42 protein-coding genes (1 of these 42 running past the window's edge) are annotated in these 57,496 nt (G+C 67.6%); 25 read left to right on the top strand and 17 right to left on the bottom strand.

Going from position 1 to position 57,496, the window contains the following annotated elements; translation table 11 throughout:
* Positions 1 to 147 precede the first annotated feature (147 nt).
* The 7 genes from ACIA49_RS34760 to ACIA49_RS34730 all read right to left on the bottom strand — a co-directional run bounded on the left by ACIA49_RS34760 (position 148) and on the right by ACIA49_RS34730 (position 11,265).
* The gene (locus tag ACIA49_RS34760; protein WP_396382368.1) at positions 148 to 798 is read right to left on the bottom strand and encodes a hypothetical protein; all 651 of its coding nucleotides are present in this window, start codon (positions 796 to 798) and stop codon (positions 148 to 150) included.
* Between the two features lie 198 nt (positions 799 to 996).
* Positions 997 to 2,814 carry a glycoside hydrolase family 76 protein gene (locus ACIA49_RS34755; protein ID WP_396382367.1) on the bottom strand — a complete coding sequence of 606 codons (1,818 nt, stop codon included), beginning with the start codon at positions 2,812 to 2,814 and terminating at the stop codon, positions 997 to 999.
* Position 2,815: 1 nt separating this feature from the next.
* The gene (locus ACIA49_RS34750; RefSeq protein WP_396382366.1) at positions 2,816 to 5,557 is read right to left on the bottom strand and encodes an AbfB domain-containing protein; all 2,742 of its coding nucleotides are present in this window, start codon (positions 5,555 to 5,557) and stop codon (positions 2,816 to 2,818) included.
* A 108-nt stretch (positions 5,558 to 5,665) separates the two neighbouring features.
* Positions 5,666 to 8,782 carry a chromosome segregation ATPase gene (locus tag ACIA49_RS34745; protein WP_396382364.1) on the bottom strand — a complete coding sequence of 1,039 codons (3,117 nt, stop codon included), beginning with the start codon at positions 8,780 to 8,782 and terminating at the stop codon, positions 5,666 to 5,668.
* Positions 8,779 to 9,468, bottom strand: coding sequence for a hypothetical protein (locus ACIA49_RS34740; RefSeq protein ID WP_396382362.1), 690 nt, complete (start codon positions 9,466 to 9,468; stop codon positions 8,779 to 8,781). Before ACIA49_RS34740 ends, ACIA49_RS34745 begins: the two co-directional genes overlap by 4 nt.
* Complete coding sequence (locus ACIA49_RS34735; protein ID WP_396382360.1) at positions 9,461 to 10,078, bottom strand: hypothetical protein; 618 nt, start codon at positions 10,076 to 10,078, stop codon at positions 9,461 to 9,463. Before ACIA49_RS34735 ends, ACIA49_RS34740 begins: the two co-directional genes overlap by 8 nt.
* A complete protein-coding gene (locus tag ACIA49_RS34730) occupies positions 10,075 to 11,265 on the bottom strand; it encodes a hypothetical protein (protein WP_396382358.1) in 1,191 nt (396 codons plus the stop codon). Before ACIA49_RS34730 ends, ACIA49_RS34735 begins: the two co-directional genes overlap by 4 nt.
* Positions 11,266 to 11,530: 265 nt before the next feature.
* Here ACIA49_RS34730 and ACIA49_RS34725 point away from each other — a divergent pair, with 265 nt between their 5' ends.
* From ACIA49_RS34725 to ACIA49_RS34715, 3 genes are all read left to right on the top strand, one after another.
* Positions 11,531 to 12,328, top strand: a complete 798-nt coding sequence (locus ACIA49_RS34725; RefSeq protein WP_396382357.1) for a TrmH family RNA methyltransferase — start codon at positions 11,531 to 11,533, stop codon at positions 12,326 to 12,328.
* Positions 12,329 to 12,366: 38 nt separating this feature from the next.
* A complete protein-coding gene (locus ACIA49_RS34720; protein ID WP_396382355.1) occupies positions 12,367 to 13,350 on the top strand; it encodes a GDSL-type esterase/lipase family protein in 984 nt (327 codons plus the stop codon).
* A gap of 85 nt (positions 13,351 to 13,435) precedes the next feature.
* Positions 13,436 to 14,074 carry a hypothetical protein gene (locus ACIA49_RS34715; RefSeq protein ID WP_396382353.1) on the top strand — a complete coding sequence of 213 codons (639 nt, stop codon included), beginning with the start codon at positions 13,436 to 13,438 and terminating at the stop codon, positions 14,072 to 14,074.
* A gap of 188 nt (positions 14,075 to 14,262) precedes the next feature.
* Here the strand turns inward: ACIA49_RS34715 and ACIA49_RS34710 are convergent, their stop codons facing one another.
* Both ACIA49_RS34710 and ACIA49_RS34705 read right to left on the bottom strand, forming a co-directional pair.
* Positions 14,263 to 15,477: an SWIM zinc finger family protein gene (locus ACIA49_RS34710; protein ID WP_396382352.1), complete on the bottom strand. Its 1,215-nt coding sequence runs from the start codon at positions 15,475 to 15,477 to the stop codon at positions 14,263 to 14,265.
* Positions 15,474 to 18,260 (bottom strand): DEAD/DEAH box helicase, encoded by a 2,787-nt coding sequence (locus ACIA49_RS34705; protein WP_396382351.1) that lies wholly within the window; start codon positions 18,258 to 18,260, stop codon positions 15,474 to 15,476. Before ACIA49_RS34705 ends, ACIA49_RS34710 begins: the two co-directional genes overlap by 4 nt.
* A 133-nt stretch (positions 18,261 to 18,393) precedes the next feature.
* Here ACIA49_RS34705 and ACIA49_RS34700 point away from each other — a divergent pair, with 133 nt between their 5' ends.
* Positions 18,394 to 19,368, top strand: coding sequence for a zinc-binding dehydrogenase (locus tag ACIA49_RS34700; protein WP_396382350.1), 975 nt, complete (start codon positions 18,394 to 18,396; stop codon positions 19,366 to 19,368).
* On the opposite strand, the gene ACIA49_RS34695 is transcribed toward ACIA49_RS34700, so the two are convergent.
* Positions 19,365 to 20,696 (bottom strand): diguanylate cyclase, encoded by a 1,332-nt coding sequence (locus ACIA49_RS34695; protein ID WP_396382349.1) that lies wholly within the window; start codon positions 20,694 to 20,696, stop codon positions 19,365 to 19,367. The genes ACIA49_RS34700 and ACIA49_RS34695 overlap by 4 nt on opposite strands.
* Before the next feature lie 119 nt (positions 20,697 to 20,815).
* Here ACIA49_RS34695 and ACIA49_RS34690 point away from each other — a divergent pair, with 119 nt between their 5' ends.
* Positions 20,816 to 20,989, top strand: a complete 174-nt coding sequence (locus ACIA49_RS34690) for a hypothetical protein (RefSeq protein ID WP_396382347.1) — start codon at positions 20,816 to 20,818, stop codon at positions 20,987 to 20,989.
* A 104-nt stretch (positions 20,990 to 21,093) separates the two neighbouring features.
* Here the strand turns inward: ACIA49_RS34690 and ACIA49_RS34685 are convergent, their stop codons facing one another.
* Positions 21,094 to 22,344: an MFS transporter gene (locus ACIA49_RS34685; protein WP_396382346.1), complete on the bottom strand. Its 1,251-nt coding sequence runs from the start codon at positions 22,342 to 22,344 to the stop codon at positions 21,094 to 21,096.
* Between the two features lie 396 nt (positions 22,345 to 22,740).
* On the opposite strand from ACIA49_RS34685, the gene ACIA49_RS34680 reads away from it, so the two are divergent.
* On the top strand, positions 22,741 to 25,293 hold the full coding sequence (locus ACIA49_RS34680; protein ID WP_396382345.1) for an MXAN_6230/SCO0854 family RING domain-containing protein: 2,553 nt from the start codon (positions 22,741 to 22,743) through the stop codon (positions 25,291 to 25,293).
* A gap of 105 nt (positions 25,294 to 25,398) precedes the next feature.
* Positions 25,399 to 25,902 (top strand): hypothetical protein, encoded by a 504-nt coding sequence (locus ACIA49_RS34675; RefSeq protein WP_396382343.1) that lies wholly within the window; start codon positions 25,399 to 25,401, stop codon positions 25,900 to 25,902.
* Here the strand turns inward: ACIA49_RS34675 and ACIA49_RS34670 are convergent, their stop codons facing one another.
* On the bottom strand, positions 25,903 to 26,658 hold the full coding sequence (locus ACIA49_RS34670) for a FadR/GntR family transcriptional regulator (protein ID WP_396382341.1): 756 nt from the start codon (positions 26,656 to 26,658) through the stop codon (positions 25,903 to 25,905). It abuts the gene before it with no gap.
* A 189-nt stretch (positions 26,659 to 26,847) separates the two neighbouring features.
* On the opposite strand from ACIA49_RS34670, the gene ACIA49_RS34665 reads away from it, so the two are divergent.
* From ACIA49_RS34665 to ACIA49_RS34625, 9 genes are all read left to right on the top strand, one after another.
* Positions 26,848 to 28,362, top strand: coding sequence for an ABC transporter substrate-binding protein (locus ACIA49_RS34665; protein ID WP_396382340.1), 1,515 nt, complete (start codon positions 26,848 to 26,850; stop codon positions 28,360 to 28,362).
* 4 nt (positions 28,363 to 28,366) lie between these two features.
* On the top strand, positions 28,367 to 29,317 hold the full coding sequence (locus ACIA49_RS34660; RefSeq protein WP_396382339.1) for an ABC transporter permease: 951 nt from the start codon (positions 28,367 to 28,369) through the stop codon (positions 29,315 to 29,317).
* Positions 29,314 to 30,132 carry an ABC transporter permease gene (locus tag ACIA49_RS34655; protein WP_396382338.1) on the top strand — a complete coding sequence of 273 codons (819 nt, stop codon included), beginning with the start codon at positions 29,314 to 29,316 and terminating at the stop codon, positions 30,130 to 30,132. Before ACIA49_RS34660 ends, ACIA49_RS34655 begins: the two co-directional genes overlap by 4 nt.
* Positions 30,129 to 31,109, top strand: a complete 981-nt coding sequence (locus ACIA49_RS34650) for an ABC transporter ATP-binding protein (RefSeq protein WP_396382336.1) — start codon at positions 30,129 to 30,131, stop codon at positions 31,107 to 31,109. Before ACIA49_RS34655 ends, ACIA49_RS34650 begins: the two co-directional genes overlap by 4 nt.
* The gene (locus ACIA49_RS34645) at positions 31,102 to 31,950 is read left to right on the top strand and encodes an ATP-binding cassette domain-containing protein (RefSeq protein ID WP_396382335.1); all 849 of its coding nucleotides are present in this window, start codon (positions 31,102 to 31,104) and stop codon (positions 31,948 to 31,950) included. The genes ACIA49_RS34650 and ACIA49_RS34645 overlap by 8 nt, the downstream gene beginning before the upstream one ends.
* The gene (locus tag ACIA49_RS34640; protein WP_396382334.1) at positions 31,947 to 33,380 is read left to right on the top strand and encodes an aldehyde dehydrogenase family protein; all 1,434 of its coding nucleotides are present in this window, start codon (positions 31,947 to 31,949) and stop codon (positions 33,378 to 33,380) included. Before ACIA49_RS34645 ends, ACIA49_RS34640 begins: the two co-directional genes overlap by 4 nt.
* A gap of 14 nt (positions 33,381 to 33,394) precedes the next feature.
* Complete coding sequence (locus tag ACIA49_RS34635; RefSeq protein WP_396382332.1) at positions 33,395 to 34,195, top strand: SDR family NAD(P)-dependent oxidoreductase; 801 nt, start codon at positions 33,395 to 33,397, stop codon at positions 34,193 to 34,195.
* 8 nt (positions 34,196 to 34,203) lie between these two features.
* Entirely contained in the window at positions 34,204 to 35,622 is a 1,419-nt protein-coding gene (locus tag ACIA49_RS34630; RefSeq protein ID WP_396382330.1) for an amidase, read from the top strand.
* 146 nt (positions 35,623 to 35,768) lie between these two features.
* Positions 35,769 to 36,608: a chitosanase gene (locus tag ACIA49_RS34625; protein WP_396382329.1), complete on the top strand. Its 840-nt coding sequence runs from the start codon at positions 35,769 to 35,771 to the stop codon at positions 36,606 to 36,608.
* A gap of 18 nt (positions 36,609 to 36,626) precedes the next feature.
* Here ACIA49_RS34625 and ACIA49_RS34620 read toward each other — a convergent pair whose 3' ends face one another.
* Positions 36,627 to 37,508 carry an NAD(P)-dependent oxidoreductase gene (locus ACIA49_RS34620; protein ID WP_396382328.1) on the bottom strand — a complete coding sequence of 294 codons (882 nt, stop codon included), beginning with the start codon at positions 37,506 to 37,508 and terminating at the stop codon, positions 36,627 to 36,629.
* Positions 37,509 to 37,615: 107 nt separating this feature from the next.
* Here ACIA49_RS34620 and ACIA49_RS34615 point away from each other — a divergent pair, with 107 nt between their 5' ends.
* Together ACIA49_RS34615 and ACIA49_RS34610 are read left to right on the top strand one after the other, a co-directional pair.
* On the top strand, positions 37,616 to 37,996 hold the full coding sequence (locus ACIA49_RS34615) for a winged helix-turn-helix transcriptional regulator (RefSeq protein ID WP_396382327.1): 381 nt from the start codon (positions 37,616 to 37,618) through the stop codon (positions 37,994 to 37,996).
* Between the two features lie 39 nt (positions 37,997 to 38,035).
* Positions 38,036 to 39,916 (top strand): hypothetical protein, encoded by a 1,881-nt coding sequence (locus ACIA49_RS34610; protein ID WP_396382326.1) that lies wholly within the window; start codon positions 38,036 to 38,038, stop codon positions 39,914 to 39,916.
* An 84-nt stretch (positions 39,917 to 40,000) separates the two neighbouring features.
* On the opposite strand, the gene ACIA49_RS34605 is transcribed toward ACIA49_RS34610, so the two are convergent.
* A complete protein-coding gene (locus tag ACIA49_RS34605; protein WP_396382324.1) occupies positions 40,001 to 41,494 on the bottom strand; it encodes an alpha-N-arabinofuranosidase in 1,494 nt (497 codons plus the stop codon).
* 140 nt (positions 41,495 to 41,634) lie between these two features.
* Between ACIA49_RS34605 and yicI the strand changes: the two genes are divergently transcribed.
* Positions 41,635 to 43,857, top strand: a complete 2,223-nt coding sequence (gene yicI / locus ACIA49_RS34600) for an alpha-xylosidase (RefSeq protein ID WP_396382323.1) — start codon at positions 41,635 to 41,637, stop codon at positions 43,855 to 43,857.
* Here the strand turns inward: yicI and ACIA49_RS34595 are convergent.
* Together ACIA49_RS34595 and ACIA49_RS34590 are read right to left on the bottom strand one after the other, a co-directional pair.
* Positions 43,850 to 46,648, bottom strand: a complete 2,799-nt coding sequence (locus tag ACIA49_RS34595) for a glycoside hydrolase family 3 C-terminal domain-containing protein (protein ID WP_396382322.1) — start codon at positions 46,646 to 46,648, stop codon at positions 43,850 to 43,852. The two genes, yicI and ACIA49_RS34595, sit on opposite strands and share 8 nt — an antisense overlap.
* A 186-nt stretch (positions 46,649 to 46,834) precedes the next feature.
* Positions 46,835 to 48,025, bottom strand: coding sequence for an ROK family protein (locus tag ACIA49_RS34590; protein ID WP_396382321.1), 1,191 nt, complete (start codon positions 48,023 to 48,025; stop codon positions 46,835 to 46,837).
* Between the two features lie 159 nt (positions 48,026 to 48,184).
* On the opposite strand from ACIA49_RS34590, the gene ACIA49_RS34585 reads away from it, so the two are divergent.
* From ACIA49_RS34585 to ACIA49_RS34565, 5 genes are read left to right on the top strand one after another with little or no spacing between them, the layout of a single operon-like run.
* Positions 48,185 to 49,852, top strand: coding sequence for an extracellular solute-binding protein (locus ACIA49_RS34585; RefSeq protein WP_396382320.1), 1,668 nt, complete (start codon positions 48,185 to 48,187; stop codon positions 49,850 to 49,852).
* On the top strand, positions 49,836 to 50,783 hold the full coding sequence (locus ACIA49_RS34580; protein WP_396382318.1) for an ABC transporter permease: 948 nt from the start codon (positions 49,836 to 49,838) through the stop codon (positions 50,781 to 50,783). Before ACIA49_RS34585 ends, ACIA49_RS34580 begins: the two co-directional genes overlap by 17 nt.
* Complete coding sequence (locus tag ACIA49_RS34575) at positions 50,780 to 51,742, top strand: carbohydrate ABC transporter permease (protein WP_396382317.1); 963 nt, start codon at positions 50,780 to 50,782, stop codon at positions 51,740 to 51,742. The genes ACIA49_RS34580 and ACIA49_RS34575 overlap by 4 nt, the downstream gene beginning before the upstream one ends.
* 8 nt (positions 51,743 to 51,750) lie before the next feature.
* Entirely contained in the window at positions 51,751 to 53,937 is a 2,187-nt protein-coding gene (locus tag ACIA49_RS34570) for a carbohydrate-binding protein (protein WP_396382316.1), read from the top strand.
* Positions 53,934 to 55,889, top strand: coding sequence for a beta-galactosidase (locus ACIA49_RS34565; protein WP_396382315.1), 1,956 nt, complete (start codon positions 53,934 to 53,936; stop codon positions 55,887 to 55,889). Before ACIA49_RS34570 ends, ACIA49_RS34565 begins: the two co-directional genes overlap by 4 nt.
* Here ACIA49_RS34565 and ACIA49_RS34560 read toward each other — a convergent pair.
* Positions 55,862 to 56,890, bottom strand: a complete 1,029-nt coding sequence (locus ACIA49_RS34560; protein WP_396382313.1) for a LacI family DNA-binding transcriptional regulator — start codon at positions 56,888 to 56,890, stop codon at positions 55,862 to 55,864. The two genes, ACIA49_RS34565 and ACIA49_RS34560, sit on opposite strands and share 28 nt — an antisense overlap.
* Positions 56,891 to 57,185: 295 nt before the next feature.
* Here ACIA49_RS34560 and ACIA49_RS34555 point away from each other — a divergent pair, with 295 nt between their 5' ends.
* Positions 57,186 to 57,496: the 5' end (the start) of a hypothetical protein gene (locus ACIA49_RS34555; RefSeq protein WP_396382312.1), read on the top strand. Its footprint extends 403 nt past the window's final position; only the first 311 of its 714 coding nucleotides appear in the window; the start codon lies at positions 57,186 to 57,188; the stop codon falls past the right edge of the window.

The raw sequence follows: 57,496 nt of genomic DNA, 5'->3' as shown, positions 1-57,496 counted from the left end.
GCGCCGATGGTACTGCGATCGGGAGGTCGTGGGAGAGTAGGACGCCGCCGGACTTTCACACTGTTAAGGGCCACCCCGTGAGGGGTGGCCCTTAACATATGTCTGGGTAAATCAGCTCCCGGCTAAGACTGCCTAGCAGTACTGGGCTCAGCCTTCCGGAGCGATGCCCACCAGGGCCGCTGCAGCGCAGATGTGGACCGGAGTGAGGTCTGCAGGTGACACCGGGGCCTGGAGCAGCGTTCCACGCTCGAACGGCGTCAGCTGAATGTCGATCCCGTGCGCGCCGGCCACCATCCCGCGGACGTACGTGAGCCAGCCCATCATCGGGATCCCCCGACGGAAGACTCCCGCGGCTGCTGCCAGCTCCGTATCGGCGATGCTCGCCCACTCTGGCTCCCAGATCGACACGACAGCACGCAGTACCTGCGCGAACCGATCTGACTGGATCAGCGCGTCGTCGTCGCTCCAGTGCAGCGTGACCTGGTCCGAAACCGTCGTGAGCGTCCCGCCCATGGACAGATCGAACAGCCAGGGCAGCTCACCAGTGCTCTGCAGGTGCAACCGAGTGGTACTGGAGCCGTTGGCGAGCACCTTGGTAGTGGCCTCGACCATCTCCTCGAGCGGAGTCGATCCATCCGCCCCGAGAACGTGGTACCCCCACCGCTCGTCCTGCGTCCACACATGGACGTCTGGGAACGCGACAGCCACCGCTGTCAGCGTCCGTCCCACCCGCAGCGCGCGGTGCTCGACGGTCTCGTCACGATGAGCCCACTGGGCGCGCAAAAGCCATGATGCCATCACGCCCTCCGATCGTGAGCCGGCCGATCCTGCGCAGCAGACGGTACGCCGGTGGCCGGATGGTTGGCCAGAGTTCCGCCTACTCGGCGTGAAGAGCCCGCGCGGTTCTCTGGAAGTTCCACCCGACCAGTCTGCGGCACCGATGGGTCGGAGGTGACCACCGGGGTCCGGTTTTAGTAAATAAGCGTCCGAAGTACCTCAGCTTTTCGGCGTCGCCGCGAGCAATCCACCGAGCGCGCTGGCCTGCGTCCGCCAGTCCCGGACCCCGCCGGCGGCCCAACGCTGCCCGAGCCGGTTCAGCGTGTCCCGATCGTTCTGCCAGATCGAGTCCGCCTGCCGCTGCGCGTAGGTCTTGTACGACGCGTCACTAGTGCTGTCCGCGAGATCCATCAGGTACCGCATGAAGATGCCCTTGAACTGCTTCTGGTTGTCATCGCAGTTGCCCGCCGGGTCGCACGACTCGGTCAGGATCCCTCCGGGGCTCAGCAGAGAAGACGAAATCGCCGCGTCCCCCAGCTGCCGTGCCTTCGCCAGTACGGCACTGTCTCCGGTGGCGCGCCACAGTTCGAGCGCCCCGCCGATCGCCAGACCCTGGTTGTACGTCCAGACCGTCTGCCCGTTGTTGGTGCACGAGGCGTTGATCCCGTCGTTCACCAGGCCGGCCGAGTTGATCATGCCGCTGTTCTTGAACCAGTTCCAGCTGGTCGTCGCACGCTGCAACCACACCGAGTCACCAGCCAGGCGGTTGTGCAGAGCCGCGGTCATCCGGATGTACAGACCGTTGGTGACCGCGTTCTTGTAGGTCCGCTCGCGGTCCCACCACACCCCGCCGCCACACGAGCCGGTGTCCCAGTAGCCCTGGACGTAGTTCGCGATGGCCACCGCCATGTCCAGGTACCTCCGGTCGCCGGTCAGGTCGTACGCCTGAATCCACGCGATCGCCCACCACTCGGTGTCGTCGATCGCCCGGCTGATGAAGTTGCCTTCGAGCGCATCCCCGCTCTTCACTCCGGCGGCGAAGACGCCCTTGTTCTTCTCGTACATCTCGTTGACGATCCAGCGCAGATCGGTACGCCGGGTCCGCTGCTGGTAGTCCATCACCGTGGTCAGCGCGACCGCGGAGTTCCACCAGCTCGACAGCCACCACGCGGTGTAGGGCTGGTAGGAGTACATCAGCGCGTCAGCCGCGGCCGAGGTGCGATCCGCCGCCGGCCGCGCCCACGCCGTACAGGTGCCGTTTTGGCCTTCGACCGCGCGGCCGCAGGCGCGGACGGCGCCGCCGTACAGCTTGGAGCGCGGATCGGCCGTGGCGTAGAGCTTGGTCTTCACCGACGTCGCACCGGCGCCGACACTGAGGCGGCCGAGGGACGAGCCGCCGGGCCAGGAGGCGCCTTCGTTCCAGGAGCGGTCGAGCCAGACCTCGTCGCCGGCCTTGCCGGTGTCGATGGTTCCCCAGGCCATCCCGCGGTTGTCGACGTGCAGCGCGATCCGGCGTCCGGACAGGGAAGCCGACGGGACGGGCTGGTTGTCACCGGACGGTCCGTCGCTACCGTCGCAGGCTGCGGCGCAGATGATCGGGTACGCCCAGGCGGTGCAGTCCACTCCGGCTGCGTCGCCGCAGGCACGGATCATCCCGCGCCGGTGGCCGGCCGGGTCCGCCAGGTTGTACATGAGCGTCCGGGTGCCGGTCCAGCCACTGGGGATCCAGGCCTTGCCGAGCAGGCCCTCCCAGGTCGCACCGCCGTCCCAGCTGCGGTCGAGCCACACCGAGTCGTTGGCGACGCCGTTGTCGATGCTGCCCCAGGCCATCGAGTCCTTGTCGGAGACATGCAGTACGACGCGCCGTCCGTTGATCACCTTCTCCGGCACCGGGAAGGTTTCCTCTTGAGCCCGTGACGGATCGAGCGTGTCACACGCGACCGAGCAGACCTGTGCCAACGGCACCTGGGCATGGGCAGACGCCGGTACGACGAGTGTTGCGCCCAGCACCGCGAGAGCAAGAAGTAGCCGGCGCATCTCAGCCTCCCAACCCGGACTGATCGGTCCAGGTCGCGTCGGCGTTGTAGCTGCCGCCGCCGTCCCACGCGTTCGCCCCACTGGCTGTAGCGATGTACACCAGCTCACTGGCGTGGCGCACGTAGTAGGTGGGGTAGTTGAACGACTGCAGAGACACGTTCCCCGCGCCGCCAGCCAGCGCAGGCTGTGCACAGAATGTCGCATCCCGGCGGAACGTGTCGGAACCGTCGCTGGTCGCCTTCTGCAGTCGGTAGTTGCTGTGCCGCAGGTACTGACCAGGGAAGTTGATCGACTCGAGTGAATAGCAGGTGCTCTCCGCCAGACCAGCCCGTACGACGAAGGTGGAGTCCTGGCGGTCAGCCAGCGCAGAGCCCGCGTCCACCACATCTGTACGCGCGAGGCTGTCCCGATGCCGCAGTACCCGGTTGGTGTAGCCAGCGGTGGTCACGCGGAACGTGCGGGCTTGACCGACGCTGAGGTCCGCACCGCTCTTCCACCACGCCGGTATGAGGTTCCAGGTGGAGTCGTCGCGAAAGGAGCCACCGGTGTCGCCGTCGACCCACACTTCGGAGTTCCGGTGCCGCAGGTACTGGCCGGGCCGTGCTGCGGACTCCAGCGACGTACCGCCGCCGCTCAGACCTGGGCGGGCACAGAAGGTCGCATCGGCTGCGAACGTGCCGCCGGTGTTGGCTTCCTTGTAGACGCGCTGGTCACGCTGGCGCAGGTACTGGCCGGGGAAGTTGCGCGACTCGAACGAGAAACAACTGCCGTTCGACAGCCCGGAGCGGACCCAGAACGTGGCGTCCTGCTTCAGACTCTGGCTGCTCCCGCCGTCAACCACCTCGGTGTTCGCCACTCCGTTGATGTGCCGGAGATAGCGGTTGGTGTAGTTCGGCGTGGTGACCCGGAAAGACACCAGCTTCCCGGTCGGCAACGCCGTACCGTTCGCGGCCGCCAGAACCTGTTGATGGACGGCGCGGACGCGGGCGAAGTCCATCTTCTGCACTTGCCGGTCGTAGGTGAAGAAGCCGTTGATCTCGTCTTCCACGTCCGTCGGCTCGGTGTAGACCGAACCCGACAGTCCGGAGCCGTTGATCAGATCCGGCAGCTGACTGGTGATCTGGAGGTAGCGGTTCGTCAGCGCTTCGCTGGTCGGGAGCATCTCGTAGGCGAAGCTGTTCCCACTCGGCCATTCGTGACCGGGGACGTGCAGACCGAGTCCGCCGTACTCGCCGAGCTGCAGCACCCGGGTACTCGACGGAGCTCGCGCGATCCCAGGACCGACGTACATGTGGTCGTCGATGATGTCGCCGTTGCCAGGGTCCGGATCGGAGTCGCAACAGTTCGATCCGGAGTTGTGGTTGACCAGCCGGGTCGGGTCGAGGCTCTTCACCAGGTCGGCGATCCGGCCCGCCTGGAACTCTCCCCAGCCCTCGTTGAACGGGATCCACTGCACGATCGACGTGATCTGTTTGTGGTTGTCGATCATCCGGCGCAGCTCGGATTCGTACCGCGCCTCACCGGTCGTCGATGCGTTGCGGCCGGCAACCAGCGACGGCATGTCCTGCCAGACCATCAGCCCGAGCTTGTCGGCCCAGTAGAACCAGCGGGCCGACTCGACCTTGATGTGTTTGCGGACCATATTGAAACCGAGCGACTTCTGCTGTTCGAGGTCGAAGCGCAGCGCGGCATCAGTCGGTGCGGTGTAGAGGCCGTCGGGCCAGAATCCCTGGTCGAGCGTGCCGAGCTGGAAGACGAACTTGCCGTTCAGCGTCGGGCGCAGGAACCCGCCGATCATCGCCTTGCCGACCGAGCGCATCCCGAAGTACCCGCCGACCGCATCACTGCCGAGGGTGACCTTGAGGTCGTAGAGGAACGGGTCATCGGGTGACCAGAGCCTGGCGTTCGGCACCGGCACGCGGAACGACGTACCGGAGACGCCGGTGGCTTCACCGACGACCTGGCCGCCGGACAGGACCTGTGCACGCACCGGTTGGCCGGCGGACGAGGCTTGGACGTTGAGGTCGAGGCCGCCGGCGGCGACGTTCGGAGTGGTGTCGAGGCGGGTGATCCAGGTGGCCTGGGTCGGTTCGAGCCAGACGGTCTGCCAGATGCCGGACGACGGGGTGTACCAGATGCCGCCGCGGTTGAGGCGCTGCTTGCCGGACGGGATGTCCTCAGCGTCGACCGGCGCCCAGACGCCGACGATGATCTCGTTGTTCCCGGCGCGGAGTGCTGAGGTGACGTCGTACGAGAACGCGTCGTACCCGCCTTCGTGCGAGCCGAGCAGGACGCCGTTCACCCAGACCTTGGACTGCCACATGACCGCGCCGAAGTTCAGCTGCACGTGCCGGCCGGACCAACCGGCCGGGACGGTGAAGTTTCGCTTGTAGTACATGCGATTCTCGTGCCGCTGGATGCCGGACAGCGCCGACTCGATCGGGTACGGGACCAGCACCTCCTCGGCCAGCGTCCCACCGATCGGCGGGCTGTTGAGATTGCTGGTCGGCGCGAACTGCCAGACGCCGTTGAGGCTCTGCCAGTCGGTTCGGGTCAGCTGTGGCCGTGGGTACTCGGGCAGCGGGTTGGTCACCGAGACCTGATTGGTCCACGGCGTCGTCAGCGGTGGCGGCTTCAGTGCGAAGGCTTGGGCGGGGGCCGAAACCAGTCCGCTGCTGACGATCGCGAGAACGATCAGCAGAGTGAGCCGTACGAAGGCATGACGAAGCAGGCCGGAGGTCATCTGTAGTCTCCTCGGGGCGGTAGGAGAGAGCGCTCTCACCCGTCAGTATGCGGGCCCGGACGACTAAATCAAGACTCTGGATGATTGTTTCTGTAGGAAAGCGTTTGTCTACGTCAGAGTGGGCGAAGACATCTCGAGCGTCGGGGTCTTGCCGCGGTAGGACTCGAGCCACGAGCGCAGCAGCTCCACGCGCGCGGAGTACTCCTCGTTGCCCTTGACGACGGGTGCCTGGTTGTACGCCATCGTGTCCGAGCTGCGGCGCAGCTTGACGTACAGCCGCGACGACGCCAGGGCGTAGCGCTCCATGTCGTCCTGCAGCGCGCCGATGACCGTGATGTTGCGGTCTCGGCCGATCTGCTCGAACAGCGCCACGGCCTCACGTCGGTGTTGAGAACCCAGGTTGCGGCCGAGCTCGTCGAGGATCAGGAGCAGCGGCCGGTCGGATCCGCCGGCCAGCGCGGCGGCGCAGACCAGCTTCACGGCCTTCTCGTCCATCTGCGCGGTGTTGCCCTTGACGTTGAACGCCGAGAACGGGCCGCCTTCCGAGCGTCGCCACTTCGGCGTGACCGTCCACCGCCACGGCTTGTCCGGCTCGGCGGGAGGGTCGGGCTCGGGGAACTCCAGCTTCGCGCCGTATCCGCCGTACTGCTGGTCGAGGCGGTCGAACTCCTGTGATACCAGGCGAAGCCGGGCCTTGATGCCGTCGGCAAGTGATGCGCGGTGCGCGCGGGCTGTGCTCTCGGCCTCGCCGAGACCCTCGCGCGCACGCTCCAACGCGGCGTTGCGTTCGGCGCGCTGATTGGCGATCTGCTGTTGCTGCAGGCTGTCGAACGTCTCGTGCTGCGCAAGGTGGCTGCTCAGCGTCCGCTGCAGCGCCGGGACCAGGCCGACGCGTGCACCGAGCGTGCCGTTCGTCCAGCCGTCTGGTCCGTTGAGGATCTCCCAGAGCTCGGCCGGGATCTCCTCACGCGAGCGAGCGTTGGGGAAGCAGCGGCGGATCACGTCATCGAGCTGCGTGCACGCCTGATGATTCCAGTCCGCCGTCGTACGGCGTTGGGCGTCGTCAGGCAGTCCGAGCAGGAACTCCTCGGCTTCGGCCGGGGTGGTGCCCCAGGCGGTGATCCGGCTGGTCAGGTCGAGCGCCGTCTGCTCCTCGAGCAGCTTGAGCCGGCGGCCGGTGAGGTCGTCGAGGATCCGGTCGTGATCGCGGCGAGTGGACTCGAGGTTCTTGAGCCGCTCGTCGCGAACCAGTTGCTGACCGGCCGCGGCCTCGGCGGATTCCTTGGCTGCTTGGAGTTGCGGGGCGAGCGAGTCGCGGTCGTTCTCGTGCCGGTCGATCGTTTCGCGCAGCGCGAGGATCTGCTCCTGCACCGACTCGGCGTCGGCCAGCGCGCGAGCGGCCGCCGTACGGCGCTCTGCCTGATCGACGCGGGCGCGAGCCTGCTCCAGCGCGGTTGATGCTGCGGCGCGTGCTTCGGCCGCGGCCTCGACGCGGCGGCGTGCCGCCTCGATCCGCGCGGTCCGGCCGGTGAGCGGTTCGTCGAACTGACCGACCGCGACGACGCCGGCGACGTCGTCGATGTTGTCCTTCGTGGCGCGCTCGGCGAGCGTCGTGAAGAAAGCATCCAGGGCGAAGCGCTTGTCGGCGGAGACCGGGACGCCCTTCGCGCGCTTGGACCCCGGCCGATTCGCCAGCACCAGCAGGAATCCGGCATACCCGGCATCGGCCAGCGCTGTCGAAGCAACCGCCGCATCACCGGCGTCGATGACGACAGCCTCCCGGTACGGCGCCAGTCGCGGCTCCCACTCGGATCGGGCCGAAGCGGGGAGGTCGGTGATGTCGGTGAGCGCACCGCATTCGAGCCCGGCGTTCTCCAAAACCTGTTGCTGGGCAGCGGAAACGGTCTGCCCGCTCTCGGCCTCGCGCAGCTCGGCGGTCGCGACGTCGACCGCGGATCGGGCAGCGTGATCGCGCCCGATGTGCTCCTCCAGCGCTTCCCGCGCTTCGGTCTGCTCCTCGCCGGCCGCGGCCAGATCGCGCCCGTCCGCGGAACGACCCGCATCCAACAGCCGCCGGTGCTCTTGACCGAGCCGCTCGAGCTGCTCGCGGACCGAGCGCTGCGCGAGGTCGAGATCGCGGTCGCGCGCATCGAGCTTGTCGCGCTCCTGCCGGGTCAGCTGGACATCGCGGAGCAGTACCTCTTCGTTGCCAAAGGCATCGATCTCGGCGTCGACCGCCTCCCGGCGAGCCTCCTGCTCGGCGACCCGCTCATCGAGTTCGCCGAGCTCCTGCAGGATTTCGCCGTTGCGGGCGTCACCGTCGATCAGGTGCCGCGCGCACCGTGCCTGCCAGGACTCCTTCGCGGAGGCCAAGGCATCTCGGGCTGCGCCACGCTGCAGGATGCCGGCCTCAACAGCAGCCATCTCCTGCTCCCAGCGCTGCAGGTCGGCGGCCGCCTGCTTGGTCGCCTCGCGCTGCGTGTGCTCGGCCGATCGGTGCGCCTGCTCCTGCTCGAGTTCGTGGTCGAGGCCGGTCAGGGTCGCGATCGCGTTGAAGATCCGGGCCGGGCCCAGCTCGTTCAGTGGTTCGGCGAGCAGGTTCGCGGTCGGGCTGGAGCGCACCGAGGTCGAGAGGAACGAGACGCAGCGGACCTGACCGCCGTACAGGACGCTGGAAAGCTTGTTGGCGTGGAAGTCGGTGCGGCCGTTGGAGTGCGGGAGTGCCGCCCACAACGCGTCTGCCCCGGCAGCACGCTCGGCTTCGGTCGCGCCGTACGGGACATGCAGGCCGTTCTTCCAGCGCAGATCCAGGTACGACGCTTTGCGGTTGATGCGGATCCAGACGGTGATCGCGGCCGCCTCGATCTCGTCGAGTTCGGTGAGGTCGGGATCGGAGAAGACGCCGACGATGTACCCGCGGTCGACGTTCGACCAGTTGCCTTCCTGGCCGGCCGCCTCGGCGGTGAACAGAAGCTCGGCCGCACCCGGTGCACCGCTGGTGAGCCGCCACTGGTCGTCCGCGTGCAGCAGGCTGAGCGCGGCGATCCAGGACGACTTGCCGGCGCCGTTCGAGTCGGTCGGGCCTTGACCCGCCACAGTGACGAGCCCTTGACCGACCATCGGAATCGGGTGCGTGGACAGCCGGGACAGGTCGACGACCTGGACACCGAGCAGCACCTTCGACCCGAGGATGTCGAACGGACCGTCCTCCACCGTGCTGCTCATGCCACTCCTTCTTCTTGTTCTGTACTGCTCGACGCCGCGTCCAGTGGGGTTGCCGTCCCGTTGCGGGCCCGGATGGCTTCGGCGATCGGACTGGCCGGTGCTGCGGCCAGGATGAGTTGGTCCTGCAGTCGGCGCCGCGCTGCTGGGGTGAGGCGTTGTAGCTGTGGACCGGGGATGTAGCTCGGACCACCGGAGTGGTCGCCGGAGAGCTGGATGAGTCCGGCTGCGCGCAGTCGTTGCAGGGCGAGCCGTCGCTCTTCACCGCTGATCTTCGTGGTGCGGAGCTCGTCGACCGTGGTCGGCCGGGCCGACTTCCAGCTGTCGCCGGTGAGGATGCCTTCGCTGCGGGGTATCGCGACGGAGTGGATCAGCACGAGGACGAGTACGGCGCGGTCGACGACCGACAACGGTTGCCAGCCCTGCGCGGTGAGCGCCGCGGCAATGTCATCGGCGTACCCGGAGGTCCAGTGCGTGCCGTCGACCTGCACGAGCACGCGACCGATCAGCTTCAGCATCTTCTGCACCTGCCGCCGCAGCGTCACATCACGCAGGCCGGCCAACTGCACCTCGGCCACGGGATGCGCGGCGTACTGGACAGCGCTGAACGCGGCCAGCACCTCATCACGCGCGCGGTCGCTCAGGTCCTGCAACAACGGATCGAACAACACATGCTGCTGCTCACTCATCAGCAGCCTCCGGTACCAGCGGCTCAGGTTCTGCGGCCTCAGCTGTCGTGCTGAGGACTGGCGGTGGGGGATCGGGGAGGTGCCGACACAGGTCTCGAAGGGTCGCTTGGTCGGCCGCCGTCCAGTTGATGACGCGGGGACCGAGCCGCACCTCGCCGGCCTTCTCGTTCCAGCGAATCCAGTGCGTCGCGTGCAGCCGCCGCAGGCTGCCGATGATCAGGGTCAGGTCACTCGACTGCTCGGCCCGCCCCCGCATCCCGGCGTACACGGCTCTGACCTGTGCGAGCGTCCCGACCGAACCCGGCCAAGCCGAACCACTGCGATCAGTCCAGCAACAAGCCACCACGATCGCCAGCACCCGAGCAGTCTCGTTCGGCTGCTCGACAGCGACTGGCGGCGTTCCAAGCTCATCCAGTACGGCGTGCCCCGCGCCCGACGGGATCATCGGCACCAGCCAGACCGTGGAGCCGTCCGGCTCGGCCGCGCGGGTCAATCCAGCCACTGCCGGCGTATCCGGGTCGACCGGGAGCGGGCCGGCCGACTGCACCTTCGCCCACCAGAGCGCGTTGTAGAGCCGCCGTTCGACGGCCTCCGAAGCCGGGGTGCTCATCGGCTCACCCGGCGGAACACGCCTTCGGTCGCCCAGGGCGTCCCCGCTGACGGGTCGATCCGCATCCCGTCGGACCACACCAGCTCGTAGTCCAGCTCGTCATGGAGATGTGCCGCGGTCAGCTCGGCCAGCACTCGTCGCGCCGTCACCCAGTCGCCCGCGTCGTCGATCACCTCGACGATCTCCACCGACGGCCGCCCGGCGAGCACCCGCTCGGCCTCAGAGCGCAGCTCCTCACGATCAGTCGCCGCGGCCGACTCGGGTGCGTCCACATCCGCAGTCGGGCGGGGCGGCGCCATCCGCGCCGTACCGGATCGGCGTCCAGTCTCCACTGCCTCGACCATCGTCTGCGGCGAGAAGTCCGGCGCAGCCGCGTCGAACAGCAGCCCGTCGAGCACCGCGGCCAACGCATCCGGCTCGCTTCCGCGAGTGAACGACACCCAGGTCTCGATCGGGAGCAGGCCGAGTGCGCGCGTCGTACCGGCTCTCTCGACCAGCCGGCCCGCGGCCAGCTGGACAGCATCGGCATAGGCCGCGAGTGACATCCGCAGCGACGTGCAGGCCCGGTGCAGACCTGGCCAACGGCCGAGGACGATGCGGTGGACCGTCTCGGCCTGCTCGATCAGCCGTTCGTTACCCCAGGCGAGCTGCGCATTCTCCCGGAGCTGGGCGCTGGTGCTGGTCGCGACGAGAATCGCCAGCTCGTTACCGAGCAGCCGGAAGACCTTGGTGAGGCGCTCGATCGAAGCGAGCCCGTCCTCTTCGGTGGACTTCGGGTCGCTGACGCTGTGTGCCTCCAGGGTCAGCAACTGGTGCAGCTCACCCTGACCGCCCTGCACCGACATCCGGCGCAGGAACATCAGCATCACGTACGGCGCGAAGGCCGCGCGGTGGCGCAGCTCGTTCGGACGGTCGACGAGTTTGGTGATCGCGCCGTACTGCCGGAGCACCTCGAAGCGGCGGACGATCACATCGTGCGGGTAGGCGCGGCACGCCAGCGTGGCCTGCTCGACGGTCAGCCCGTCGCTCCCGGCCTCGGCGAACGCATCCAGGATCGCCTGATCGGCGTCCAGCAGCTCCGGATCGACGATCATCGCCCCGGCCTCGCGCGCGAGCACGGCGAACACCTGCCGGTAGACGCGCAGCACGGCCGCTTCGGCCTCCGCGTCCAGCAACGTCGCGTCCATGCGCACTCCTCCCGTGTGCCAGGGACTCTAGTCACCGACTCCGACAGACCAAAACCAGGCCCGCCGAGCCTGTGGAAAACCGGATGACGACCGTGGCGGAGCTGCCTACCATCGCGAACATGAAGCAGCATCAACTTGGCTGACGCGGTCCAGGTAGACCGCGTCAGGACCACAGCGCCGCTCCAGGGCGTTCACACACCGGTGCGTGACCTCGTGACAGAGGTCCCCGGTGCGCTGCTCAGTTCTCCAGTACGGAGTCCCGCACATGACTGTGCACTCTGCTGCGCCCGCCGTCGGCGCCCAGCACCCAGCCGTCCGTGACCTGCTCACTGTCCGCAAGGACGCCGCTCCCGGCCGCATCCTCGTCGAAGGCGCCTGGGAACACGACCGCCTGCTAGCCACCGACACCCACCTCGAGACGTTCTTCTGGTGCCCTGAAGCCGGTACGACGTACCCGGTCGACCGGATCGCGGAGCGGGCAACCGCGGTTTACCGCATCTCGCCCAAGCTGCTCGACCGGCTCTCCCGCAAGACCCGCTCGGACGGCCTGCTCTCGATCGCGCGCCTCCCCGTGTGGGAACCACGCGACTTCCGATTCACCGCGGAGTCGCTGGTCCTGGTCGCGGACGGCGTCGAGTACGCCGGCAACCTCGGCACGCTGATCCGGACAGTCGATGCTGCGGACGCAGACTGCCTGGTCCTGACCAGCAGGCGAGCCCGACCGAGCCATCCGGCCGTGTACTCGGCCAGCCGGGGCATGATCCTGTCGACCCCGGTTCTGGAGTTCGACGAGATCACCGCGGCGGCGGACTGGTTGCGAGAGCACGGTTTCCGGGTGCATCTGGCCGATCCGGCGGCTCAAGGCAGCTACCGGGAGACGTCGTACGACGGTCCGACGGCGTTCGTGGTCGGGTCCGAGGGCTCGGGGCTGTCGCCGGAGTGGCACGCACAGGGCTTCGGCGGTGTGTCGATCCCGATGCTCGGCCAGGCCGACTCACTGAACGTCGCACTCTCCGCCGGCATCCTGCTGTTCGAGGCGCGGGCCCACAAGAACGGGTGGTGAAAGAATGGTCGCCGCCATCTACAGCAGGGAGTCGGAACGTGCCGTTCGAGCCGGGCGAAGTGGTCGCCCCGTCAGACCCGCGGATCGTCCTGGAGGGCCAGTGGGGTCACCAGCCCGGCGTCGCGATCACCGTGAACTCCGGGTCGCGGCTCTCGTTCTCCTTCGCGGGGGAGTGGGTGCAGTTGCTCTTCGACACGGACGGCCTCACGGTCGCACCGCACCTGTGGATCACGGTCGACGACGGTGAACCGACGCTGCACGTGGTCGAGGACTCGGTCATCGACCTGTCCGCGCCCACCGGCCGTCACAACGTCGAGGTGGTCGTCAAGGACGTCAACGAGCACGCCAACCGGTGGAACCCGCCGTTCGAGAGCGCAGTGGTCTTCGCCGGTCTGGTGCTCGACGTGAACTCCCGCCTGCGGCTCAGCGGTCGCCCGGGTGGACCGCGACTCGAGTTCTACGGCGACTCGATCACACAGGGCGTGCGAGCGATCGGCCCGGAGACCGAGTCGGAGGGCGCCGACGGTACGGCGAGCTACGCGTACCTCACCGCCCGCGCCTTCCGAGCGACGTCGTACCAGGTCGGTTTCGGCAGCCAGGGCATCGTGAAGCCGGGGAACGGCGAGGTGCCGTCGGGGCTGGACTCGTTCGGCTGGAACTTCGCCGGCTCACCTGCCGAGCGCGTCGAGGCGCCGGACGTGGTGGTGGTCAACCTCGGAGTCAACGACGAGACGCTCACAGCCGACCAGTACGGCGAGTACGTCGCCCGCGTGCGATCGGCGTACCCCTCGACGACGGTGGTCGCGCTCACGCCCTTCAACGGCAAGCACGCCGACACGATCGCGGCCGCGGTCAAGTCGCTCGACGACGAGAACGTCGTACTGATCGATTCGACCGGCTGGATCACCGAGGACGACTGCACCGACACCATCCACCCGTCAGCCGCCGGTCACGCCAAGATCGCCGCCCAGCTCGTCCCGGCGCTACAAGCCACGACATCACTGCGCCTTCCTTCTATCTAGCACAGAAGCGGGACCCAAGAAACAGACTGTTTCTTTTCCTCGCGGCCGCCCACACTCGGAGGCGGCCGCAACAGGAGGAGAACCCATGATCACCCCGGACGACCTCGACGCCGCAGTCACCTGCGTCGTCGACGCCCTCCGCCCGACAGTCGACCAGGACTGGTCCGCACCCGCCGGCTCGCTCGACTGGAGCTGCCGCACCACCGCCGAACACATCGCCCAGGCCCACCTGCACTGGGCGACCCAACTCGCCGTCGCCGCCCAGACGAAGTACGTCCGCTGGTCAGCGACCGCCCAAGAACTCGCCCCGCCCGCCGGCGTCCTCGACTTCGTCGAAGCCGCCGGCCGCATCCTCGCCCTGATCGTCCGCTCAACCCCAGCCGCCATCCGCGCCTACCACCCCTGGGGAATCGGCGACCCCGAAGGCTTCACCGCCATGGCCTGCGTCGAGTCCCTCCTCCACGGCCACGACCTCACGTCGACTCTCGGCACCCCACTCACCCCACCCGCCGACCTCTGCGCCCGCATCCTGGCCCGAGCCTTCCCCCACGAACCCCACCCCACCGACGACCCCTGGCTCAACCTCCGCTGGCTAACCGGCCGAACCGAAATCCCCACCACCCCGACACCCACCACCTGGAAGTGGCGCCCCACCCCCCTCGACGAACCCTGGAACCCAACCCCCGAACCAGCCCCCATGCCCTTCACCCCACTGACTTCGTAGCCTCCGCATCAAAGCGCGGCCCGTGGGTACCGGGGCGAACCGGCGGGTGGTCGAGCCGCGGAGAAGCAGGAGCCTCACAGTCACGACGGCTAGCCCGACTCGTGGCGAGGGTTTTACAGCAGAGAGCGACTGGACCCACTCCTCACCACCCGCCGGGCCTACTCGCCCTCGACCAGCACCAAGGTCCCTTAAGAACCCAGCAGGTCTTGAGGATTGGGGGACGGCGGGCGGCTGAGGGTCCAGTCGCCGAAGTGTTGGTCGAAGCGGTACCAGAGGCCGTCAGCGCCTAGGCGGAGTTGGCGTTTGCCGGCGGTGACTCGGTTGGACTCGATGGTGGCCCGCGGCATCAGAGCTGCGGCTTCGGCGAGGGCGGCGGGGTCGACGTCGGTCGGCGTGTCCAGGGTGACGGACAGGCCGTCGGCGCCGCCTTCGCGCCAGGCGGCGGCCCAGCTGGTGAGCTGACGGGCCGGTACGCCGGAGCGATGCGCGAGCTCGGCCAGTTCCGCCGTACCGACTCGCGCTGCTCGCCGCGCGAGGTCCTGGTCGAATGTCAGCTCCGAAGCACCGTCTCCAGCGGCCAGCTCCCACGCGCGTTGCGCCGCGTCGGTTGCTAACGCGACGAGATCCTGTACGTCGATCTCGGACGAGCGAGGTGGATCCAACGCTTGCACCGCTGCGGGTAGTCGCGCGGTCCGCAAAGGTCGCGGCACAACGGGCAGCACGCCAATCCGTGCCTGGTAAGCAGCCCGAGCTGGAATGCCCGGGGGAGCGGCCTTCACGACTGGCGTCGTGGCAGCAGTTCCGCGGCGCGCGCGGAGGTCGGCGAGCAGATCATCGCGAGACCGGCCACGAAGCAGCAGGAGCTCAAAGGGATCGGCATCGAGTGCATCGGTGATCACGTAGCAGACGGCTGCCGAATGTTTGCACGGTACGGCGAAGTCCGGGCAATTGCAGTTCGTCAGGACCTCGCCCGCACCCGGCAACAGGTCCAGTCCGGCCGCACGCACGTCATCGACCACCTCGGGCGGCAGCTCACCATCCAGCAGCGCCGCCACTCGCCCGATCTGAGAAGACACGACATCGAGCACCGCATCCCACTCGGCGCTCGAGAACGCCCGGATCCGCACGGCCACCTGGTACGGCGTCACCCGGCTGCCCTGGACGACCGCGTCGACCTCGCCGGGGGTGACCGTCAGCTCCAGCACGCTGCCGCGTCGCGCATACGAACGCCCACGCGCCAAGCGGTTCGGATCGAGTCGCGCGCGTTGCTCCAATGCCTCGAGCCAGGCGCGTCCCCACCAGGTCGCACCGAATGGCCGTCGACTGCCCGGCCCACGCGCGGCTGGCAACCCCGCGTCCTCGCCCTTGTCCCGCCAGCCCTGCCAAGGCGTGCGCTCGTTCACGGCTTCGCCCTCCCAACAGCAGAAGGGTTGTAGCCACTTGCCGAACCCGAACGAGCGGGCCCGGTCGACAGCTCGACAAGCTCGGACAGCTCCGCGTCGGACAGCTCACTCAGCCACGCCTCACCCGAGCCAACCACCGAATCGGCCAGCGCCCGCTTGCCTGCGATGACCGCCGAGATCCGGTCCTCCAGCGTGTTCTCCGTAACGAGCCGATGCACCTGAACCGGCCGATCCTGCCCGATCCGGTAGGCGCGGTCGGTCGCCTGATCCTCGACCGCCGGATTCCACCAGCGGTCGTAGTGCACGACGTGTGTCGCCTGCGTGAGCGTCAGCCCGACACCGCCCGCCTTGAGCGAGAGCAGGAACACCGGCGACTCACCGGCCTGGAACTGCGCGACCATCTGCTCGCGCTTCCGCACCCCGATCCCGCCGTGCAGGAACAGTGGCTGCACACCACGCGTCGCGAGATGCGCCTCGATCAGCCGGCACATCTCGACGTACTGGCTGAAGATCAGCACCGATTCGCCTTCGGCGAGGATCACGTCGAGCAGTTCGTCGAGCGCGGCCAGCTTGCCGGACCGTCGCTCCAGCGGCCCCGGCTCATGCAGGAAGTGGGCCGGGTGGTTGCAGATCTGTTTGAGCTGCGTGAGCAGACTGAGCACGAGCCCGCGCCGCTCGATCCCTTCGGCGGCTTCGATCTTGGCGAGCGTCTCCTTCGCGACCGCCTGGTAGAGCGTCGCCTGTTCGATCGTCAGCGGTACGACGACATCCTGCTCGGTCTTCGGCGGCAGTTCGGGCGCGATCCCGGGATCGATCTTGCGCCGGCGCAGCAGGAACGGCCGGGTGACCCGCGCGAGCCGGGACGTCGCCTCCTCGTCGTGATACCGCTCGACCGGTACGGCGATGTCCTGCCGGAACCGATCGAGCGTGCCGAGCAACCCCGGCGCTGCCCAGTCCAGAATCGACCACAGCTCGGACAGCCGGTTCTCCACCGGCGTCCCGGTCAACGCCAGCCTGGTTGCCGACGGCAACGTCCGCAGCGCACGAGCGGTCCGGGACAACGGATTCTTCGCGTGCTGGGCCTCATCCGCGACGGCCAGCGCCCACTGCACCTCACCGAGCACCTGATGGTCCTGTCGGACGACGCCGTACGTCGTCAGCACGACCTCGTCCGGCGCGATGTCACTCAGCGTCCGGCCCGCTCCATGGAAGCGCCGAGTCGGCACATCCGGGGCGAACCGGGCGAACTCCCGCTCCCAGGTGCCGAGCAGTGTCGACGGGCACACCACCAGCGTCGGCCCACGACCGCGCCGCAGCAGGTGCAAGGCGATGACCTGGATCGTCTTGCCCAGACCCATGTCATCGGCCAGACAGCCACCCAGACCGAGATCGGCCAGCTGTGCCATCCACGCAACGCCGCGACGCTGGTAGTCCCGCAGCGTTGCGTGCAGCCCCGGCGGGTCCATGAACGGAGCCGTCTCGTCACCCGATCGGAGCCGCGTCAGCATCTCCGCGAGCGACCCGTCCGCATCGAACGCGACCAGCTCGCCGTCGACCACGATCGTCCCGGTGAGCGCAGCCCCGAGTGCCTCGGCACCGGTCAGCTTCTGCGAACCGCCGCGGCGCAGCTTCCGCACCAGGTCGTGATCGACGCGCACCCAGCGCCCACGCATCCGGATCATCGGCCGCTTCGCCTCCGCGAGCGCGGCCACCTCGTCCTCACTCAGCTCCTGCCCGTCCAGCATCGGCCGCCAACGGAACGCGACCAGGTCCGTCAAGCTGAAGTCCGGTCCTGTCACAGCCCCAGGCGTCGGCGTCCCGACCGTCCCACGCACGCTGAGCTCACTCGCGAACAGCTCGGCCGGCCAGAGCACCTCGATGCCCGCACCCTCCAGCGCCGTGCTGCCCTCGGTCAACTCTTCCAACGCATCGTCATCCACGTCGACCGCGGCCGGTGCCGCGTCCCGCAACGCTGCCGATAGCGGCGGCCACACGCGAGCACCACGCCGCAGTGCCAGCAGAAGGTCAGTCTCTGCCCGCTCCCCGAGCGCCGCGAGGACTGCGGCCGGTGAGGTCCAGACATCGGCCACATCGACCAGCAGACTCGGATCCAGCTCACTGCGAAGCTGCAGCACGGCTTGGAAGTCAGACAGCTCCTCAGCCGGTGGCTCGATCCGCAGCACCAGCCGCGCGCCGGCGTCCTCGCTCTGCGCAGTCTCCGCCAACCACGCCGTCGGCCCGGTCACCGCGATCGGCTCCACCGCTGCGAACGGCGCTGCCCCTGGACGAGCGGTGACCGCAGCAGCAGGAGTCCGCACGAGCGTGTCCGCAATCGCATCCCAGAACGCGCGCACGAGCTGCTCCGGATCGACCAGCCGCACCGGCCGTGACCCCTCGATCGGCAATGCGTGCCCGTACGGCGGCATCGCGGCGACCAGTTGCTTCAGCCAACCGCGGTCCGGCGGATCCAACGGTGCCACCCGCCAACCGCCGTACCCACTGGGGGTGAGATCGGGCACCAGCCGTCCGCGCGCGATCAGCCCCAGCCCGGCCAAGGCGGCGGCTCGCCAGGCCTCCCAACTCGCCGCGCCCTGCACCGGGGTCGACGCGAGCGCGAGCGCCTCCGTGATGCTCAGCATCCGTGCCGGGACCGTCGTCCGCCGGACCTGCGATCCCTGTGGGAGCACGAGGTTGACGCTCTCGTCGGCCGCGTCGATGTCGCCGTACAACGCCAATCGGCCCGCCCGCGGCGGGTCGGCTGGGAGGAAGACGGCGTCGAACATGCCCTGCACAGTACGCCGGTCCGCCGACAACTTTCTCGTCGCCGGAGCCGGCCTGTGGACAACTCGGACCGGCTTGACCTCAACCAAGGTTCAGGGACGAGCCTGGGGAGCACCAGATGACGAAGGAGCAGGAATGCGTGCAGCAGTGGTGACCGAGTTCGGTGAACCCTCGGTGATCCGGATCCAGGACCGGCCCGACCCGATTCCGGCCGCGGGACAGGTGCTGGTGGAGGTCGAGGTGGCCGACGTGATCTTCGTGGAGACGGCGATCCGTCGCGGCCAGCATGGCGGGTTCTTCGACGTCCAACCGCCGTACGTGCCGGGTGGCCGGTTCGGTGGCCGGGTGCGGGCGACCGGACCCGGCGTACCGGAGACGTGGATCGGCAAGACAGTGGTCGGGCGCGGTGTGGACTTCGGTGCGCACGCAGAGCTGGTACTCGCGGCCTCCGACGCACTGACTGAGGTACCTGCCGGTCTGAACCTGGAGACCGTCGTCGCAGTGACCGGCGACGGCTTCACGGCGCTACTGCTTGAGCAACTGGCCCCAGACCTGCAAGGCAAGGACGTACTGATCACTGCGTCGGCAGGTGGGATGGGACTGCTGCTGACCCAGCTGGCTCACCGTGCGGGTGCGCATGTCATCGCTGCGGCGCGTGGACAGGCGAAACTCGACCTCAGCGAGGCCCAGGGCGCAGATGTGGTGATCGACTACTCGCAGCCTGGCTGGGAGAAGGCTGTGCTCGAAGCAACCGGCAACCGTGGCGCAGATGTCGTCTTCGAAGGTGCTGGTGGCGAACTGGGTGCGACAGCGTTCGAGGTGGTCAAGGACGGTGGCTGGTTCTCCGCGCACGGTGCGCCGAGCGGTGGCTTCGCCGCCTACGACCCAGCCGAGGCGGAGCGTCGCGGGATCACAGTGAAGGGGATTGCGGACCTGCGCCTCGATCTCATCGAGACGCCGGTGACCGAGGCGCACGTGCTGCAACGCGCGGCGGCCGGCGAGCTGACCCCCGTGGTCGACCGGGTCTTCGACCTGGACCACGTTGCCGACGCGCATACGGCTCTCGAGCAGCGCACCCTGCTCGGTAAGGCACTGATCAGAGTGCGCTAGTCGACCGGCTGGTCGGCGTGGTCAGTGACAGCAGGAGGAGTGGGCCGGGCCGCGACGATGCGGTTCCGGCCGTCTCGCTTGGCGCTGAGCAGAGCGTTGTCGGCAGCAAGCACCAGCTGGTCCATGGTGTTCGCCACGTCCGGGAACACCGCTGCACCGATCGACGCCGGTACGCCGCTGATCACCGCGGGCTCCTCGGCCGCAGTATCGACGGACACGGTCAGTGCGTTCAGGCGGTCGCGAATCCGCTCAGCGACCTCCAGCACCTCGGTCTCCGAGGCACCTGGCAGGAGCACCGCCAGCTCGTCACCGCCGACGCGTGCGACCAGATCGCCCTGCCTGACCTCTGCCCGGATGCTCTGACCAACTGCCTTCAGTGCTTGGTCGCCGGCTGGGTGACCGTAGGTGTCGTTGATGTCCTTGAACTTGTCCAGGTCCAGCATCAACAGACCCACAGTGCTGCGCAGCGTCTCCGCCCGCGCCAGCTCCACCGGTACGGCGTTCGCCCAGTACGCCGGTGTGGCCAGTCCGGTCTTCACGTCCGTCCCAGCTGCGCGCTGGAACTGCGGTAGCAGCAGATCACGATGCAAAGTCAGCACCGTCACCATCAGGATCGGCACCACCCACGGGTACGACGCCTGAAGGCCGCCGACCGCCACACCGAGACCCAGCCCCGCGACCACCACCAGCTGATCGGAGAGGTCACCCAGCGCGCCACGTGCGGTGGCGTCCGGGGAGGACAGCAGGATCGCGCCGATCACCAGAGCGAAGTTCACCAGCCACCACGTGGTCGCCGCGCCCAGCACGACCAGCAGGGTGAACGGACCGGTCGGCACTCGCGGCTCAGCGATCAGCCCGCCCCCACGCAGGACGGCGGCGGCCGCAGCACTGGCCAGCGTGAACGTGCTGGCGGAGAACACCTTGCGGTGCGCGATGGTCCGGCCGTACACGCGGATCCAGGAGTAGCCGTACGAGACGACGATCAGTGCGATCACCAGGCTCAGCGGCAGCAGCAGGAGGCCGGCGAACACCCAGAGGCTCTTCAGGTTCGTGTAGGGCGAACTGTTAGCGGCCATCTCGCGTCGCCGCTCGATTCCGCGGGCAGACTCCAGATGAAGGACCGAGGCGGTCGCGAGCACGGCGAACGCGGCCCACTCGGAGGCCCTGACGCCGGCTCGGGCGCCGGAGAACGTCGAGGCCAGAGCCAAGGCGGTGATCGTGACGGCAACAGCGTCGACACCCAGGACATAGCTCAGCGCCGGGCGTGGCAACGACCAGAGCTTCCATTGGCGGGGTGGCTCCCACTTGCTCCGACCGATCAGAATCATGGTGGCCTCACACGGATAGACCTGAGCGGTTATTCCTGAATAGTAACTGCCTGTTCACGCGAGGTCATCCCGGACCGCGCGACATTCCATCTGGCGGATGGCGAAGGAAGGATCCCACCATGTCCGAGAACAACACCGGTAACGAGTGGTTCCACGGCTCAAGCAAGCGCTCGACAGGCGCCGGGAACGAGTGGCTGCACGGGGGCAACGAGTGGTTCCACGGCGGCAACGAGTGGCTGAACCGGCCGTCCGGAGGCGGCAACGAATGGTTCACCGACGGTAACGAGTGGTGACCCACGAAACCTCCCAGGAATTTCTTTACCGACACTTTACGGAGGGCTTTCCGGAGGTAATTCGCTGAATCCCCGGCAGTCTTGTCAGCAGGTTGTGCGAGAAATCACGCGAGGCTTGTTCCGGCAGCATCCGGCCCCGGGCGGCGGGCACGCGACCAGGCGGCGCCCGCCGCTCCGGCGGCACACAGCCCGACCGTGCCCATCACCCCCAGGGCGAACGACGGCGACGAGCCTTGAGCGATCAGACCGGCCAGCAGGATGCCCAGGCCCTGGCTGCCCCGGAGTGCCGTACTGGCGACTCCGAACGCCTGACCGCGTTGAGAGTCCGGCACGGCCTGTACGAAGGCTGCACTGGTCGGCAGGTGATAGGCAGATGCCAGCCCAGAGACCGCCCACAGCGCCACGGTCGGCACAAGGCCCGGTGTGAGGAAGCACAGCACCAACGGGACGCAGGCGAGAGCCGCCAACGGCCCCAGCAACTGCATGCGACGTTCCGGCGGCCAGAGGGTGATCAGCCACATCCCGGCGACCGCCCCGGCCGGACTGGCGGCCAGCAGGAGTCCTGCCGCAGTCGGCCCCTCACCGATCTCGTGGGCGTAGGGGACCGCGAGGCCCTCCACCGTCACGTAGAAGCCGGCGATGGTGGCGAGGATGACGAGTGTCCGTAGCTTCGGCGTACGGGCGACCAGTGAGAGACCTGCGGACAGGTCTTTGAAGTAGCTGCGCGATGGCGCATCAGTGCCATCTGTCGGAGTTGGCCTGCGACGCACACCGACGGTAATGAGTCCCGCGGACAACAGGAAGGTCGCAGAGTCGAGCAGGAGACCGCCCGACGTGCCGACAGCCACCACGATCGCGCCGCCGGCACCGAAGCCGATCACCTGGCTGAACTGCACGACCATGTCGTTGGCGGCCTTGCCGAGCACGTAGTGATCGCCGGGCAGTACGGCGGGCAGCGTGGCTGCTCGCGCTGCGTTGAACGGCGAGCCAAAAGCCTGCAGTCCGAGCAGTAGCAGCACTACCACCACGAGTGGAAGCGCCTCGATCGCCATGGCAGCAACGAGAATCGCCCTCGCCAGATCGGCGACGATCATCACCGCCCGGCGCGGGAAGCGGTCCGCGAAGCCCGCCAGCAGCGGACCGAACAGCAGGTCGGGGACGTAGGTCAGCGCATAGGTCAGGGCGGTCAGCCCGGCCGACTCCGTCCGGTCGAAGACCAGCACCGACAACGCCACGCGCGCGAGCTGGTCACCGGCGACGGACAGGACCCCGGCGAGGAACAACGCGCGGAACTCGGCATGTCCGAAGACATCCCGCCAGCGCGCACGCTCGACCACCCCAGCCGCCATAGTCATAGCTTCACCACTATCCGTAGTCCCACACCTCCCAAGCGTGATGAGAAGGGATTCCCTGCACGAATCGGGGGTGGTTCAAGGGTTCGCTTGCGGCGCATCAGTGCCATCTTGATCTCAAAACGGCTACCCGGTGGCGTCGGGTTTGATCAAAGGTTCTATTCTGTAGATGTTCCGATGCTGGGGTCTGGGCGGGGCGGCCCCGACCCTGGCATCGGACTTCTCTTTGTCCGGGCACTCTGGTCCCGGCAGCCTTCAGAAACTGTCCCCGGGGCCCGGTAGCGTTCTTCTTGCCAGGGGCGGCTCCTGGACGTGCTTCCTTCTCCTTCACCAGGCAAGTAGCGCGTCCGCTCTCCGTCCCTGGCGCTCTCATCTCTGACGTCTTGTGGGGAGGACGCGATGCAGGAGGCTGCGGCCGTTCTGTTGCGGCGCCGACGGCTGGTCGACGCGACAGCGCTGACACCGCCGGTGCGCCGTTCGGCGTGGCAGTGGGTGCGGCGCCCGCTGACCATCCAGGCCGGCATGTCCGCGTTGCAGGCCGACCTCATCCAGCGTGGGTTCCTGCTGTCAGTCGGCCTCTACCGCCACTGCTCCGGCCTGTCCGCGCCGGCCCTGGCCGGTCTCGGCAACACCCTGCTCGATCTGCTGGACGCGGAGTCCGGCAACGACACCGAGCACGTGCCACTGTTCCGCGGCTTCCCGGACACCGTTCCGGCCGACACCGAGACGTTCTACATCAACCGCGTCTTCGCCCGCCTGCTCCAAGAGCCTCAGCAGCCCTGTGTGCTGTGCGGCGACACCACGTCCGTGCACCCGGTCTCACCGTGCGCTCATCTGGTCTGCCGGAGCTGCTGGGACGGTGCAGACCTCAGCGCCTGCCCGCTGTGCCTGCGCCGGATCGACCCGAGCGACCCGTTCCTGCAGCCGTCGTTCGACGCGGTTCAACCGGGCCAGGTCCGTTCTGACCGGCTCCGCCTGTTGTCGCTGGCCGGTCCGGACTCAGTCCGCACTACAGTCGACGCCCTCCTGGTACGACGCACTCCGCCGGCCGCCGTGGACCGTGCCGACCTGCAGGTGCTGCTTCCGCTGGCGGACGTGTCCTGGCTACCCGCTGACATCCCTGTCCGCGAGATCCGGGCGGTGGTGCTCGCACACTTCCTGGCCGACGAGCCGCACGTGATCGACCGAGCTACCACGGCGACCGACGTACTGCGACTGCTCTACGCACTGATGGACGCCGACCCCGGGCTACGAACCCCACCAGTACGGCGTACGTCGTTGTCCCGCGCTACCCGGCGACTGGTTCTCGGCCGCCTTGACCGGCTACCGGCCGAGACGCTGATCGAGGACATGCTGCGTCACGAGCGCGCCTGGAAGCGGATGGGCGAGGTGCTGCACCCCTTCGAGTTCGCGACTCGACATCCACGCGCGGCGCTCGCGTTCGCCGTACTGCGGCGGACCGTTCCAGAGACGCGGTCGGCAGCCGGGCGAGCGGTGTTGAGCGAGGCAGCACGGCATCCGTTCGTTCGGGTGGAGGACGGGCGGCTGGTGATGCGCACCTTCGCCTCGCGGGTCGAGGGTGCGTTCGTGGACGGCCGTCCCGGGCAGGCGCTCGACCTGCTGCGGCAGCGGCCGGGGGAGCTGCTCAGACGACTGGTGCAGCTCGCGCGTGAGCTACCGGCTGACCAGCACGGCGAGCTGGTCGGTGCGGTGGCCACTGCGGTCTCAGACGTGTCACCGGCCGTTGTGACTGCCGCGCTTGGACAGGTGCGCACGCCGCCCGGCGACCTGCGGTTGTTCTTCCCGCGTGGTGGCACCACTCGCGTCTGGACCACGGTCGACCACCGGGAGCCGCTGCCATCCCAGCTCGCGGCCGCGCTGTCCGGCGTACTGGTTGGAGAGATGTTGCGGCGGGCCACTGATCTGCCGCGATGGCGACGGGCGTTCCTGGACGAGGAGCTCGCCCGGCTGGCCGCACCGGGCTCGGAGCGCGGTTCGTCCGCCTCACTGCGCCGGATGACCCCGGGGAGCGCCGTACAGATCCCACCGGAGGACTCACTGCGGTTGTTCCTGCACTGGGTCGAGCCGGCAGGCAAGCGGGTCGATCTGGACCTCTCCGTCGCGGTGTTCGGCGAGGAGTGGGACTTCGTCGGCCTGTGCGACTACACGCAGCTGCGCCTGGACCAGGAAGCAGCCGTGCACTCAGGTGATCTGACGTCCGCGCCGGGCCCCGACGGCTCGACGGAGTTCGTGGATCTCGACCTGCGTCAGCTCCTTCGGGTAGGCGGGCGGTATGTGCTGCCGGTCGTGTTCAGCTACAACAGTGTGCCGTTCGACCAGCTGGAGCGTGGATTCGTCGGAGTGATGCGGCAGCCGACCGCACTGTTCGATCCGGCCGCGGTCGAGGAGCGCTTCGACCTGAGTGGTCCGGCCAAGATCCTGATGCCGTTCGGCGTCGACCTGCACACCAAAGAGCTCCGCTGGTACGACGTGAACCTGACCGATGCCGGCTACGGCCATGACATCGCGCGGTACGGCGGTCAGCTGGCACTGATGTGCGCTGCGCTGGAGGACGTGTACGGCTCCGGTGATCGCGTCAGCCTCTGGGAGATCTGCTGCTGGCATGCTGCGGCGCGCGCCGACGAGATCGCCGTACGGTGCGATGACGGATCGGTTGTCGGTTACCTGCGCGACCCGGCTGAGGACGTGGCTACGTTCGCGCGGCGGCTGACCGCCAGGTTGGAGCCAGACCGCGTATGGGACGAGGACGCGGCGTCCAGAGCCGATTTCGTCGGGGTTCTCAGCGGAGATCTCACCCCACGCGCCGGCACGCAGGTGTACGCGCTGCACCCACGCCTGCTCGACGCGACCACGCTCTCGCTGGTGGACGCGTCGTACCTGCTGAGTGCCCTGGCGCCGGACAGCCGGGCGCATGCCCCGGTCAATCTGTGAGGACCCTGAGAACTGTTTGACAATTCCGTGACGGTGCCGCGTCAGGTGCTATGGCCTGGTCGGCAGCAGGAGTACAACGGAAAGTGACTGCGAAGGGAGCCACGCATGACCTACGACGTGGTGGTGCTCATCGAGCGGGAGATGAGTGAGGGCGACGCGCGCCGCGTTGCCGCCCTGCACGCAAGGCACGAAGAAACCGTCAACTACCACCTACTGGTCTCCAGTCATCCGGAGCGCGGGTTCGGTGGTCCGATGGCCTTACTGGGAACGACGTTCGCCGATGTGGCCGGTCTGAGTGGCCCACCGGGAAGCGCCCCGTCCGGAACGGCGACCGCGACACTCGCCGATCCGGATCTCGACATGGCCTCCGTCATCGAACACAGTGCGCGCCTGCTGCGCGCGGCAAGTCGCTATCCGGTGCAGGTCTCGATCACGCATGGCGAGGTGCTGCTCGCACTGAAGTCGCTGGTCATGCGGAGCGGTGGCCAGGAGGTTGTGGTGGTCGCCTGGCCGGAGACCGCGGCCCGATTCCTCTGCTCCGACTGGGCCGCCAAGGCACGCAAGGTCCTGAAGGTACCGAGAGTCCGAATCCTCGAGCACGACAACTAGCTAGTCGGTGAGTGCCCGGAGCGCATCGCGTTCGCCTTCGGGCACATAGCCTGCGTAGTAGTCGTACATGTTCTGCCGAGCGATCCGGGCGGCGGCGTGACCGTCGCCGGAGCGAATGGCGTCAACGACTTCTGAGTGGTGCTGCAGTGATTCCAGCATCAGCGCCCGGCTGTTCGGCGCGTGCGCGATCTTGTCCGAGATCAGACTCAGTACGACGCCGCGCACGACCTCGTTGCACGTTTGGATCAGCGAGTTGCGGGCGATCCGCGCGATCACGTCGTGGAAGGTCAGGTCGGCCTCGCTGAACGCGGTGAAGTCGACGTCGATCGCTGTCCGCATCGCGACCAGCGTCTCCTCGAGCTCTGCGAGCTGCTCCGGCGTCCGCAGCTGCGACGCGACCTGGATCGCCGCGCCGTCCATGATCATCCGGAACCCGATCAGCTCGGCCAAGGTCAGCTCGTCCACTCGCGCGAGCCGGACCATCTGCTTGCGCAACGCGATCGAGGAGAACGGCAGGATCTCCGGACCGTTCGGGTCACCGGGCCGCGACCGGACGACGCCGTTGCTCTCCAGCACCCGCAGCGCCTCGCGAACCGTGGACCGGCTGACCGCGAACTGGCTGACCAGCTCTCGTTCGCTCGGCAGCCGCTGACCTGGCGCGAGCTCGCCCTTGGCCAGCGCGTCCTCGACCTGCTCGACGATCCGCTGGTAGGCGCGCACGGGCTGGACCGGCTGGAACCGCAGTCCCTCAGCCATGCAGTCACCCCATTTCGCCTTGACAGACCACTCGGTAGCGACAAACCTAGTGGCCGACTGACACCTAGTCCACTGGTCAGACCAGTCACAGCTGGACGGCGAAGCCCGCCGTAGTGCGTGCCCGGGTCCGGCCGGAGCGGACCGGGTCGGCAGAATGCGGCGAGAGTCCGGTGATCTGGAGGAGTTCGCGTGAAGTCGTACACCACTCGAGCGGTCGCGTTCGTCGCCTCCGCCGCACTACTGGCCCTCACCGCCTGTTCGGCCGGTTCCAGTACGTCGGGCGGTGGCGCGACGACCGGTGCTGATCAGTCACTGTCACTCGGCCTGGTCGCGGAGCCGGCCAGCCTCGACTTCACCACCACCGACGGGGCGGCGATCCCGCAGGTGCTGCTCGGCAACGTCTACGAGAGCCTGGTCAAGCAGGACGACTCCGGCAAGATCGTGCCCTCGCTGGCGAAGTCCTGGACCGTGTCGCCGGACCGCAAGACCTACACGTTCGACCTGGTCGACAATGCGAAGTTCACCAACGACAAGCCGTTCACCGCGGCCGATGCGGTCTTCAGCATCAACCGGGTGAAGACGGCGTGGACGACCTCGCTCAAGTCCGCGATGGACGTCGTCACCGAGGCCAAGGCGTTGTCGCCGACGCAGCTGCAGGTGACGCTGACCAAGCCGAGCAACGGCTGGCTGTTCCGGATGACGACCCGGATCGGGGCGATGTTCTCCGAGACCGGGGTGAGCGCGCTGGCCACGGCGCCGATCGGCACCGGGCCGTACAAGTTCTCGAAGTGGAACCGCGGCGACTCGATCGTGCTGCAGCGCAACGACGCCTACTGGGGGACCAAGCCGTCCTTCCAGCAGATCACGCTGAAGTACTTCAAGGACCCGACCGCGCTGAACAACGCGCTGCTCACCGGCACGATCAACGTGATCACCACGGTGCAGGCGCCGGAGGCGCTCAGCCAGTTCACCAGCAACGCGAAGTACCAGGTGATCGAGGGGACGACGAACGGCGAGGTGCTGCTGTCGTTCAACAACTCCAAGCCGGTCTTCAAGGACGTCCGCACGCGGCAGGCGATCCGGCAGGCGATCGACCACAAGGCCTTGCTGGACACGTGTTTCGCCGGGCGCGGCAAGCTGATCGGGTCCATGGTCCCGCCGACCGACCCGTGGTACGAGGACCTCACCGGGGTCGCGCCGTACGACGTGGCGAAGGCGAAGTCGTTGCTGCAGGCCTCTGGCGCGGCCGGCGCCACACTGCGGCTGCGGCTGCCCACCCTGCCGTACGCGACCTCGTGTGGCCAGGTAGTGAAGAGCCAGCTGGAGCAGGTCGGGCTGAAGGTGCAGATCGACCAGCTGGAGTTCCCGGCCGCTTGGCTGACCACGGTCCTCAAGAACGCCGACTACGACATGTCGATCATCGCGCACGTCGAGCCGCGTGACCTCGGTGCTGTGTTCAACCCGACGTACTACACGCGCTACAACGACCCCACGTTGCAGCAGTACCTGGCCGCGGCGGATGCGGGTGACGAGGCCGCGCAGCTCGACAACATGAAGAAGGCGGCCCGGCGGATCTCTGAGCAGGCGGCGGGGGACTGGCTGTTCCTGCTGCCGAACCTGATCGTCGCGGACAAGAACCTGACCGGTCTGCCGCAGAACGCGATCACCGAGAACTTCGACCTGTCCCGTCTCGCCCGGTCGTGACACCGTGATTCTTCGCCTGATCGAGCGCACCGGTGTGCTCTTGGTCAGTCTTGGAGTCAGCTCGGTGCTGGTCTTCGGGTTCATGGCAGTACTGCCCGGAGACCCAGCCCGGGTCGCACTGGGCGTGAACGCGTCAGATGAGGCAGTGGCCGAGTTGCGGCGCCAGTTCGGGCTCGACCGGTCGCTGCCGGTGCAGTACTTCGATTGGCTCGGCGGACTGCTCCGGGGCGACCTCGGTACGTCGTACGTGTCGAAGGCTGCGATCGGACCGCAGGTGTTCGACCGGTTCCAGGTGACACTGCTCCTGGTGCTTGCGGGGATGCTGATCGCACTGGTGCTCGCCGTACCGGCTGGCACCGTGATGGCGGCGCGGCACCGGCGGCTGTCCGGGGTAGCGCTCTCTGCGCTCTCTCAGGTGGGTGTCGCCGTACCGGCGTTCCTGGCAGGCATCCTGCTGATCATGGTGTTCGCAGTGAAGCTTGGCTGGCTTCCGGCGAACGGATGGACGCCGCCGGCTCAGGACCCTGGGATGTTCCTGCGCCAGTTACTGCTGCCTGCCTTGTCGCTTGGGCTGGTGCAGGGCGCTGTGCTGACCCGGTACGTGCGCAGTGCGGTGCTGGACGTGCTGCGGGAGGACTACCTCCGTACGGCGCGTGCGAAGGGGCTGCGGCCGTTTCCGGCGTTGTGGCGCCACGGTCTGCGCAACGCCGCCGTACCGGTCGTCACTGTGCTCGGTCTGCAGCTCGCAACGCTGCTGATCGGCGCTGTGGTCGTGGAACGCGTCTTCGTCATCCCTGGGCTTGGCAGCCTGCTGCTGGATGGGGTGTCACAGCGGGACCTGATTCTGGTGCAGGACGTCGTCATGGTGCTGGTCGTCGCCGTACTGCTGGTCAACTTCCTGGTCGACCTCCTGTACGTCGCTCTCGACCCGCGACTGCGGACGGGGGCGCGATGAGGCGCCTGAACCCGAGCCTGGTCGCAGGTGGCGTGATTGTCGGTGTGATCGTCGTGGTGGCGTTGCTGTCCTTCGTCTGGACGCCGTACGACGCGACGTTCGTGAACCCGTCGGTGCGGTTGGCCCTGCCGTCGTGGGAGCACTGGTTCGGGACGGACAAGTTCGGACGGGACGTGCTCAGCCAAATCATGGTGGGGTCGCGGACCACGCTGTTCGTCGGTGTGGTCGCGGTGGGCGTGGCTGCGGTGATCGGCGTACCGCTGGGTGTGTTGGCCGCGATGACTCCGCGGTGGCCGTCTGAGCTGATCATGCGGACCAATGACTTGCTCCTGGCGTTTCCGGCGCTTTTGCTGGCGATCATGTTCGGCGCCGTCTTCGGTGCGAGCACGCTGACCGCAATGGTTGCCATCGGCATCGCTTCGGTGCCGAGCTTCGCGCGGGTGATCCGGAGTGGCGCACTGCAGGTGATGCGAACCGAGTACGTGCTTGCCGCTCGGGCAGCCGGCCGGAAGCCCTTCCCGATCGCTCTCCGGCATGTGCTGCCGAACGTGACCAGCCTGGTGACGGTGCAGGCGTCGGTGTCGTTCGCGATCGCCGTTCTCGCTGAGGCAGCGCTCTCTTTCCTTGGCTATGGGACTCCGCCGCCGACGCCGTCGTGGGGTCGGATGCTGCAGGAAAGTCAGGAGTTCTTGTTCAGCGCTCCGCGGCTCGCGGTCTTCCCTGGTGTGGCGATCGCGATCGCCGTCCTGGGGTTCAATCTGCTCGGCGACGGTCTGCGTGACCGCTTCGATCCCAAGTTGGAGGATCGGCGATGACGGCCGACGTACTCCGTGTCCAGGGGCTCAATGTTGCCGTTGGCAACACCAGCCTCGTCTCCGACGTCGATCTGACCGTCGGTCCGGGGGAGCGGGTCGGGCTGATCGGCGAGTCCGGCTCGGGTAAGTCGCTCACCGCGCTCAGCATCCTCGGTCTCCTTCCGGATGACGTGGTTGCCTCCGGCTCGATCCGGCTGAGCGGTGTCGACCACGATCTGGTCGGCGCCGACGAGAGAGCGCTATCTCGGATCCGCGGCCGTGATCTCACGATGGTCTTCCAGGAACCGATGACCGCGCTCAACCCGACGATGCGCATCGGCGACCAGATCGCCGAGATCATGCTGATCCACGACGCCCAACCGACCCGGTACGCCGCCCGCGCGGCCGCCGCCGACCTGCTCGACCGCGTCGAGCTCCCGGCCGACCTCCTGCGCGCCTACCCGCACCAACTCTCCGGCGGTCAACGCCAACGCGTCGTCCTCGCTATCGCCCTGGCCAACGACCCCGCTCTCTTGATCTGCGACGAACCCACGACCGCTCTGGACGTCACCGTCCAGGCCCTCGTCCTCGACCTGATCGTCCAAGGAGTCCTGGCCCGCTCATCGGCCCTCCTCTTCATCACCCACGACCTCGCGGTCGTCGCCACGGTCTGCGAACGCGTGCTCGTCATGTACGGCGGCCGGGTGGTCGAATCCGGTCCCGTCCACGAGGTCTTCACCAATCCCCGGCACCGCTATACCCAAGGTCTCCTGGCTGCATCCAACCTCGAGGCCGCCGCTCTGGATACGGGCGCAGGGCGACGCCGCCTCACGACCATCCCGGGCACCGTTCCGTCGGCCGGGCACTTCCCGTCTGGCTGCGTCTTCCGCAACCGCTGCGCCCATGCCACCGACGTCTGCGCCACTACCCCCGCGTGGTCCGGAACCTCCACCACCGGCTATGCCTGCCACCACCCAGCCGGAGTCACTGATGCCTGACGCGCCCGCAGTACAGGTGATCGATGTGGTCCGTGACTACCCGCGGCCGCGCACCTCTTTGCTGAAGCCGGCGCCGGTCGTGCACGCTCTCCGTGGTGTGAGCCTCGAGGTCAGGCAGGGCGAACGATTCGGCATCGTCGGCGAATCCGGTTGCGGCAAGTCGACTCTGCTCCGCCTGATCGCCGCTCTCGACCGGCCCACCTCCGGCCAGGTAGTTGTCGAAGGCACCGATATCACCAGCCTTCCCGAGCGCCGGTTGCGGTTCCTGCGCGAGAACCTTCAGCTCGTCTTCCAGGACCCGATGAGCTCCCTCGACCCGCGCATGCGCGTCCGCGACATCATCGCCGAACCGCTTGTCGTCCAAGGTCATCCCGCCTCGGGAGAGCGCGTTCGCGAGTTGCTGGAGGCGGTCGGTCTGCCCGCCGACGCGGGGGATCGCTACCCTCACCAGTTCTCCGGCGGTCAGCGCCAGCGCATCTCCATCGCGCGTGCGCTCGCCCCGCGCCCCCGCATCCTGATCGCCGACGAACCGGTGAGCGCTCTCGACGTTTCCGTCCGTGCCCAGGTCCTCAACGTCATCTCCGACCTCGTCGACGAACTCGACCTCACGCTGATCTTCGTCTCTCACGACCTCTCCGTGGTCAAGCACGTCTGCGACCGCGTCGCCGTCATGCACGCCGGCCAGATCGTCGAGACCGGACCCACCACCGACGTGTACGCCGATCCCCAGCACCCGTACACGCAACGCCTGGTCTCCGCGATCCCGACTCTTGAAAGAGCGCTCTCCGGCGCGACCACAGCGGACCTGCTCGACCAGCCCTCGAAGGGAGAGACCGCGTGAAGTTCCCGTCCGGCCTACCGATCGGCGAATCCTGGATCGAGGCCCCCACCACCGCCCCGGTGATCTTCCCGTACGACGGTTCCACGATCGCCGAAGCGCCGGTCGGCACCACGGAGCTGGCCCGCCGAGCCCTCGACCACGCGGTCGCTGTCCGGGAGACGGTCGGCCGACTCCCGTCGTACCTGCGCCGGAACGTCTTACAGGCAACGCATTCCGCCGTTCGCGCCGAGCGCGATGCCTTCGTCGACCTCCTCGTTCTCGAGACCGGCAAACCGCTTGTCGACTGCCGGGTGGAGATCGATCGAACCCTGCTCACGCTGGAGACCGCGGCCGAGGAGGTCGCCCGCCTCCACGGCGAAACCGTTCCGCTGGATCTCCTCCCCAGCGGCGAAGGACTCCTCGGCTTCTGGACCCGCAGGCCGATCGGCGTCGTCGTCGGCATCACCGGCTTCAACTACCCGTTGCTTCTCGCCGCGCACAAGATCGCCCCGGCGTTCGCCGCCGGTTGCCCGATCATCGTGAAGCCGGCTCCGCAGACCCCGCTCGCAACCCTCTGGCTCGTCCACCTCATGCGTTCCGCGCTGCTTGAGGCGGGAGCGCCAGAGAGCGCTCTCCAGTTGCTCACCGGCGGAGCTGACGTCGGCGCAACCCTCACCACCGACAACCGAATCGGCGCGGTCTCCTTCACTGGCTCGGCAGCTGTCGGTCACCAGATCGCTCGCGATGCCGCGCCGACCAAGGTGCTGCTCGAACTCGGTTCGAACTCAGCCCTGGTCGTCGCTGAGGACGCCGACCTCGACGCGGCTGCCGACGCCATCATCCGAGGCGGCTACTACGCGTCGGGCCAAGCCTGCATCTCCGTCCAGCGCGTACTCGCCGTCGAGTCGATTCGTCAACCCCTGCTGGAGAAACTCGGCGCCCGCTTGCCGACCGTCGTCGTCGGCGATCCACGCGACCCCGCCACTCGGGTGTCCGCACTCATCGACCCTCGCTCGACCGCCCGGGTCCGCGATTGGGTCGACGACGCCGTACACGCGGGTGCAACCATCGCGTATGCCGCCGAGGGGGACATCCTCGGTCCGATCGTGCTGACCGACGTACCGTCCGGACAGCCGGCCTGGGACGAGGAGATCTTCGGTCCCGTGATCGCCGTGCGTTCCGTTCCCGATCTGGAGAGCGCTTTCGCGACCGTGAACGCGTCGCGCTACGGCCTGCACGCCAGCGTCTTCACCGCCTCCCTCGACACGGCCTTCGCCGCGATCGACCAGCTCGAGGTCGGGGGAGTGGTGATCAACGAGGTCCCCGGTTTCCGCTCCGACGTCATGCCGTACGGCGGCGTCAAGGACTCCGGCATCGGCCGCGAGGGTCCACGCTTCGCGATCGAAGAACTGACCACCACCCGAATGGCGATCATCCGCCCCCGTCCCTGAGAGGTGAACCGGCTATGACGGACTACGCGAACCTCTTCCGCCTCGACGGCAAGCATGCGCTGGTGATCGGCGCCGGCAGCGGAATCGGCCGAGAGAGCGCTCTAGCCCTCTCCGCCCACGGTGCCCAGGTCACCTGCGCGGACCGCGATCTCGCGGCGGCCGAGTCAACTGCGTCGACCCGGGACCTCACCGTCGCCGGCGAACTCGGTACGCCGCACATCTCGGCGTACCAGCTGGATGTCCTTGACGACGACGCGATCACCCGAGCCGTCGCGGAGCTCGATCCCGTCGACGTCCTGGTGTTCACCGCCGCGACCAACGTGCGGAAGCGGATTCTCGACTACACCATGGACGAGTTCGACCGCGTCGTCTCGCTCAACCTGCGGGCGTCGTTCCAGCTGATCCGTGCCTTCGGCCAACAGATGGCCGAGCGGGGGAGCGGCAGCATCATCGGCTTCAGCTCCATCCGCGGTACGACGGTCGAGCCCGGGCAATCCGTCTATGCGGCCACCAAGGCCGGTCTCGTCCAACTCCTCCGCACTGCCGCCGCCGAACTCGGCCCGGCCGGAGTCCGTGCCAACGCGATCGCCCCCGGCGTCGTCGAGACCCCGCTCACCGCGCAGATCAAGGCCAATCCAGCCTGGTACGACGCGTATGCCCAGAAGGGAGCGCTCTCCCGGTGGGCTCAACCGAGTGAACTCGCCGGCGCCGTCGTCTACCTGGCCTCCGATGCCGCCAGCTTCGTCACGGGCAGCGTCCTCGCCGTCGACGGTGGCTGGACCGCAGTCGACGGCCGCTTCGATCCCCCGAACTAGGAGCGACTATGAGTCTCGCCGACCTGACCGCGACCGAGCTGCTGATCCGCTACCGAGAGCGCTCTCTGTCGCCCGTCGAGGTGATCGAGGACGTACTCGCCCGGGTCGACGAACTCGAACCGAGCATCTGCGCGACCTACGCTCTCGACCCGGCCGGCGCTCGCGCCGCGGCCCGCGAGTCCGAGGGCCGTTGGCGTGATGGCACGGCCGGCCGGCTGGACGGCGTACCGGTCACTGTCAAAGAGAACATCGCCACCCGCGGAACCCCAGTCCCACAAGGGACCGCCGCCACTGAACTCATTCCCGCTGCCGAAGACGCGCCCGCGCCCGCCCGCCTGCGCGAGGCCGGCGCGGTCATCTTCAGCAAGACGACCATGCCGGAGTACGGGATGCTCTCGTCCGGTGTCTCGACCTTCCACCATCTGACCCGCAACCCCTGGGACGTCTCGAAGACCGCTGGCGGTTCGAGCGCCGGAGCCGCAGCTGCCGCGGCGGCGGGGTATGGCCCGATCCATATCGGTACCGACATCGGTGGCTCGATCCGTCTCCCGGCCGGATGGTGCGGCCTCGTCGGACTCAAACCCACCCATGGCCGGATCGCGGTCGGAAATCCCTACCCAGGAAGGGCGATCGGCCCGCTCACCCGTACTGCGGCCGACGCAGCTTTGGCCCTGTCGGTGCTGTCGGGCTACGACCCGCGCGACCACACGTCGTACCCGCTGGCACCGGACAACGCGACGTACGCCGAGATCTTCAAGAACGCGTCGAGAACGCGAGGGAGCGCTCTCCGCGTTGCTCTCTTGCTGGATGCCGGACTAGGCCTCCCGGTCGATCCCGAGGTCGCTGCCGCCGTCTCTGCGGTCGCCGCCGTCTTCGAGAAGGCCGGCGCGATCGTCGAACCGATCGGCCCGATCATCACCCGCGAGATGCTCGACGGCCTCGACCGGTTCTGGCGGATCCGCTCCGCCACCGATATCGCGGCCCTGCCCGAGGAACGCCGAGCAAAGGTTCTCCCGCAGATCCGAGACTGGGTCTCCACCGCAGGCGAACTGACCGGCTCCGACGTCTTCAACGGCTACAGCCAGATGGGCGCGATGGCCGCCGCCGTCACCACGGTCTTCACGGCGTACGACGTCATTCTGTCCCCGGTCGCCCCGATCACCGCGTTCCCGGCCGAACTCGCCTATCCCACCGACGACCCGGCGAAGCCTTTCGAACACATTGCCTTCACCGTGCCCTACAACATGTCCGCCCACCCGGCGACCACCTTGAACGCTGGTTGGTCCACGAGCGGTCTCCCCATCGGCGCCCAACTCGCCGTACCGCATCACCATGACATGACCGCGCTGGCCCTCGCCGAGTACGCAGATAGCGCTCTCTCCGATCACCATCCCTGGCCGACCCGGGGTTCCGCCGGCAACTCCTGAACCTGGCGAATTTGGATAGCGCTCTCCCAGCGCACGGCCCGCTGCCGCCGGCGATCACTACAGATCGAGCTCTGGTCAGCACTGACCGTTATCTGATAGGAAACCTTCCTGTTAGATAATGAAACCGCTCTCACAGGGAGACTCCAGTGCGCACCCGCCCCGTATCCGCGGCCTTCGCTGCCATCGCTCTGCTGGCCACCGGCCTCACCGCTACCAACGTCTTCGAGTCCACCTCGTTGCCCAATGCATCATCCACTTCGGTGAACGGCGCCGCGGCCCTTGCCGGCCTGGACGATCCGGCCAAGAAGGACATCGCCATGCAACTCGTGTCCAGTGCGGAGAACTCGTCCCTGGACTGGCGAGCGCAGTACAAGTACATCGAGGACATCCACGACGGCCGCGGGTACACCGGCGGGATCATCGGCTTCACCTCGGGAACCGGCGACATGCTCGAGTTGGTCGAGCTCTACACGAACCGCAAGCCCGGCAACCCGTTGGCCGGCTACCTCCCCGCGCTGCGCGCAGTGAACGGCAGCGACTCGCTCGAGGGACTCGACGGCTATCCGCAGGCGTGGGAGGAGGCTGCGCAGGACCAGGCGTTCCAGCAGGCCCAGAACGACGAGCGGGACCGGGTCTACTTCAATCCGGCCGTGCAGCGCGGCAACTCGGACGGCGTCGGCACGCTCGGCCAATTCATCTACTACGACGCGCTGGTGGTGCACGGCGACGGGAGCGATCCCACCACGTTCAGCTCGATCCGCAACCGGGCGAAGGCCCGCGCGGCCACCCCGGCCGATGGTGGAGACGAGACCACCTATCTGAACGCGTTCCTCGACGAGCGGGTGTGGGCGATGAAGCAGGAGCCGGCGCACGAAGACACCAGCCGGATCGACACCGCCCAGCGGGTCTTCCTCGACAACGGCAACCTCAACCTCAACACGCCGCTCGACTGGCATGTCTACGGCCAGCCGTTCCACATCTCCTGACCACAGCGCCCAGGGTCACTAGCGCGGACTGCGGATTCCGTCGATGATGCGGGTCCAGTTGTCGCCTCCGTGCCCATCCTCGATCGCACGGAGGTAGTGCGCCCGCACCGCCTCGGGAAGCGCGACGTCGATACCGGCCGCCGCACTCGCACCGACGATGTGGTCGGCGGTCGCGCCCATCATGGTGATCGTGCTCAGGTCTCCAGGATGCTTGCCGGCATCGATGTCCGCGCCAAGGTTCTCGGCACCAGCGGTCAGCATGTCCGGGATACCGCGGACCGACTGGAGGAGCTCCGGCACAGCCTCGGCCGCGGTCAGTCCCGCCGTACCGAGTAGTGCTGTTGCGTGCATCAGCGACGAAAGCGTGGTCAGGAAGACGTCGAGCTGAGCCTGGTACATCAGCTGTGCCAGGCCCGGATCCTCGCCCAGATACCGCGGGGCGCCGATCAGAGAGAGCGCTCCCCGGTGTTTCTCGAAGACCGCCCGAGGTCCGCTGTAGTAGACGTACGCCTGATCGGTGCCGACCATCGGCGCGGGGATCATCACGCCGCCGGTCAGGAACGTCGCACCATGACTGGCCGCCCACTCCGCAGCCGAGCGCGTGCGATCGGGGGTATCAGAGCTGAGGTTGACGATGGTGCGGCCGGTCAACGAACCGGCGGCAGGCTCCAGTACGTCGTACATGGCCTGGTAGTCGGTGAGGCTGAGGATCACGAGGTCGCCGGCCGCGAGAGCGCTCTCCGGGCTCGAAGCGAGAACGGCGCCGTCGGCAACGACTCCGGCGGCACGGGACGCGGTCCGGTTCCAGACGGTCACCGGATGCCCGGCCGCGAGCAGCGTGCGGACCATGGCCTGTCCCATGGGGCCGAGGCCGATGAGCGTGACTGGAGTGCGGGGCATGAGGCTCCTTGGTTGTTCGGTGGTAGCACCATGCTCAGCTGACGCTTAGGATTCCGGAAGTACGCACTATTTTCTGCGGTACTTACTTTTTGGTGGGTGGGGTTCGGATGACCAAGTCGACCCGGCAAGGCCCGTACATCTGCGGCATCGACGCGGCGCTCGATGTCGTCAGCGGCAAGTGGAAGGGCCTCATCCTCTGGGAGCTCGACGCGCACGGCATCCGCCGGTTCGCCGAGCTGCGGCGCGGGCTCCCCGGAGTGAGCGAGAAGATGCTGACCCAGCACCTGCGCGAGATGGAGCACGACGGCCTGGTGATCAGGACCGTGTACGCCGAGGTCCCGCCGCGGGTGGAGTATTCGCTCACCGACGACGGCCGCGCGCTCAACGGCGCCCTCGCACCGCTCGGTCGCTGGGGCTCGGCCCGGATCCGCAGCCAGGGAATCCCGATGGTCGAACATGACGACGCCGCGGCGATGCCCCGCCCCTGATCTAGGCTCATCCGATCACCGAACGCTGGAGTGACAAGGATGGACCTCTATCGTTTCGAGCCGGCCAACCGCACCGTCACGCCGCTCGGCCCGGCCGTCACCGGCACTCCGCTTACCGGCGCCACCAACGACAACACAGCCAGCCGGTACGTCGTCACCCGCGGCCTCGCCCCATGCGCCGTGGCCGAGATCGAGCTGCACGGCGAACCCTCCGTACGACGGCGAGTGAGCCTGCCGAACGGTCATGGCGGCTGGGGGATTGCCACCTCCGACACAGCGGTGTTCGTCGGCACCTATCCAACGGCCCACGTGTACCGCTGGGATCCGCTCTCCGGCGCCGTCACCACCTTCGGCCGGCTCGGCGAGGAGGAGTTCGTCTTCCCGCTGGCCTTCGGCCCCGGCCAGCGGCTGTACGCCGGTACCTATCCCGGCGGAAAGGTATTCGAGCTCGACGAGGCCACAGGCGATGTCCGGGACCTGGGCTCGCCGTTGCCATCAGCAACCTATGTCCGGGCGCTCGCGGCCAGCCCGGAGAACCCGCTGATTCACATCGGCACCGGTTGCCCAGCAAGTCTTCTCACCATGGACCCGGCCACGGGCGAGACGCAGCGCCTACCGATCCCCGAACTGGCCACCGAAGACTTCGTCTACGCCCTCGCAGTCACCGATGAGCTCATTGCTCTAGGCACCGAACCCGGCGGGCTGTTGATCGTCATCGACCGCCAGGCAGCGCTGAAGCAACAGGTCGCCGAAACCCACGAACGAACGATCGACACGCTCGCCATCGACGGTCACGTCGTCTGGTGCACCGCCAGGCCGAGCGGTTCCCTCTTCCGCTACGACACCGTCACGCAGCAACTCGATCAGGTCTGTACGCCGCTGCCCGGTCAAGAGACCCGGAGCCTCATGGTCGACCCCGACGGCGTGTGCGGAATCTCCGGCGGCGGCCAGTTCTGGCGCTGGTCAGGCCAGAGCGCGACCGTCGTCGACCTCGGTCAGCAAGGGCTCCCCGCCCACGTCGAGCCGCCGCAATCGCTCTGCACACTACAAAACGAGATCCTTGTCGGCGGCAACTTCGGCCTTTGCGTCCATCGCCCGACCGAGCGAACCATGCGCCGGTTCGTGGTCGACGGCGAACCCAAGGCGATGATCTCGACCGGTGACGCCGCCTACCTCGCGCTGTATCCCGGCGCCGGCATCTGCCGCTACGACCCCGAGGCCCAGCAGATCACCCAGGTCGGGAAGATCGGTGGCCTGTCGAACCGCCCTCGTGACATCGCCTGGTCGCCCGACCACGACCACGTCCTGGTCGCCACCCGCAATCAGTACGGCCATCGCGGCGGGGCACTCGCCGTCGTCACGACGGCGACCGGCGCGATCCAACGGTACGACGATCTCCTCGGAGATAACGCTCTCTCGTCGCTCGCGCTCGATCCCAGCGACGCCCGAACGGTGATCATCGGCAGCGAAACGATTGCCGACGGGCTACCACGGCGAAGCGAGAACGCGATGATCGCCGCGTTCGATCTCGTCGAACGACGCCTCCTCTGGACCTGGCAGCCGCTCGACGAGGTCACGCAGTACACGAGCCTGACCTGGCACCACAACCTCCTGTACGGCGTCACTCGCGACGGCCGCCTGTTCGCTGCCGCACCCGAAACCCGGAGTCTCGTCGCGCTCGAACACGTGGACGCGACCGAGCCGGGCCGACTGCTGTCCACCGGCGATCGCCTGTACCTCGCGACCGAAGACGCAGTCCTCCTGATCGAGCCGGATCTGAAGACATCAACGATCCTCACCGGCCTGGCGAGTGAGTGGCACAACTCCCCACAACTCGCCGCGGACCCGACCACCGGCGACCTCTACCTCTGCGGGACCACGCCACAACTCGGGGGTGCGCACATCCGCCAGGGGCCGTGAACAAGGAATGCCCTGTTCACGGCCACCGGATCTTGTTCAAGCCCCCGCGAGCGCCGTACTAACTCACCCCCGGCGAGCGGCGTACTAGCTCAACGAGAGCGAGACGGTGACATACGAGTGGGGCGGCAGTTCCAAGGCCAGACCGGCCGGGTGCGGAGTGACGTCCCGGAACGCCTGTGGGACAACGGCGTCCGGGTTGGCCGGGTCGTTGTGAGCCTGTGGCGTCTTGGCGGACAAGATGCGGGCGGTGTGACCGGACACCTGCCGGCCGCGAAGATCAAGGACCACCGACTGAGACTGCTCGGCGTCCAGGTTCGACAGGGAGATCAGCGCGGTGTCGTCCTTGGTCGAGGCCGACGCGGAGAGCATGCCGAGGCCGTCGCGGCTGGGAGCGTCAAGGAGATGAACCGCCAGGCTGTCGGCGTCATGGTGGCCCGTGTTCATCTCGAAGACGTGGTACGTCGGGGTCCGCACCAGCGCGCCGGTGTCCGGATCGGTGAGGATCATCGCCTGCAGGACGTTGACGGTCTGCGCGATATTGGCCATCGTCAGTCGTGCGGCATGCCGGTGGAAGGTGTCGAAGTGCAGGCTCGCGACCAGCGCGTCCCGGATGGTGTTCTGCTGGTACAGGAAGCCAGGATTGGTGCCCTCGGCAACGTTCCACCAGGTGCCCCACTCGTCGAGGACGAGGCCGACCTTGCCGCACGGGTCGAACATGTCCATCACCGTCGAGTGCCGGCGGAGCAGTTCGTCGATCGTGCCGGCCTTCGCCAGGGTCGCGTAGTACTCGTCGAGGGTGAAGTCGGTGGCGTGGCCCTTGTTCTCCCAGTCGCCGGCGATCGTGTAGTAGTGCAACGAGATCGCCTGCAGCGGTCCCTTGCCGCAGCCGCCGATCGTGCGCATCAGCGTCTCGGTCCACGCGTAGTCGTCGGAGTTCGCGCCGGCCGCGACCCGGTAGAGCTTGTTGTCGCCGTGGTCGCGGCAGTAGGTCGCGTACTGCCGCGCCAGGTCGGCGTACGCCTCGGCGCGCATGTTGCCGCCGCATCCCCAGGACTCGTTGCCCACACCCCAGAACGGGATCCGCCATGGCTCGTCCCGGCCGTTGGCACGACGCAGGTCCGTCATCGGGGACGCACCGACACCTGTCAGGTAGTCGACCCACTCGCGCATCTCGCGGACCGAACCCGAGCCGACGTTGCCGCTGATGTAAGGATCGGCCCCGAGTAGTTCGCAGAGGTCGAGGAACTCGTGCGTGCCGAAGCTGTTGTCCTCGACAACATTGCCCCAGTGCGTGTTGACCATCGTCGGCCGCTGGTCGCGCGGGCCGACCCCGTCGCGCCAGTGGTACTCGTCGGCGAAGCAGCCGCCCGGCCAGCGCAGGTTCGGAATCCGCAGCGCGCGCAGCGCCTCGACGACATCGGTCCGGATACCGCGGACGTTCGGGATCGCCGAGTCCTCGCCGACCCAGAACCCGCCGTAGATGCAGCGCCCGAGGTGCTCGGCGAAGTGCCCGTAGAGATGGCGGCTGATCCGGGCTCCGGGCAGGTCAAGGTCGACAACCGCGCGCGTGGTGGTCACAAGTCAGTCCTCCGGTCGATGCTGTGAGCGCGCCAAGTATATCGATAAACAATTCCACCGTCCGGCCCGCTCTTGACCCTCGATCGAACGCGCACCTACATTCGTCGAAGCGCTTCGACAATCCGACGGGAAGGCCGCTGATGAAGTTCACCGATGGTTACTGGCAGTTGCGGCCCGGAGTGAGCCGACTGTCTCCCGCCGGTGTCGAGAGTGTGGAGACAGGGGAGCGTTCACTGACCGCTTTCGCGCCCGCACGGCGCATCGACCGCCGGGGCGACACGCTGAACCAGCCGCTGTTCACGGTGACCCTCGACGCGCCCGCGGAGGGTGTGATCGGAGTCCTGATCGTGCACCACGCCGGCGGTGTCCCGGCCCGGCCGGCCTTCGAGTTGCAGACCGACGACCTGCACCCGGTCAAGGTCGAGGTGGACGGCACGACCGCACGACTCACCAGCGGAGACCTGACCGCCGTACTGGCGCTCGACGGGCCGTGGGACCTTCGTTTCGAGGACGGACAGGGTGAGCTGACCGGCTCCGGTGCGAGAAGCATCGGGCTGATCACCGACGCGGACGGCCGGCAGTTCCTGCACGAGCAGCTGGCGCTGGGCGTGGGGGAGAGCATCTACGGACTCGGTGAACGATTCGGCCCGTTGGTGAAGAACGGCCAGGTCGTCGACATCTGGAACGCCGACGGCGGTACGTCCAGCGAGCAGGCGTACAAGAACGTGCCGTTCTACACGAGCAGCCGAGGGTACGGCGTACTCGTGGACACTCCGGCGCACGTGTCGTTCGAGGTCGGCTCGGAGGTCGTGTCGCGCAACCAGTTCAGCGTCGAAGGCCAAGAACTGCGGTACCTCGTCTTCGCCGGCCCGACGCCGAAAGACGTCCTGCGCCGCTACACGGGCCTGAGCGGCCGACCGGCACGGGTGCCGGCCTGGTCGATGGGGTTGTGGTTGTCGACGTCGTTCACCACCGACTACAACGAGCCCACGGTCGCGTCGTTCGTCGACGGGATGGCCGAGCGGGATCTGCCGTTGAGCGTCTTCCACTTCGACTGCTTCTGGATGCGGCAGTTCCACTGGTGCGATTTCGTCTGGGACCCGATCGCCTTCCCGGATCCGGCCGGGATGGTCCAGCGGCTCAAGGAGCGCGGCCTGCGGGTGAGCTTGTGGATCAATCCCTACATCGCCCAGCGGTCGGTGCTGTTCGAGGAGGGACGCGAGCACGGCTACCTGCTCAAGCGCCCTGACGGTTCGGTCTGGCAGTGGGACAAATGGCAGGCCGGTATGGCGATCGTGGACTTCACGAATCCGGTCGCGACGGCCTGGTTCCGTTCGAAGCTGCAGGCACTCATCGATCTCGGAGTGGACTGTTTCAAGACCGACTTCGGTGAGCGGATCCCGACGGACGTCAGCTGGTACGACGGTTCCGATCCGGAGCGCATGCACAACTACTACCCGCACCTCTACAACCAAGCTGTCTTCGACCTGCTGCGGGAGAACCGTGGCGACGGTGAGGCTGTCCTGTTCGCCCGGTCCGCCACGGCCGGCGGTCAGCAGTTCCCGGTTCATTGGGGCGGTGACTGCGAGTCGACGTTCGAGGCGATGGCCGAGTCACTGCGCGGCGGCCTGTCGCTGGCGTCGTCCGGCTTCGGCTACTGGAGCCACGACATCGGTGGATTCGAAGGGACGCCAGACCCTGCGGTCTTCAAGCGCTGGGTGCCGTTCGGCTTGCTGTCCTCGCACTCACGCCTGCACGGCTCGGGTTCGTACCGGGTGCCGTGGGCCTTCGACGACGAGGCGGTGGCAGTCCTGCGCCGCTTCACCCAACTCAAGCTGTCACTGATGCCGTACCTCGCGGAGGTCGCCGAACAAGCGCATCAGTCCGGTACGCCGATGATGCGGCCGATGGTGCTGGAGTTCCCGGATGATCCCGCCGTCAGCCACCTCGATCGCCAGTACATGCTCGGCCCCGACATCCTCGTCGCGCCGGTGCTGAGCGCCGCCGGCGCGGTGACGTTCTACCTGCCAGAGGGGCGATGGACGAGCCTGCTCGACGGTACGGCGGTCAGCGGGGCGAGGTGGTTCACCCAGCAGCACGGCTTCGATACCTTGCCGGTCTACGTGCGCGAAGGTGCGATCCTGCCGATCGGTGCGGTCGACGACCGTCCGGAGTACGAGTGGGCCGACGGCGTCGAGCTGCGCTGGTACCAGCCGACGGACGGGGACGTCCGCCGGATCCGGTTGCCGCGGCCCGGCGGCGGTACCGCGGCTGTGGTGGAGCTGACCCTGACCGACGGCCGGCCGGTGGCCACAGTTGCTGAAGGCAACTGCGACCACTTCACCGTCAACGTCGTCAGCTGAAGGTCAGCTCCCGCAGGAATACCCCGGCTTCGGAGAACACGACGTACAGCGTGTGCACGCCGGAGCCGGGGACCAGCGAGGTAGTGAGTTGCGTCCAGCTGTGCCGATGACCGGTCGGGTGGATCTCAACGCTGCCCAGGACCGGACCGTGGTACGGGTCGTCGAGCCGGAGCTCGATCGTTGCCGGCTTGGAGAGTCCGCTAGCTACAGAGACCTGGCATGCCGAAAGGCTGTTGCCGAAATCGGTATCTGCGAACGCAAGCCACGCCCCTGGGTGCTCCGACCGTACGGCGTCGCCGTGGCTGGGCCCGGCATCGGACAGCGTGACACCGCTGTACTCGTCGAACGACGCCGCCGGTAGGGGAGCGGCCAAGCCGCGGTCCGGGATCGGATCACCCAGGACGTCGATCGGCGCACTGAGCCGGATGTCGGTGCAGGACCGTCCGATCAGGATGCTGTGCCGGGCCGGCTCGATCCAGTACTGATCCGTCGTCACGTCCCAGATCGCGAGGTCGGCGACCGGGACCGCCAGCTTGGCCTGCGCCGACTCGCCAGGAGCGAGGTCGAGGTGGCAGACAGCGCGGAGACGGCGCAACGGTTGCTTGATGCGTGAGTTCTGCTGATGGGTGTACAGCTGAACGACTTCATGCCCTGGCCGGAGGCCGGTGTTGGTCACCGTGCAGGTCACGTGCACCAAACCGTCCTTGGCGACCGCGGGCGAGTCGACCTCCAGATCGCCGTACGCGAAGGTGGTGTAGCTGAGTCCGTGGCCGAAGGGGTAGAGGGGGCTGCCACGGAAGTACTGGTACGTGGCGTCACTGGTGATGATGTCGTAGTCGAGGAGATCGGGCAGATCCGCCTCGGACCGGTACCACGTCTGCGGCAGCCGGCCGGCGGGATCGACGACTCCGAACAACACGTCGGCGAGCGCGTGGCCGTACTCCTGGCCGCCGTGCGCCGACCAGACGACCGCGGGCAGGTCGCGATCGGCCCACCCGACCGAGAACGGGTAGCTGCTCGACATCACCAGGACCGTCCGGGCGTTCCCGGCCTGGACGGCGCGAACCAACCGCTCCTGTCCGGCCGGCAGTTCCAGACTGATCCGGTCCTCGGTCTCACGCCCGTTCACCAACGGGTGGTTGCCGACGACAACCACTGCGACGTCGGCGCGAGCAGCAGCCGCGGCAGCCAGTACGGCGCCGTCCGCGACTCGGGTGAAGTCGAACACGAAAGGCTCATCCGCCGTGACGTCGATCCGCCCGTCGTCGTGTGCCGTGACGTACCGACCGCTGGTGTGATGCCGAAGCAGGCACTTGCCCTCCTCGACCAGAATGAGTTCGAAGGTCTCGTTGACCACCCAGCTGTTGGGGCCGGGGTGATCGGCGCGCAGGGTGCCGTCGTCGGTCACCGTCAGGTAGCGCCCGGTTCGGACTGAGCGCAGGGTGCAGACGCCACCACCCCAATCGAACAGGTCGAATCCAGCGCTCGATCTGGCCACGCCGACGACACCGTCCGCAGTTGCTTCGAGCGACATCCCCGCCGTACCGATCTGCACTCGATCAGCACCTTCGCAGTACTCGACCGCGTCGGGGCCGAGGCGCTCGGTCAGCGCCTGCACGGCCGTCACCTGATAGGGCAGCGTGCCCGAATACCAGTCCTCCTGGAGGGTGTCGGCCAACGGCCCGAGCACCGCGATCCGCCGTACGTCGGTCTGTAGTGGCAGGAGGTCTTCGTTCTTGAGGAGAACGAAGGACTGCCGAGCCGCCTGCCGGGCCAGGTCCCGATGGGCCTGACACCCGACGATGTCCGGTTCTGTCGCGGAGTCTCCAGCCGGGTCGAACTCGCCGAGCCGGAACCGGAGCGTCAACGCGCGTGCGGCCGCGCGATCGACGTCCTGCTGAGTGATCAGGCCACGTTCCAGCGCCTCTTCGAGGAGCCGCGTGCTCGGACCGGCGTCGTTGTCGTCCTGGGTGAAGCTGTCGACCCCCGCGCGGAGTGCGGCGGCGTAGGCGATCGCTCCGTCAGCGCAGTATTCCTGAAGGCCGAAGAGGTTCGCCGGTGCGCCCGCATCGCTGACCACCAGCACGTCCTGATCGGACCAGCCCCGCAGGACGTCGTTGATCAGCGGACTCAGGTGCGCCGGCCGGCCGTTGACAAGGTTGTACGACGGCATCACGGCCACCGCCGCACCGGCCCGCAGTGGCGCTTCGAAGGCCGGCAACTCGTACTCCCGCAGAACCCGGGCGGGCATGCTGCTCGAGGTCGTGCAGCGATCGGTTTCGTTGTTGTAGGCAAGGAAATGCTTGAGGGTCGGTGCCGTCCGCAACGGTCCGGAACCGTCGCCGGCCAGTCCGGAGCCGAACGCGATCGCGAGCTCACCAGTCAGCCAGGGATCCTCGCTGTAGCCCTCCTCGTTGCGGCCCCAGCGGGGATCCCGCAGCGGGTTCACGACGGGCGCCCAGACGTTCAGCCCGACGGCGGCCGGATCCTTGGCGTGAAAGGCACGCACCTCGGAGCCGACCGCGACGCCGACCGCGTGCAGCAGCTCGGTGTTCCAGCTGGTCGCAAGGCCGACGGCCTGCGGGAAGACAGTGGCCGGGCCGAGCCAGGCGACCCCGTGCAAAGCCTCCGTCCCGGTCCGGAAGGGGCCCACTCCCAGGCGCGGAACGGCCGCCTGATGCTGATGGAGAAGCCCGAGCTTCTCGGCCGGTTCAAGGCGGGCCAGCAGGTCGGCGACCCGGTCGGCCACGGGGCGCTGCGGATCGCGGAACACGTCGTCTGGCTGGGTCATCGGTTGTCGTCTCCGGGCGTTCGGTGGCTGCCGACGGCGGTCGGAACAGTGCGTTCCGACGAGCGTCGAAGCGCTTCGACAGTTCTGGAAGGGTCGCACTCCACGGCGGCCCGGTCAAGATCCGGGCGGCGGTCGAGGCGAAAGCCTGGAGCGAAGCGACCTGTCAAGCACGCTTTCGCGGGTGGATCAGCCGGGGATGCGGCCGGCGTCGAGCTGGTCGAGGGACCTGGCCACGGCGCCGATCGCGGTGATGTCGTGTCCGAAGGTCGACAGTTCGACCGTGCAGCCGCCGGCCTGCGGTGCCAGCGCCTGCTCGGCCAGTTCCCTCTGGACCGCGGGCAGCAGCCAGTCGCCGAGGGTCGCGTAGTAGCCGCCGAGCACGATCAAGGCGGGATTGAGAACGTTCGCCAGCATCGCCACCCCCTGACCCAGCCAGCTGCCGGTCTCGAGGAGTGCCTTCACCGTCTCGCTGTCACCGGCACCGGCCCGGGTCACGATCTGCTCGACCGCGAGCTGGAGGTCATCGAGATCCGAGTCGTCGTGCAGTCGGCGTACCAGGGCGGGGATGCCGGCCATCGCCTCCAGGCAGCCCCGGCGACCGCAACCGCAGAGCGGTCCGTCCGGCGCGACCCGCAGATGGCCGACCTCGCCGACGTACCCGAGGTTGCCCTGCAAGGCACGGCCGTCGACGATGACTCCGGCCCCGAGGCCGGTGTCTCCGGAGATCTGGATCAGGTTGTTCGTGCCTGCGAACGGGCCATAGCGATACTCGGCCAGCGCGCTGAGGTTCGCGTCGTTGTCGACGGCTACGGGGAACGTGGGCTTGTTCAATGCGTCCAGCAGCCGTGGCTTCAGGGCGTAGTCGCGCCAGCCGAGACCGGCAGCCAGTACGACGGTGCCGTCGCGATCGACGAGTCCGGGAACTCCGACGGTCAGTCCGAGGATCTGCCGGCCGGTTGCCTCGACCGCCGCGATCGCCCGGCGGGCCAGCGCGCTCGTCGCGGTGAGGGTCTTGTCCGGCCCTGCGCCACGTCCCGGGCCTGATCGGTGCCAGCGCAGGATCTGGTCACCGGCGAGGTCGTAGGCGATCGCGGTCAGGCCGCGGGCACTGATCTCCATCCCGATCGCGGCATACGCCGACCCGTCGAGCTCGAGCAGCGTGGCCGGTCGGCCGACCCGGTTCTGGGTCTGCTCGGTCTCGCGGATCAGCCGACGGTCGATCAGGTCGCCGACGATGTTGGTGATGGTCGCCTTGTTCAGGCCGGTGCCACCGGCGATGGCGGCGCGCGAGCAGGGGGCGTTGGCCCGCAGGAACCCCAGGACCGCGGACAGGTTGGTGGCGCGGACATCGCTGTAGTCGGCGGTGAGTGAGCTCAACGTGTGTCCGTTCGGAGTCGAGGGGCGGTGGTTCGCCGGTCTGGGTGGTCTTCAGTCTGGCATCTTGTGGCGGCCCGGCGCATCGTTTAGTTTGTTTGGCGTCAAGCCAAACTAACTGTAGCTCGGAACGTCCGTCGTTCCCAGTAGAAGGGACTCACTGTGACCGGAACTGGAAGCAGCGGACCGAACCGCCGGAGTTTTCTCGCCCTCGTCGGAGCCGGTACGGCGGCAGTCGCCGGCGGCGCGTCCTTGACCGCCTGCTCGAACGGCGGTGGTGGTTCGACCACGGCCGGGCATGCTGAGTCCACCGACAAGCTGACCGGACTCCTGCCGAAGTACACCGCCTATGAAGGGGTGAAGCCCGATCTGCCGGGTGCGGGTGGTGCTGCCCCCGGATTCACGAAGTACCCGACCCAGCTCACGCGAGCGGTGGCCGAAGCACCGGTGAAGAGCGGCAAGGAGGTCACGGCGATGACCCCGCTGTGGGCCCCGGCCCCGCCCGGACTGGGCAGCAACTCCTACTACGCCGCCAACAACGAGCGGATCGGCGCACCGGTCCGGTTCAACATCGTCAACGGTATCGACTACGGTGACAAGCTCGGTCCGCTCCTTGCTGCGGGCAACATTCCGGAGCTGCTCTGCATCCCGGGCTGGAACATCGGCGGGCTGACGCGCTTCGGCCAGGCCGTGGACAAGCTGTTCGAGGACCTGACCCCACACCTTGCTGGTGACAAGGTTTCGCCGTACCCGATGCTCGCGAACCTGCCGACGTCGGCGTGGGCGTACGCGGTGTGGAACAACCAGCTCAAGGCAGTTCCGTTCCCGTCCGACGGGATCCCGTGGCTGCTGTATTACCGCAAGGACCTGCTGGACAAGGTGGGTGCGCAGCCGCCGAAGACGATCGCGGAGCTCGAGGCCCTGGGCAAGCAGCTGACCGATGCCAAACGCAAGCAGTGGGCGTTCGGCTCGATCGCCGACGAGGTCCAGCGCGCGTACGGCGTACCCGGAAACTGGCGCAAGGACTCCAGCGGCAAGCTGATCAACAAGATCGAGACCCCGGAGTTCGAGGAGGCCGTGGCCTTCATCCGGAAGACGTTCCAGAACGGCTGGGTGCACCCCGAGGTGGTCGCGAACGCGAGCGCCGACCAGAAGCCGCTGTTCGAAGGCGGTCAGGTCCTGATCCGTCAGGACGGCACCGGGACCTGGGGCGAGACGCTGCAACGCCAGCAGGCCGTCAACCCGTCGTTCAAGATGGACGCGGTGCTGCCGTTCGCCCACGACGGCGGGACGCCGATCATCTGGTCCGGTGACCCCGCCGGCATCTTCACCTTCGTCAAGAAGGGGCTCCCCGCCGACCGCATCGCGGAGCTGCTGGGCGTGCTGAACTACACCGCGGCGCCGTTCGGTACCGAGGAGAACCAGCTCTACAACTACGGTGTCGAGGGCAAGCACTACACCCGGCAGCCGTCCGGTGCGCCGAAGCTGACCCCGCTGGGCCAGAAGGAGATCGCGCCCACCTACATCTTCCTCGGTGGCCGCCCGCTGGCGATCACGACGAGTGAGTACCCCGGCTATGTCGAGTCGATGAGCGCCTTGCAGAACGCGATCGCGAAGGTCCGTGAGAAGAACCTCTTCGAGGGGATCCGGGTCGAGCAGCCGGCCAAGTTCGCCGCGCTGGCCCAGCCGTTCGACGACAAACTGCAGGACATCTATCGTGGCCGGCGGCCGATGAGCGACCTGAAGGTCGCGATCAAGGAGTGGCAGACCAAGGGCGGCGACGCCGGTCGCGACTTCTATGCGAAGGTGCTCAGTGACAACGGTCGCTGAGTCCCGCCGCCACAGGTCCGGCGCCAACTGGCGGCAGCGCTTCCGCCGGGACTGGCCGTTGCTCCTGATGGTGTCGCCCGTGATCGTGCTGCTCGGGGTCTTCCACTACTTCCCGACGCTGGGCAACGTGATCGCGTTCCAGGACTATTCGCCGTACGCCGGGATCCGGGGCAGCGAGTGGATCGGGTTCGGCAACTTCGCCCGGTTGTTCAGCGAGCCGGAGTTCTGGTCGGCGCTGCTCAACACGTTGACCATCACCGGGTTCCAGCTGGTGTTCTTCTTCCCGATCCCGATCTTCCTGGCGCTGTTGCTGAACAGCGTGCTCTCGGTGCGGGTGCGGACGATGATCCAGGGCGTGGCGTACCTGCCGCACTTCTTCTCCTGGGTGCTGGTCGTCTCGCTGTTCCAGCAGATGCTGGGCGGCTCGGGCCTGCTCGCCCAGACCTTGCGCACGCACGGGCACGGTGCGTTCGACCTGATGACCAACCCCGACACCTTCCTGCTGCTGGTCACCTCGCAAGCGGTCTGGAAGGACGCGGGGTGGGGCATGATCGTCTTCCTCGCCGCGCTCAGCACCATCAATCCGGCGCTGTACGAAGCGGCGGCCGCCGATGGCGCGAACCGCTGGCGGCGGCTGTGGCACATCACGCTGCCCGGCCTGCGCCCGGTGATCGTGCTGTTGCTGATCCTCCGATTGGGGGACGCGCTGTCCGTCGGCTTCGAGCAGTTCATCCTGCAGCGGGCTGCTGTCGGTGCCGAGGTGTCGGAGGTGCTGGACACCTATGTCTACTACCAGGGCCTGCTCGTCGGCGACTTCGGGTACGGCGCTGCTGCCGGACTGTTCAAGGGAGTCGTGGGGCTCGTGCTGATCCTGGTCGCCAATCGATTCGCCCACATGATGGGTGAGCAGGGGGTGTATTCGCGGTCATGACGTCTCCTCATCTGACGCTGCCCGCCCGGCTGATGCGGCGCCGGGCGGCCGTCGAGAACGATCGCCCGGCCTGGGAGGAGCCGCCGTCGGTTCCCGGCCGGATCAGCAAGGGCGTGATCCTCGGACTGGTCGTGCTGGCCGTGACTTTCCCCTTGTACGTCGTGGTTGTGACCAGCCTGTCGAGTACCGAAGCGGTCACCCGGGCCGGCGGTCTGGTGGTCGTCCCACGTGAACTGACCCTGTCGGCGTACGTCCAGTTGCTGTCCGGGGGAGTGGTCACCAAGGCCCTGGTGGTCAGCGTTGGGATCACCGTGGTGGGGACTCTGTTCAGCCTGGCGATCACCGTGCTGTCGGCGTACGGGCTGTCGCGGCCGGGATCGTTGCTTCATCGCCCTTTGTTGTTCGTGGTGCTGCTGACGTTCCTGTTCGGGCCGGGCATCATCCCCAGCTACCTGCTCGTGAGTTCGTTCGGTCTGATCGACAGTTATGCCTCGCTGATCCTTCCGACGGCGATCTCGGCGTTCAACCTGATCGTGATGCGCTCGTTCTTCATGGGCATCCCCGGCGAGCTGATCGACAGTGCCCGGGTGGACGGTGCCAGTGAGTTCGGCATTCTGACCCGGATCGTGATGCCGCTGTCCAAGGCCGTGGTGGCCGTCGTCGGTCTGTTCTACGCGGTCAGCTACTGGAACGCGTTCTTCAACGCTTTGCTCTATCTGAACGACAACAACAAGTGGCCGCTGCAGCTCGTGCTGCGGACCTACATCGTGCAGGCCCAGCAGTTGCCGTCCGGGGCCGGCGGGATCGCGGCGTCGCCGGGGATGAACCTGGCGCCCGCACCGACGCTGGCGATCAAGATGGCGATCGTCGTGATCGCCGTCGTACCGGTGCTGCTGGCCTATCCGTTCATCCAGCGGCACTTCACCAAGGGCGTCATCATCGGCGCGGTCAAGGGGTGATCAGAACCATGGATCTGAAGCGAAGGAACTTCCTGGCGCTGAGCGCTGGAGCTGCAGCCGTTGCCGCGACCTCTACTCAGCCCGCCGCTGCCAGCCAACGCGAGCGGTATCGCTGGCGCAACGTCGAGATCGTCGGCGGTGGGTTCGTCACGGGCATCGTCCATCACCCCAGGCAGCGCGGCCTGGTCTACCTACGCACCGACATCGGCGGCGCGGCCCGGCTGGACCAGCGCACCCAGCGCTGGGTCCAGCTGCTGAACTGGGTCAGCCTCGAGGAGTGGAGCCTCACCGGGGTCGAGAGCCTGGCCCTCGATCCGGCGGATCCGCGGCGGTTGTATCTCGCGGTCGGGACCTATACCAACGAGTGGTCCCCGATCAACGGGGCGATCCTGCGGTCGAGCGATCAGGGCCGGACGTTCGAACGCACGGATCTGCCGTTCAAACTCGGTGGCAACGAGCCCGGACGCTCGATGGGCGAGCGGCTCGCGGTGGATCCGCGCGACGGTCGTGTCCTGTACTTCGGAACCCGCAACCAAGGCTTGTGGCGCAGCACCGATCGCGGCGTCACGTGGGCCCGCGTCGACAGCTTCCCCAGCACCGGTACGGCGGGGATCGGGCTCGGCTTCGTCCTCTTCGATCCACGCAGTGCTCGCCGTGGGCGGCCGACTCCGACGCTCTACGTGGGTGTGTCCGATCCAGCGGCGCCGCTGTACCGCAGTGATGACGCGGGCCTTACCTGGCAGCCGATCGCCGGACAGCCGACCGGTCTGATGCCGCACCATGGTGAGCTCGGCCCGGATGGCTGTCTCTACGTGACCTACGGAGACTTGCCGGGTCCGTACGAGATGTACGACGGCGCCGTCCACAAACTCGATACCAAGACCGGGGTGTGGACCGACATCACGCCGCTGCGGCCTAACACCGGCGGTGAGGCCGGATTCGGGTACGCCGGTCTCTCCCTCGATCCGCGCCGACCTGGTGTGGTCATGGTGTCGACGATGAGTCGGTGGGGACCGGTCGACGACGTCTTCCGCTCGATCGACGGCGGCGCGACGTGGCACTCGATTGCCGAGCACCTCGAGCTGGACGTGTCCGGAGCGCCGTACCTGCTGTTCCATGGGGAGAAAGCCAAGCTGGGCTGGATGATCGGTGACATCTCGATCGACCCGTTCGACTCGGACAAGGTCATGTACGTGACCGGGGCAACGGTGTTCGGTACCGACGACGTGACGAACGCCGAGCGTGGGCGTAGTACGCATTGGTCAGTGCGGGCTCAAGGGCTCGAGGAGACTGCGGTGCTGGACCTGATCAGCCCGCCGTGGGGACCGCCGTTGATCAGTGCGCTTGGCGACATCGGTGTCTACCGGCACGACCGGCTGGACGTCGTACCGGCTGATGGTCAGGCGGCGAACCCGGTCAGCGGTACGTCACCGAGTCTTGACTACGCCGCTCGGACGCCGGGTTTCGTTGTCCGACTGGCGAATGCCGGGCCGGGGGAGCGGGGTGCGATCTCGGTGGACGCGGGCAAGACGTGGGCGCCGTTCCCTGGAGAGCCCGCGGGGCTGACGCAGACCGGGAAGGTTGCCGTCAGCACCGATGCGCGCACGCTGCTCTGGGTCCCGGGGGATATCGTTCCGCACTTCTCCCGGGACCGGGGCGCTACCTGGTCGCCGGTGGAAGGGCTGCCGAAGGACGTTGCGGTGGTCGCCGACCGCGTCGACCCAGCCTCGTTCTACGCGGTCGTTGCCGCGACCGGAACGGCGTACCGGAGTGTTGACGGTGGGCGGACTTTCGTGCCGACGGCAACGGGTTTGGTGTTGTCGCAGGCCAAGCTGGAGACCGTTCTGGATCGAGCCGGGCACTGCTGGCTCGCGGGCGGGAGCGGTGGTCTGTATCGCTCAACCGACGGCGGTCTGACCTTCACTCGGTTGACCGCGGTCGACGAGGCCCTGACCATCGGGTTCGGCAAGGCTCGACCGGGTTGCTCACACATGGCGGCGTACACGTCGGCGAAGGTAGCCGGGAAGTCGGGGATCTACCGGTCCGACGACGGCGGTGGTAGCTGGATCCGGGTCAATGACGACCAGCACCAGTACGCGTCGACCAACGACGCGATCACGGGTGATCCGCGCGTGTACGGCCGGGTCTACGTGTCCACGAACGGACTTGGGATTCCTTACGGAGAGCTGTGGTGACGAGGACGTTGTACTTCGGCGGCGACTACAACCCCGAGCAGTGGTCGCCCGAGACCTGGAAGGAGGACGCCGACCTGATGCAGTGGGCCGGGGTGAACCTGGTCACGGTCGGTGTCTTTTCCTGGTCGAATCTCGAACCTCGTCCTGGACAGTACGAGTTCGGCTGGCTCGACACCGTGCTGGACCTGCTCGCCGAGCACGGTGTCGGTGTGGACCTGGCGACGCCGACCGCATCGCCACCACCCTGGTTCAGCCTGAAGCACCCGGAGGCCCTCACGGTCACGGCGTCCGGGACGAGGCTGACTCATGGCAGCCGTGACACGTACTGTGTCTGTTCGCCGGCCTACCGCGAGGCGGCCGCGCGGATCTGCGGCGTGCTCGCCGACCGGTACGCCGATCATCCGGCGCTGGCGATGTGGCACGTCCACAACGAGTACGGCACGATGTGTTTCTGCGACCAGGCCGCCGCTGCTTTCCGGACCTGGCTCGTGCGCCGGTACGGCGGCCTGGACGCGCTCAACGCCGCGTGGACGACATCGTTCTGGAGCCAGCGGTACTCCGATTGGGCCGAGGTGATGCCGCCCCGCGCGACGCAGTACCTGGTCAATCCCGCCCAGCACGTCGACTATCGGCGGTTCTGGTCGGACGAGCTGCTCGCGGCCTTCAAGGAACAGCAGACGATCCTTCGGGCGGCGAACCGCGACGTACCGATCACGACGAACTTCGTCTTCGGTGGTTGGGTGCCGGTCGATCACAGCCAGTGGGCCGATGTCGTCGATCTCGTTGCCATCGACAACTACCCGTCCGGGAGCGGTCTGGAACCCGAAGAGCAGACCGCCTTCGCGGCGGACCAGGCCAGGGGATGGGCGCGGCGCGGTGAGTGGCTGCTGATGGAGCAGGCTCCTGGCGCCATCGGCGACGGAACGCGTCTGCGCACCAAGGAGCAGGGCCGGATGACCCGGATGAGTCTGTCGCACGTTGCCCGAGGATCGCGCGGTGCGCTGTTCTTCCAGTGGCGGGCGTCAGCCGGTGGGGCCGAGCAGTTCCATCCCGGCATGGTCCCGCACGCCGGCAAGGAGTCCCGGCGCTTCCTGGAAGCCTGCGAACTCGGCAGTCTCCTGGGACAGTTGGGCGAGGTGAGCGGCAGTGAGGTCGAGGCTGAGGTCGCCGTGCTCTGGGACAGCGCGGCCTGGTGGGCGATGCAGGGGACACACCTCCCGTCGTCAGACCTCGATTACCTGGAGGCAGTTCGCTCAGCGCACCGGCAGTTCTGGCACGCCGGGATCGGGACCGACGTCATTCATCCAGGGGCGGACCTGACGCCGTACCGGCTGGTCGTCGTTCCTTCGCTGTATTTGGTCGATCCTGCTCATGCGGCCGCGCTGCGGGAATACGTCGCGGCCGGCGGGCAGGTACTGGTGACCTATTTCAGTGGAATTGTGGACCCGAACTGCCGGGTTTTTCTCGACGGCTACCCGGGTGCATTCCGCGACCTGCTCGGAATCCGGGTCGAGGAGTTCTATCCGGTCGCCGAGACCGAACTCGTCGACGCCGGAAAAGGGCGATGGTGGAGCGAACAGGTCGATCCGGAGGGCGCGGAAGTGGTGGACGTCTATGCCACCGGGCCGCTGGCCGGGGAGCCGGCGATCACTCGGAACTCCTTCGGCGGCGGAGTGGCCTGGTACGTCTCGACACAGCTCGCGGACCCTGGGTACCGGCTGCTCGTCGAGACGGTCTGCCAGGGAGCCGGCATCGCGGTGCCTCACCTGCCGGACGGTGTCGAGATGGTTCGCCGACGGCGGGCTGAGACGACGTGGACCTTCCTGCTGAACCATGGCGCCGCCGCGGCCACGATCGAGATCTCGGGGCACGATCTTGTGAGTGGTCGGCCCGTCGAGGGCGCCTTGATGCTGCAGCCGGGAGGTCAGGCGGTGGTGGAGGGACCCGGCTGAGGCGCGGGGCCGCTGCTCGATCGCGCGGTAAGGACGGCGGGGACGAGCGTTCCCGCCGGCGGCGCGAGTCCATCGAGCTTGCTGATCAGAAGCTCGACTGCTTGCTGCCCGATCTCGTCGGCCGGAATCGCGACCGACGAGAGCTTCGGGCGCTGAGCCTCCGCGACGTCGTCGGCGCAGATGGCCAGGACCGACATGTCCTCCGGGACGCGTCGGCCGAGGCTGCGCAGGACATCGAGCAGCGGGCCGATGATCGGCTCGTTCTGAACCACCAGGCCGGTCAGGTCGGGCTCTTCGCGCAGGAGTTGCTCGACCGTCGCCAGGACCGCCTCATGGGTGGCCTCGCACGGCGTCTCCACGCCGTGGATGCCCCTGCGGTCGATGCCCGCGCGGAATCCCTCCCGGGTGCGGTGGGCGAATCCGGTCTGCCGTTCGTACACGGCCGACGGCGTCCCGAGCAGGGCGATCTGCTGGTGACCGAGGTCGGCGAGGTGGTCGACGCAGAGCTCCGCGGCCCGGACGAAGTCGAGGTCGATGCAGGTGAGACCCTCGGCATCCAGCGGGAACCCGATCAGGATCGACGGCAGATCAAGCGCGCGCAGCAGCGGCACCCGCTCGTCGTACAGCTCGATGTCCATCACGACGACCGCGTCGACGAGGGCGCTCTGCTGGACTCGCTCGAGGCCGGTCGCGCCTTCGTCGGCGGTCAGCAACAGGACGTCGTGGTCGTACCTGCGGGCTGTCGTCACGACCGCGGTCGCGAACTGCATCATCACCGGTACGTGCATCCCGGCGCGCAGGGGGATGACGAGAGCCAGCACGTTGGAGCGGTTCGAGGCCAGGGCCCGGGCGCTCGCGTTCGGGCGGTAGCCGAGGGCGTCGACGCTCGCGTGCACGCGCTGGCGTGTCTCGGGAGAGATGGAGCGCTTCCCGCTGAGAACATAGGACACGGTGCTGGCGGCCACGCCCGCGTGCTGAGCGACGTCGGCGATGGTCACCATGGCCCTACCTCCGGGATGACTTAGGCAGTCGAAGCGCTTCGACGATACCACTGTGGTGATTTCCCCGGGCCGCGTCAAGAGTTCGCTCGCCGAGATATTGACCCGGTACTGCGCGCATTGCATAGTGATGGCGATCGCCGGGAAATGCATCCCGGTGCATCTGTCGAATTCGAATCGAATTCGACATGATTGATCCCTGGAGTCGGTGACGGGTCCCTCCCGTCTTTTTTTCGAAGCAATATCGAAGCGCTTCGATTCCTGTCGCCGACGCCCACTCCGAGAAGGGAACACGATGATGAAGAACAGGCTTCGGCCTTCATTGACTCCGGCAAAGGCAGTCGTGGCGCTGGTGACGCTACTGGCCGCTCTGCTCGCCACCGCGCTGCCGGCCAACGCCGCCGCGTGGTCGTCGAGCGACAAGTTCGGCAGCTGGTCGAACGGTGGATACACGGTCCGCAACGATGTCTGGGGCGGCGGTGCAGGGGCCCAGTCCATCTGGGCGAACTCCTACAGCAACTGGGGCGTCTGGGCCGACCATCCGAACACCGGCGGCGTGAAGGCCTACCCCCACTCGGCCCGCAACGTCGGCAAGCGGATCAGCTCGCT

The sequence above is a fragment of the Kribbella sp. NPDC051587 genome (assembly GCF_044453945.1).
In the GTDB taxonomy this organism is placed as follows: domain Bacteria; phylum Actinomycetota; class Actinomycetes; order Propionibacteriales; family Kribbellaceae; genus Kribbella.
Note: the sequence above shows the minus strand (reverse complement) of the source record. Positions and strands in the feature narration are given on the sequence as shown.

Excerpts from the sequence above, each read along its gene's own strand:
- ACIA49_RS34760 (WP_396382368.1), bottom strand. The coding sequence starts at position 798 with ATGGCATCATGGCTTTTGCGCGCCCAGTGGGCTCATCGTGACGAGACC.
- ACIA49_RS34755 (WP_396382367.1), bottom strand. The coding sequence starts at position 2,814 with ATGCGCCGGCTACTTCTTGCTCTCGCGGTGCTGGGCGCAACACTCGTC.
- ACIA49_RS34750 (WP_396382366.1), bottom strand. The coding sequence starts at position 5,557 with ATGACCTCCGGCCTGCTTCGTCATGCCTTCGTACGGCTCACTCTGCTG.
- ACIA49_RS34745 (WP_396382364.1), bottom strand. The coding sequence starts at position 8,782 with ATGAGCAGCACGGTGGAGGACGGTCCGTTCGACATCCTCGGGTCGAAG.
- ACIA49_RS34740 (WP_396382362.1), bottom strand. The coding sequence starts at position 9,468 with ATGAGTGAGCAGCAGCATGTGTTGTTCGATCCGTTGTTGCAGGACCTG.
- ACIA49_RS34735 (WP_396382360.1), bottom strand. The coding sequence starts at position 10,078 with ATGAGCACCCCGGCTTCGGAGGCCGTCGAACGGCGGCTCTACAACGCG.
- ACIA49_RS34730 (WP_396382358.1), bottom strand. The coding sequence starts at position 11,265 with ATGGACGCGACGTTGCTGGACGCGGAGGCCGAAGCGGCCGTGCTGCGC.
- ACIA49_RS34725 (WP_396382357.1), top strand. The coding sequence starts at position 11,531 with ATGACTGTGCACTCTGCTGCGCCCGCCGTCGGCGCCCAGCACCCAGCC.
- ACIA49_RS34715 (WP_396382353.1), top strand. The coding sequence starts at position 13,436 with ATGATCACCCCGGACGACCTCGACGCCGCAGTCACCTGCGTCGTCGAC.
- ACIA49_RS34705 (WP_396382351.1), bottom strand. The coding sequence starts at position 18,260 with ATGTTCGACGCCGTCTTCCTCCCAGCCGACCCGCCGCGGGCGGGCCGA.
- ACIA49_RS34700 (WP_396382350.1), top strand. The coding sequence starts at position 18,394 with ATGCGTGCAGCAGTGGTGACCGAGTTCGGTGAACCCTCGGTGATCCGG.
- ACIA49_RS34695 (WP_396382349.1), bottom strand. The coding sequence starts at position 20,696 with ATGATTCTGATCGGTCGGAGCAAGTGGGAGCCACCCCGCCAATGGAAG.
- ACIA49_RS34690 (WP_396382347.1), top strand. The coding sequence starts at position 20,816 with ATGTCCGAGAACAACACCGGTAACGAGTGGTTCCACGGCTCAAGCAAG.
- ACIA49_RS34685 (WP_396382346.1), bottom strand. The coding sequence starts at position 22,344 with ATGACTATGGCGGCTGGGGTGGTCGAGCGTGCGCGCTGGCGGGATGTC.
- ACIA49_RS34680 (WP_396382345.1), top strand. The coding sequence starts at position 22,741 with ATGCAGGAGGCTGCGGCCGTTCTGTTGCGGCGCCGACGGCTGGTCGAC.
- ACIA49_RS34675 (WP_396382343.1), top strand. The coding sequence starts at position 25,399 with ATGACCTACGACGTGGTGGTGCTCATCGAGCGGGAGATGAGTGAGGGC.
- ACIA49_RS34670 (WP_396382341.1), bottom strand. The coding sequence starts at position 26,658 with ATGGCTGAGGGACTGCGGTTCCAGCCGGTCCAGCCCGTGCGCGCCTAC.
- ACIA49_RS34655 (WP_396382338.1), top strand. The coding sequence starts at position 29,314 with ATGAGGCGCCTGAACCCGAGCCTGGTCGCAGGTGGCGTGATTGTCGGT.
- ACIA49_RS34650 (WP_396382336.1), top strand. The coding sequence starts at position 30,129 with ATGACGGCCGACGTACTCCGTGTCCAGGGGCTCAATGTTGCCGTTGGC.
- ACIA49_RS34645 (WP_396382335.1), top strand. The coding sequence starts at position 31,102 with ATGCCTGACGCGCCCGCAGTACAGGTGATCGATGTGGTCCGTGACTAC.
- ACIA49_RS34635 (WP_396382332.1), top strand. The coding sequence starts at position 33,395 with ATGACGGACTACGCGAACCTCTTCCGCCTCGACGGCAAGCATGCGCTG.
- ACIA49_RS34630 (WP_396382330.1), top strand. The coding sequence starts at position 34,204 with ATGAGTCTCGCCGACCTGACCGCGACCGAGCTGCTGATCCGCTACCGA.
- ACIA49_RS34620 (WP_396382328.1), bottom strand. The coding sequence starts at position 37,508 with ATGCCCCGCACTCCAGTCACGCTCATCGGCCTCGGCCCCATGGGACAG.
- ACIA49_RS34615 (WP_396382327.1), top strand. The coding sequence starts at position 37,616 with ATGACCAAGTCGACCCGGCAAGGCCCGTACATCTGCGGCATCGACGCG.
- ACIA49_RS34610 (WP_396382326.1), top strand. The coding sequence starts at position 38,036 with ATGGACCTCTATCGTTTCGAGCCGGCCAACCGCACCGTCACGCCGCTC.
- yicI (WP_396382323.1), top strand. The coding sequence starts at position 41,635 with ATGAAGTTCACCGATGGTTACTGGCAGTTGCGGCCCGGAGTGAGCCGA.
- ACIA49_RS34595 (WP_396382322.1), bottom strand. The coding sequence starts at position 46,648 with ATGACCCAGCCAGACGACGTGTTCCGCGATCCGCAGCGCCCCGTGGCC.
- ACIA49_RS34575 (WP_396382317.1), top strand. The coding sequence starts at position 50,780 with ATGACGTCTCCTCATCTGACGCTGCCCGCCCGGCTGATGCGGCGCCGG.
- ACIA49_RS34570 (WP_396382316.1), top strand. The coding sequence starts at position 51,751 with ATGGATCTGAAGCGAAGGAACTTCCTGGCGCTGAGCGCTGGAGCTGCA.
- ACIA49_RS34560 (WP_396382313.1), bottom strand. The coding sequence starts at position 56,890 with ATGGTGACCATCGCCGACGTCGCTCAGCACGCGGGCGTGGCCGCCAGC.